The organism is Microbacterium sp., from assembly GCF_052102115.1.
Taxonomy (GTDB): domain Bacteria; phylum Actinomycetota; class Actinomycetes; order Actinomycetales; family Microbacteriaceae; genus Microbacterium.
The window spans coordinates 57,469-114,786 of record NZ_JBQDVP010000004.1 but is presented as its reverse complement, the minus strand read 5'-3'; the positions used below and the strand labels follow the sequence as shown (position 1 = coordinate 114,786).

General features: G+C 67.8%; 52 protein-coding genes, 1 tRNA gene and 1 pseudogene (1 of these 54 only partly in view). 8 read left to right on the top strand and 46 right to left on the bottom strand.

The window, feature by feature from the left end:
- Positions 1-29: 29 nt before the first annotated feature.
- Positions 30-2,663: a DNA polymerase I gene (gene polA, locus ACTICP_RS02815; RefSeq protein ID WP_441889275.1), complete on the bottom strand. Its 2,634-nt coding sequence runs from the start codon at positions 2,661-2,663 to the stop codon at positions 30-32.
- Between the two features lie 61 nt (positions 2,664-2,724).
- Here polA and ACTICP_RS02810 point away from each other — a divergent pair, with 61 nt between their 5' ends.
- A complete protein-coding gene (locus ACTICP_RS02810) occupies positions 2,725-3,126 on the top strand; it encodes a hotdog fold thioesterase (protein ID WP_441889304.1) in 402 nt (133 codons plus the stop codon).
- Here ACTICP_RS02810 and ACTICP_RS02805 read toward each other — a convergent pair whose 3' ends face one another.
- Together ACTICP_RS02805 and ACTICP_RS02800 are read right to left on the bottom strand one after the other, a co-directional pair.
- The gene (locus ACTICP_RS02805) at positions 3,127-3,579 is read right to left on the bottom strand and encodes a hypothetical protein (RefSeq protein WP_441889273.1); all 453 of its coding nucleotides are present in this window, start codon (positions 3,577-3,579) and stop codon (positions 3,127-3,129) included.
- A gap of 90 nt (positions 3,580-3,669) precedes the next feature.
- Positions 3,670-4,308 carry an ANTAR domain-containing response regulator gene (locus ACTICP_RS02800; protein ID WP_441889271.1) on the bottom strand — a complete coding sequence of 213 codons (639 nt, stop codon included), beginning with the start codon at positions 4,306-4,308 and terminating at the stop codon, positions 3,670-3,672.
- A gap of 100 nt (positions 4,309-4,408) precedes the next feature.
- On the opposite strand from ACTICP_RS02800, the gene ACTICP_RS02795 reads away from it, so the two are divergent.
- The 4 genes from ACTICP_RS02795 to ACTICP_RS02780 all read left to right on the top strand — a co-directional run bounded on the left by ACTICP_RS02795 (position 4,409) and on the right by ACTICP_RS02780 (position 7,335).
- A tRNA-Leu gene (locus ACTICP_RS02795) sits at positions 4,409-4,491 on the top strand.
- A gap of 60 nt (positions 4,492-4,551) precedes the next feature.
- Entirely contained in the window at positions 4,552-5,670 is a 1,119-nt protein-coding gene (locus ACTICP_RS02790; protein WP_441889269.1) for a sensor histidine kinase, read from the top strand.
- Entirely contained in the window at positions 5,667-6,350 is a 684-nt protein-coding gene (locus ACTICP_RS02785) for a response regulator (protein WP_441889267.1), read from the top strand. The genes ACTICP_RS02790 and ACTICP_RS02785 overlap by 4 nt, the downstream gene beginning before the upstream one ends.
- A 109-nt stretch (positions 6,351-6,459) precedes the next feature.
- Entirely contained in the window at positions 6,460-7,335 is an 876-nt protein-coding gene (locus ACTICP_RS02780; protein ID WP_441889265.1) for a CPBP family intramembrane glutamic endopeptidase, read from the top strand.
- A gap of 59 nt (positions 7,336-7,394) precedes the next feature.
- Here ACTICP_RS02780 and pyk read toward each other — a convergent pair whose 3' ends face one another.
- The 27 genes from pyk to pyrR form a co-directional block, all read right to left on the bottom strand.
- Entirely contained in the window at positions 7,395-8,843 is a 1,449-nt protein-coding gene (gene pyk, locus ACTICP_RS02775; protein WP_441889263.1) for a pyruvate kinase, read from the bottom strand.
- Between the two features lie 56 nt (positions 8,844-8,899).
- Positions 8,900-10,366, bottom strand: coding sequence for a glutamate synthase subunit beta (locus ACTICP_RS02770; RefSeq protein ID WP_441889262.1), 1,467 nt, complete (start codon positions 10,364-10,366; stop codon positions 8,900-8,902).
- A complete protein-coding gene (gene gltB, locus ACTICP_RS02765; RefSeq protein ID WP_441889261.1) occupies positions 10,359-14,930 on the bottom strand; it encodes a glutamate synthase large subunit in 4,572 nt (1,523 codons plus the stop codon). Before gltB ends, ACTICP_RS02770 begins: the two co-directional genes overlap by 8 nt.
- Positions 14,931-15,019: 89 nt before the next feature.
- Positions 15,020-16,042, bottom strand: a complete 1,023-nt coding sequence (gene lgt / locus ACTICP_RS02760; RefSeq protein ID WP_441889260.1) for a prolipoprotein diacylglyceryl transferase — start codon at positions 16,040-16,042, stop codon at positions 15,020-15,022.
- Positions 16,043-16,052: 10 nt separating this feature from the next.
- Positions 16,053-16,856: a tryptophan synthase subunit alpha gene (gene trpA / locus ACTICP_RS02755; protein ID WP_441889258.1), complete on the bottom strand. Its 804-nt coding sequence runs from the start codon at positions 16,854-16,856 to the stop codon at positions 16,053-16,055.
- A complete protein-coding gene (gene trpB / locus ACTICP_RS02750; RefSeq protein WP_441839181.1) occupies positions 16,853-18,070 on the bottom strand; it encodes a tryptophan synthase subunit beta in 1,218 nt (405 codons plus the stop codon). Before trpB ends, trpA begins: the two co-directional genes overlap by 4 nt.
- Positions 18,067-18,867, bottom strand: coding sequence for an indole-3-glycerol phosphate synthase TrpC (trpC, locus tag ACTICP_RS02745; RefSeq protein ID WP_441889256.1), 801 nt, complete (start codon positions 18,865-18,867; stop codon positions 18,067-18,069). Before trpC ends, trpB begins: the two co-directional genes overlap by 4 nt.
- Positions 18,867-19,097, bottom strand: coding sequence for an HGxxPAAW family protein (locus ACTICP_RS02740; protein ID WP_441889254.1), 231 nt, complete (start codon positions 19,095-19,097; stop codon positions 18,867-18,869). Before ACTICP_RS02740 ends, trpC begins: the two co-directional genes overlap by 1 nt.
- 46 nt (positions 19,098-19,143) lie before the next feature.
- Complete coding sequence (locus tag ACTICP_RS02735; RefSeq protein ID WP_441889252.1) at positions 19,144-19,734, bottom strand: Trp biosynthesis-associated membrane protein; 591 nt, start codon at positions 19,732-19,734, stop codon at positions 19,144-19,146.
- A gap of 11 nt (positions 19,735-19,745) precedes the next feature.
- On the bottom strand, positions 19,746-20,102 hold the full coding sequence (hisI, locus tag ACTICP_RS02730; protein WP_441889250.1) for a phosphoribosyl-AMP cyclohydrolase: 357 nt from the start codon (positions 20,100-20,102) through the stop codon (positions 19,746-19,748).
- Positions 20,099-20,893, bottom strand: a complete 795-nt coding sequence (hisF, locus tag ACTICP_RS02725; RefSeq protein ID WP_441889248.1) for an imidazole glycerol phosphate synthase subunit HisF — start codon at positions 20,891-20,893, stop codon at positions 20,099-20,101. The genes hisI and hisF overlap by 4 nt, the downstream gene beginning before the upstream one ends.
- Positions 20,894-20,906: 13 nt before the next feature.
- Entirely contained in the window at positions 20,907-21,746 is an 840-nt protein-coding gene (gene hisG, locus ACTICP_RS02720) for an ATP phosphoribosyltransferase (RefSeq protein ID WP_441839002.1), read from the bottom strand.
- A gap of 38 nt (positions 21,747-21,784) precedes the next feature.
- Positions 21,785-22,048, bottom strand: coding sequence for a phosphoribosyl-ATP diphosphatase (locus tag ACTICP_RS02715; protein WP_441889246.1), 264 nt, complete (start codon positions 22,046-22,048; stop codon positions 21,785-21,787).
- Positions 22,045-22,725, bottom strand: a complete 681-nt coding sequence (gene rpe / locus ACTICP_RS02710; RefSeq protein ID WP_441889244.1) for a ribulose-phosphate 3-epimerase — start codon at positions 22,723-22,725, stop codon at positions 22,045-22,047. The genes ACTICP_RS02715 and rpe overlap by 4 nt, the downstream gene beginning before the upstream one ends.
- A gap of 4 nt (positions 22,726-22,729) precedes the next feature.
- Positions 22,730-24,181: an RsmB/NOP family class I SAM-dependent RNA methyltransferase gene (locus ACTICP_RS02705; RefSeq protein ID WP_441889242.1), complete on the bottom strand. Its 1,452-nt coding sequence runs from the start codon at positions 24,179-24,181 to the stop codon at positions 22,730-22,732.
- Positions 24,178-25,110, bottom strand: a complete 933-nt coding sequence (gene fmt / locus ACTICP_RS02700; protein ID WP_441889240.1) for a methionyl-tRNA formyltransferase — start codon at positions 25,108-25,110, stop codon at positions 24,178-24,180. Before fmt ends, ACTICP_RS02705 begins: the two co-directional genes overlap by 4 nt.
- Positions 25,111-25,144: 34 nt before the next feature.
- Positions 25,145-27,085: a primosomal protein N' gene (locus ACTICP_RS02695; RefSeq protein ID WP_441889238.1), complete on the bottom strand. Its 1,941-nt coding sequence runs from the start codon at positions 27,083-27,085 to the stop codon at positions 25,145-25,147.
- 43 nt (positions 27,086-27,128) lie between these two features.
- Positions 27,129-28,325: a methionine adenosyltransferase gene (gene metK / locus ACTICP_RS02690; protein WP_441889236.1), complete on the bottom strand. Its 1,197-nt coding sequence runs from the start codon at positions 28,323-28,325 to the stop codon at positions 27,129-27,131.
- Between the two features lie 13 nt (positions 28,326-28,338).
- The gene (rpoZ, locus tag ACTICP_RS02685; protein ID WP_144796134.1) at positions 28,339-28,596 is read right to left on the bottom strand and encodes a DNA-directed RNA polymerase subunit omega; all 258 of its coding nucleotides are present in this window, start codon (positions 28,594-28,596) and stop codon (positions 28,339-28,341) included.
- A 65-nt stretch (positions 28,597-28,661) separates the two neighbouring features.
- Positions 28,662-29,597 (bottom strand): guanylate kinase, encoded by a 936-nt coding sequence (gene gmk / locus ACTICP_RS02680; RefSeq protein WP_441889234.1) that lies wholly within the window; start codon positions 29,595-29,597, stop codon positions 28,662-28,664.
- Positions 29,590-30,450: an orotidine-5'-phosphate decarboxylase gene (pyrF, locus tag ACTICP_RS02675; RefSeq protein ID WP_441889232.1), complete on the bottom strand. Its 861-nt coding sequence runs from the start codon at positions 30,448-30,450 to the stop codon at positions 29,590-29,592. Before pyrF ends, gmk begins: the two co-directional genes overlap by 8 nt.
- Positions 30,447-33,737 (bottom strand): carbamoyl-phosphate synthase large subunit, encoded by a 3,291-nt coding sequence (carB, locus tag ACTICP_RS02670; protein WP_441889230.1) that lies wholly within the window; start codon positions 33,735-33,737, stop codon positions 30,447-30,449. Before carB ends, pyrF begins: the two co-directional genes overlap by 4 nt.
- On the bottom strand, positions 33,737-34,870 hold the full coding sequence (carA, locus tag ACTICP_RS02665; RefSeq protein WP_441889302.1) for a glutamine-hydrolyzing carbamoyl-phosphate synthase small subunit: 1,134 nt from the start codon (positions 34,868-34,870) through the stop codon (positions 33,737-33,739). Before carA ends, carB begins: the two co-directional genes overlap by 1 nt.
- 23 nt (positions 34,871-34,893) lie before the next feature.
- Positions 34,894-35,397 carry a PH-like domain-containing protein gene (locus tag ACTICP_RS02660; protein WP_441889300.1) on the bottom strand — a complete coding sequence of 168 codons (504 nt, stop codon included), beginning with the start codon at positions 35,395-35,397 and terminating at the stop codon, positions 34,894-34,896.
- Positions 35,398-35,399: 2 nt separating this feature from the next.
- Positions 35,400-36,740, bottom strand: a complete 1,341-nt coding sequence (locus ACTICP_RS02655) for a dihydroorotase (protein ID WP_441889228.1) — start codon at positions 36,738-36,740, stop codon at positions 35,400-35,402.
- Positions 36,737-37,702, bottom strand: a complete 966-nt coding sequence (locus ACTICP_RS02650; protein WP_441889226.1) for an aspartate carbamoyltransferase catalytic subunit — start codon at positions 37,700-37,702, stop codon at positions 36,737-36,739. Before ACTICP_RS02650 ends, ACTICP_RS02655 begins: the two co-directional genes overlap by 4 nt.
- Positions 37,699-38,229, bottom strand: coding sequence for a bifunctional pyr operon transcriptional regulator/uracil phosphoribosyltransferase PyrR (pyrR, locus tag ACTICP_RS02645; RefSeq protein ID WP_441889224.1), 531 nt, complete (start codon positions 38,227-38,229; stop codon positions 37,699-37,701). Before pyrR ends, ACTICP_RS02650 begins: the two co-directional genes overlap by 4 nt.
- A gap of 76 nt (positions 38,230-38,305) precedes the next feature.
- Between pyrR and ACTICP_RS02640 the strand changes: the two genes are divergently transcribed.
- Complete coding sequence (locus ACTICP_RS02640) at positions 38,306-38,998, top strand: TMEM175 family protein (protein ID WP_441889222.1); 693 nt, start codon at positions 38,306-38,308, stop codon at positions 38,996-38,998.
- Here the strand turns inward: ACTICP_RS02640 and ACTICP_RS02635 are convergent.
- The 16 genes and pseudogenes from ACTICP_RS02635 to ACTICP_RS02560 all read right to left on the bottom strand — a co-directional run bounded on the left by ACTICP_RS02635 (position 38,967) and on the right by ACTICP_RS02560 (position 56,607).
- Positions 38,967-40,544, bottom strand: coding sequence for a Rieske 2Fe-2S domain-containing protein (locus ACTICP_RS02635; protein WP_441889220.1), 1,578 nt, complete (start codon positions 40,542-40,544; stop codon positions 38,967-38,969). The two genes, ACTICP_RS02640 and ACTICP_RS02635, sit on opposite strands and share 32 nt — an antisense overlap.
- Positions 40,545-40,620: 76 nt before the next feature.
- Positions 40,621-43,875: a DEAD/DEAH box helicase gene (locus tag ACTICP_RS02630; protein WP_441889218.1), complete on the bottom strand. Its 3,255-nt coding sequence runs from the start codon at positions 43,873-43,875 to the stop codon at positions 40,621-40,623.
- A gap of 13 nt (positions 43,876-43,888) precedes the next feature.
- Positions 43,889-44,299: a transcription antitermination factor NusB gene (gene nusB, locus ACTICP_RS02625; RefSeq protein WP_441889216.1), complete on the bottom strand. Its 411-nt coding sequence runs from the start codon at positions 44,297-44,299 to the stop codon at positions 43,889-43,891.
- 3 nt (positions 44,300-44,302) lie between these two features.
- On the bottom strand, positions 44,303-44,863 hold the full coding sequence (gene efp, locus ACTICP_RS02620) for an elongation factor P (protein ID WP_441889214.1): 561 nt from the start codon (positions 44,861-44,863) through the stop codon (positions 44,303-44,305).
- Between the two features lie 93 nt (positions 44,864-44,956).
- Positions 44,957-45,427, bottom strand: coding sequence for a type II 3-dehydroquinate dehydratase (locus tag ACTICP_RS02615; RefSeq protein WP_441889298.1), 471 nt, complete (start codon positions 45,425-45,427; stop codon positions 44,957-44,959).
- A gap of 54 nt (positions 45,428-45,481) precedes the next feature.
- A pseudogene (locus ACTICP_RS02610) lies at positions 45,482-45,937 on the bottom strand (GNAT family N-acetyltransferase); the annotation flags it as partial.
- A complete protein-coding gene (gene aroB / locus ACTICP_RS02605; protein ID WP_441889212.1) occupies positions 45,934-47,022 on the bottom strand; it encodes a 3-dehydroquinate synthase in 1,089 nt (362 codons plus the stop codon). The gene aroB and the pseudogene ACTICP_RS02610, both read right to left, overlap by 4 nt.
- Positions 47,019-47,537, bottom strand: coding sequence for a shikimate kinase (locus tag ACTICP_RS02600; RefSeq protein WP_441889210.1), 519 nt, complete (start codon positions 47,535-47,537; stop codon positions 47,019-47,021). Before ACTICP_RS02600 ends, aroB begins: the two co-directional genes overlap by 4 nt.
- Positions 47,524-48,753: a chorismate synthase gene (gene aroC, locus ACTICP_RS02595; protein ID WP_441889208.1), complete on the bottom strand. Its 1,230-nt coding sequence runs from the start codon at positions 48,751-48,753 to the stop codon at positions 47,524-47,526. Before aroC ends, ACTICP_RS02600 begins: the two co-directional genes overlap by 14 nt.
- Before the next feature lie 52 nt (positions 48,754-48,805).
- On the bottom strand, positions 48,806-49,621 hold the full coding sequence (locus ACTICP_RS02590) for a shikimate dehydrogenase family protein (protein ID WP_441889206.1): 816 nt from the start codon (positions 49,619-49,621) through the stop codon (positions 48,806-48,808).
- 1 nt (position 49,622) lies between these two features.
- The gene (mltG, locus tag ACTICP_RS02585; protein ID WP_441889204.1) at positions 49,623-50,789 is read right to left on the bottom strand and encodes an endolytic transglycosylase MltG; all 1,167 of its coding nucleotides are present in this window, start codon (positions 50,787-50,789) and stop codon (positions 49,623-49,625) included.
- Positions 50,790-51,022: 233 nt separating this feature from the next.
- Positions 51,023-51,496: a Holliday junction resolvase RuvX gene (gene ruvX / locus ACTICP_RS02580; RefSeq protein ID WP_441889202.1), complete on the bottom strand. Its 474-nt coding sequence runs from the start codon at positions 51,494-51,496 to the stop codon at positions 51,023-51,025.
- Positions 51,493-54,153 (bottom strand): alanine--tRNA ligase, encoded by a 2,661-nt coding sequence (alaS, locus tag ACTICP_RS02575; RefSeq protein WP_441889200.1) that lies wholly within the window; start codon positions 54,151-54,153, stop codon positions 51,493-51,495. Before alaS ends, ruvX begins: the two co-directional genes overlap by 4 nt.
- Positions 54,154-54,157: 4 nt before the next feature.
- The gene (locus ACTICP_RS02570) at positions 54,158-54,349 is read right to left on the bottom strand and encodes a hypothetical protein (RefSeq protein WP_441889198.1); all 192 of its coding nucleotides are present in this window, start codon (positions 54,347-54,349) and stop codon (positions 54,158-54,160) included.
- A gap of 126 nt (positions 54,350-54,475) precedes the next feature.
- Positions 54,476-55,105, bottom strand: a complete 630-nt coding sequence (gene rpsD / locus ACTICP_RS02565) for a 30S ribosomal protein S4 (protein WP_441889196.1) — start codon at positions 55,103-55,105, stop codon at positions 54,476-54,478.
- Positions 55,106-55,278: 173 nt separating this feature from the next.
- The gene (locus ACTICP_RS02560; protein ID WP_441889194.1) at positions 55,279-56,607 is read right to left on the bottom strand and encodes a replication-associated recombination protein A; all 1,329 of its coding nucleotides are present in this window, start codon (positions 56,605-56,607) and stop codon (positions 55,279-55,281) included.
- An 85-nt stretch (positions 56,608-56,692) separates the two neighbouring features.
- Between ACTICP_RS02560 and ACTICP_RS02555 the strand changes: the two genes are divergently transcribed.
- Positions 56,693-56,980, top strand: a complete 288-nt coding sequence (locus tag ACTICP_RS02555) for a hypothetical protein (protein WP_441889192.1) — start codon at positions 56,693-56,695, stop codon at positions 56,978-56,980.
- Between the two features lie 53 nt (positions 56,981-57,033).
- A protein-coding gene (locus tag ACTICP_RS02550; protein ID WP_441889190.1) for a DUF349 domain-containing protein crosses the window boundary here: on the top strand, positions 57,034-57,318 show its beginning. 1,074 nt of this gene lie beyond the right edge of the window; the window shows 285 of its 1,359 coding nt (coding positions 1-285); the start codon lies at positions 57,034-57,036; its stop codon lies off the right edge, out of view.

Here is a 57,318-nt window from a genome sequence, read left to right as displayed (position 1 = left end):
GCACCCTGTTGTTCAGTGCACTCTATTGTTCAGTGCGCGGCTTCGTTCCAGTCGCGGCCGCGACCCACCTGCACGTCCAGTGGCACGGTGAGGTCGGCGGCGGCAGCCATCTGCGTGCGGACGATCTGCTCCGCGGCATCCCACTCCCCCGGCGCGACCTCGACGACGAGTTCATCGTGGATCTGCAGCAGCACGCGCGAGCGCATGTCGGCGGCAGCGAGGTCAGCATGAATGCGGAACAGCGCGATCTTCATCACATCGGCGGCGCTGCCCTGGATGGGTGCATTCAGCGCGGCACGCTCAGCGTTCTCGCGCAGCACCCTGTTGGGGCTGGAGAGGTCGGGGAACGGACGCCGACGACCGAAGATGGTCTCGGTATAGCCGACCTCTTTCGCCTTGAGAACCGAGGCGCGCAGATAGTCGCGCACGGCCCCGAAGCGGGCGAAGTACTCGAGCATCAACTGCTTCGCCTCAGACTGCTCGATGCGCAGTTGCTTGGAAAGACCGAACGCACTGAGGCCATAGACCAGGCCGTATGACATCGCCTTGACCTTGGTGCGCATCGCGGAGGTCACATCTTCCGGTTCGACTCCGAACACGCGGGCGCCGACGAACCGGTGCAGGTCCTCTCCGGTGTTGAACGCCTCGATGAGGCCCTCGTCACCGGACAGATGAGCCATGATGCGCATCTCGATCTGCGAGTAGTCCGCCGTCAGCAGAGTCTCGAAGCCGGTGCCGACCTCGAAGGCGCTGCGGATCCGCCGGGATTCCTCGGTGCGCACCGGAATGTTCTGCAGGTTCGGGTCGGTGCTGGAGAGCCGCCCGGTCTGACTGCCGGTCTGCACGTAGGTCGTGTGGACGCGGTCGTCGTCTTTGATCGCGGTGTCGAGGGACTCGATGATCTGTCGGAGTTTCGTCGCCTCGCGATACTGCAGCAGCAGGTCGAGGAAGGGGTGCGGATTGCTGTCCTGCAGGTCGGCGAGCACCGCGGCATCCGTCGAGTACCCGGTCTTGGTCTTGCGGGTCTTGGGCAGCTGCAGATCTTCGAAGAGCACCTCCTGCAGCTGTTTCGGGGATCCGAGATTGAACTCGCGGCCGACGAGGGCGAAAGCCTCGGTGGCCAGCCCATCCGTGCGCGTCGCCAGTTCGCTGGAGAAGGTCGACAGCACATCGTGCGAGACGGCGACGCCGGCGAGCTCCATGTCTGCCAACGCGAGGAGCGTGGGGAGCTCGATGTCGGTGAGAACGGCCGCCACGGAGTCGGGCAGATCTTTCCGTAGGGCCGCAGCGACGCGCAGCACGAACCAGGCCTCTTGGGCGGGAGTCGCACCGTCAGTCTCGGGCACGAGCTGCGAGGGGTCGGCGACGGGAAGCCTTTCGCCGAGGTAGCGGTCGACGAGATGGGTGAGGGTCTTGTCGGGCAGGCTCGGCCGCAGCAGCCAGCCGGCCAGCAGCGTGTCATAAGCGAGACCGCCGATGCGGATGCCGGATCGCGCCAGCGCCTTGATCTGCGGCTTGGCATCGTTGAACACCTTCGGGGCGTCGGATGCGAACCACGGACGCACTGCCTCGGCCGTGTCCTCTGACCAGTCGGCCTCGCGCAGCTCAGTGAGGCTGGCGATGCCGATGCGGGCCACCGTGCCGCCGTTGCTGACGAGCGAGATGCCGAGTTCCTCACGCTGCGCATCGAGCCAGGCGACGAGATCTGACGCCGTCGTCTGCACCGGGGCCGGCAGATCGACGGCGGGCTCGGAACTGGCGGACTCCTCGCTCGCCCCCATCGCCTCGAACACGCGCGGCAGCAGAGTGCGGAACTCGAGCCGGGCGAAGATGTCGCGGATCGCCTGGACGTCTGCCGGGACGACGGCGAGGTCTGCCGGGACGACGGGGAGCTCGACATCGGTGAGCAGGCGGTTGAGCTTGCGGTTGCGGCGCACGTCATCCATGTGATCGCGCAAGTTGCCGCCGACGACGCCCTTGATCTCGTCGGCGCGGGACAGGAGCTCGTCGAGTGAACCGAACTGGGTCAACCATTTGACGGCGGTCTTCTCGCCCACCTTCGGCACACCAGGCAGATTGTCGCTCGTCTCACCGACGAGAGCTGCGATGTCGGGGTACTGTTCGGGCCGCACGCCATAGCGCTCCTGCACGGTCACCGGGTCGTAGCGCTTGAGCTGTGAGACGCCCTGCACCGAGGGGTACAGCAGGGTGACTTCGTCGTTCACGAGCTGGATCGTGTCGCGGTCGCCCGAGACGACGAGCACGTCGTAGCCCTGCGCGGATCCCTGGTCGGCGAGCGTGGCGAGGATGTCATCGGCCTCGATCCCCTCTTTTGTCAGAACGGGGATGGACATCGCGGCCAGGCAGTCCTGCAGCAGCGGGATCTGCCCGCGGAACTCTTGCGGAGTCTCGGAGCGGGTCGCCTTGTACTCGGGGTACTCATCGGTGCGGAACGAGTGCCGCGACGTGTCGAACGCGATGGCGAGGTGAGTCGGTTGCTCGGCCTTGATCAGGTTCACCAGCATCGACAGGAAGCCGTAGATCGCGTTGGTGTGCTGGTTGTCCTTGGTCGTGAAGTTCTCGACCGGAAGGGCGAAGAAAGCACGGTAGGCGAGCGAGTGGCCGTCGACGACCATGAGGGTAGGCTTTGCGGAGTCCGTCACTCTGACAGCCTAACGAGGACGGCAGACACCCGCCGAGGAGGATTCTGTGACCGAGACCCAGATGACCGGACTGGAGTGGGCCACGCAACGCGGCATGGGTGCCCTGGCCGAGAAGATGGGGATCGAGTTCACGGAGTTCTCCGTCGAGCGGAGCGTCGCGACGATGCCCGTGGAAGGCAACACCCAGCCGGTCGGACTGCTGCACGGCGGAGCATACGTCGTGCTCGGCGAATCACTCGGGTCGATGTCTGCGAATCTCGCGGCGGGACCAGGCAAGCTCGCCGTCGGCGTGGACATCAACGCCACGCACACTCGCTCCGCGACTTCGGGAACCGTCACCGGGGTGTGCACGCCGATCCATCTCGGCCGCACCGTCATGGTGCACGAGATCGTCGTCACCGATGATCAGGATCGTCGGTGCTCCACGATCCGGATCACGAACATGATCAAGGACGCGGACTGATCAGCCGCGCCCGTCCTTCAGGATCTTCAGCACTTCGGTCATCTGACCACTGAGCTCTTCCAGCCGCCCGCCGATACCTTCAAGCCGCCCGCCGATACCTTCAAGCCGCCCGCCGATACCTTCAAGCCGTCCGTCGACACCGCCGAGTCGTCCGTCGATGCCGTCAAGTCGTCCGTCGACCGCTTCGAGTCGTCCGTCGATACCGTCAAGTCGTCCGTCGACCGCTTCGAGTCGTCCATCGACCCCGTCGAGTCGTCCATCGACCCCGTCGAGTCGTCCATCGACCCCGTCCAGCCGTCCATCGACTCCGTCGAATCGGTCGTCGATTCGGTCGAATCGCGTGTCGTGCGCGGTGACCTTCTTATCGAGATCGGTGAGCAGACCGTAGATCGCGAGGATGTCGTCCGAGTTCTGCTCGATACGTCGATCCATCTGAGCGGGGGTCATGGCCATGCGACGACGATACCTCGTGGCGGGGTGCCCCGGAACGGCCTTCACGCGAACGGTGGAAAACCACCGGCACGCAAGTGGTGTGGAGGAGGACTAGGACTTCTTCGGAGCGAGCTGCTCGATGATCGCCTTGGCGACATCTTGCATCGTCAGACGTCGATCCATCGACGCCTTCTGAATCCAGCGGAACGCCTCGGGCTCACTGAGCCCCATCTTCTCGTTGAGCAGGCCCTTGGCACGGTCGACGAGCTTGCGGGTCTCGAATCGCTCCACCATGTCGGCGACCTCGGCCTCGAGCGTGATGATCTGCTCGTGGCGCGCCAGCGCGATCTCGATCGCCGGCAGCAAGTCGTTCGGGGTGAACGGCTTGACGACGTAGGCCAGGGCGCCCGCCTCGCTCGCGCGTTCGACGAGCTCCTTCTGACTGAATGCCGTGAGGAGCACGACCGGGGCGATGTTCGCCTTGTGCAGTCGCTCTGCGGCGCTGATGCCGTCGAGCTGTGGCATCTTCACATCCATGATGACCAGGTCGGGACGCAGCTCGGTGGCCAGAGCCACCGCCGTCTCACCGTCACCCGCTTCACCGACGACGTCGTATCCGTTGTCACGGAGGATCTCGACGATGTCGAGTCGGATCAGCGATTCGTCTTCGGCGACGACGACGCGTCGCGGAGCGGATGCCGTGGGCTGCTCAGCCGGCTCAGCCGGTTCTGCCTGTTCTTGCTCGGTCACGAGTCCATTCTAGGGGACGGCCGCCCTGTGTCCGCCGCACCCGCCGCGATCGGCGGGAGGAGAGGCTTCCCTGCGCTAAAGTCGAAGACGCGACATCCGCGCCGGCGTGGCGGAATGGTAGACGCGGAGCACTCAAAATGCTTTGTCCGAAAGGACGTGTGGGTTCGAGTCCCACCGCCGGCACGATCGCGACGAGGTCGTTCATTGCATCACCTCGTCGAAACGGACGAAGGAGCCGCCCGCATGGATGCTCGCTTGTCGTCTCTCTCGCGACACGCGAGCATCGTGGCGGCGGTCGCGCTCGTCGGACTCTCGTTCGTTCCCGGCGTGGAACGCCAAGGCGTCGATCTGGCCGAACTCCCCGATCGGTCGATGGATGTGCTCGGCTGGGTGCTCCTCGTCGCTCAGGGCGCAGCGGTGGCGCTCCTGCGGCGCTGGCCCGTCATCTGCCTCGCCCTTGTCGGCATCGCGTTCGGCGCCTACCAGCTGCTGGGTTATCCGACCACGTTCGCAGCATTGGGTCTTCTGGTCGCAGTGGCGGGAGCGGGTGCGCTCGTACGCCGACATCGCCGCGCTGTCGGGCTCGCCGCCGTGGGTGGATACGTGCTCCTGTGCATCGCCTTGGACTGGGTCGGTTCACCGACACGGGTGCTGGACTACATCGTGTTCGGACTGCTGCTGGCTTCGCTGTGGGTTGTCGGTGCGTGGCTGCGCAGTCGCGCGCAGATGCAGCGGCGGCGCGGTGCGGAAGCAGAACGGGCCGCTGTCGAGGCGGAGCGCGCACGCATCGCTCGGGAGCTGCACGATGTGATCACGCACCACGTGACGGCGATGGTGGTGCAGGCAGACGCCGCGCAGTACAGCACGGACGACAGCGCGCGGACAGGCGCGACCCTGGCCATGATCGGAGAGACCGGACGAACGGCCCTCACCGACCTGCGCGGCCTTCTCGGGGCCCTGGACGGCACGGTCGACGTCGCGGCGCGGCCGCCGGCGATCACCGACGTCGAGGAACTCGTGGAGCGCGCGCGAGCAGCCGGTCAGCCGGTCGAACTCACTCGGGAGGGCGAGCCGCGCGGCGTGGATGCCGCCCGAGCGCTTGCGGTCGTCAGGGTCGTGCAGGAGAGTCTGACGAACGCGATCAAGCACGCCAACGGCGCATCCACTCACGTGCGGGTCCGCTACGACGAGGAGGAGATCGACGTGACGATCACAACCGCGGCGACGAGCGCAGTCGAACAGAGTGATGGCGGCGGACACGGGCTCGTCGGTCTGCGCGAACGCGTTTCGCTCGTCGGCGGTGAGTTCTCCGCCGCGAACGCCTCCGACGGTTTCGTCGTACACGCTCGGATTCCCGCATGAGCGCGGAGGACGGCGACGCGCCGATCCGCGTGCTGGTGTGCGATGACCAGGATCTGGTCCGCACCGGGTTCGTCACCATCGTCGACGCGCAACCGGATCTGGAGGTCGTCGGTGAGGCAGCCGACGGCCGGACAGCGATCCGTCTGGCCGAGCAGCACCACCCCGATGTCGTGATCATGGACATTCGGATGCCGCGAATGGATGGTATCGAGGCGACGCGCTCGATGGCCGGCCCCGGGGTCAGCGATCCGGCGAAGGTCCTGATCGTCACGACGTTCAATCTCGACGTGCTCGTGCTCGACGCCCTCCGCGCCGGTGCCAGCGGCTTTCTGCTGAAGGATGCCAGACCTGCCGAGCTCCTCCACGCGATCCGTACCGTGGCAGCCGGTGAGGCGCTGCTCTCCCCGACGGTGACGCGGGCCCTGATCGGCCGGTATGCCGAGCGTGTCCGCCCGGCGGACCGGGACCACCGCGAACTGGACGCGTTGACCGCACGGGAGCGCGAGGTGCTCGCGCTGATCGCCGAGGGTCTCTCGAACGCGGAGATCGCTCTCGCGCTCGTCATCAGTCACGAGACCGTGAAGACGTACGTCTCCCGCATCCTCGGGAAACTGAACCTTCGCGATCGCGTGCAGGCCGTGGTCCTGGCACACCGACTCGGTCTCACCGGCGATATGTGACTCGCATCCCTCTGCCGAGCTACCGGAAATGCCCTCTCAGGCGGGATTCGGCAGTCTGAGGCCCGTCCGTAGCGTGTTCCTCGACACTCAACACCCTGAGGAGCAGGCGATGAACACCACCTACCAGACGACACCGACCACACCCAGAACCGGCATCCTGTCTCGAAGATGGGCACAGGCTACAGCCATGATCATCGGCTTCGCGATCGTGATGATCGCCTCCAACTCCGTCGCCGCCGCACTGGAGAATCCGATCGCAGCGCTGCTGATCGGCCCGCTGCTGGCCGTACTGGTGCTGTGGCTCTACCTGATCGCCGTCCACCGGATCGAGCGCCGAGCGGCCACCGAACTCGCACCGAGGAACGCGACGCGGATGGTCGTGGTCGGCTTCGCGGGAGGGCTCCTGCTGTCGGCTGTCACCATCGGGATCCTCGCCCTGTTCGGCGGCTACGAGATCACCGGATGGGGTTCCCTCAGCGGCGCGCTCAGCGTCATCGGCATGATGTGTGCGATCGCCGTCGCCGAGGAGGTGCTGTTCCGCGGCGTGATCTTCGGTCTCATCCAGCGTCGCTGGGGAGTATGGCCCGCTCTTGCGGTCTCAGCAATTCTCTTCGGTCTCGTGCACCTGGTGAACCCCGGTGCGACGGTGTGGGGAGCAATCGCGATCGCCGTCGAAGCCGGGCTCATGCTCGGGGCCGCGTACGCCGCCACCGGCTCACTGTGGCTCTCGATCGGCCTGCACCTCGGGTGGAACATCGCCACCGTAGCGCTCTTCGGCACCGTGACCTCCGGCAGCGAGTCCAGGGACGCCATCATCACGGCGACCACCTCGGGGCCGGAATGGCTGACCGGCGGAGCCTTCGGACCGGAAGCGAGCATCATCGCCGTGATCGTCTGCACGGCGGCGACCGCGATTCTTCTCGGCATCGCCCGACGACGGGGAAGTTTCGCCCGGCGACAGGGACGCGCCATCAGTCACGTCTGATTCACCGCGCCACGGAAACGAGGGTCGGAGCCGCGAAGCTCCGGCCCTCGTTCGTTGTATCAGACGCCGTCTTTATAGATCGGAGCTGCCCCGTTGACAGCATCCCCGACCTTGTGGACGCGGATGTCGTTCGTGGACCCGATGATTCCGGGAGGCGAGCCCGAGATCACGACGACCTTGTCCCCCTCGACGGCGAGCCCGTTCTTGAGCAAGTGGTCGTCGACCTGGTGGTACATGAGGTCGGTATGCTGCACCATTTCGACGAGCGTGGAGCTCAGGCCCCAGGTGAGGGCCATCCGGCGGCGGATGTTGGGCTCCGGCGTGAACGCCAGCATCGGGATGCGGGAGCGCAGTCGCGAAAGGCGACGGGCGCTGTCACCGGACTGGGTGAACACGCACAGGAACTTCGCCTCGACGAACTCGGCGACCTCGAGCGCCGCTAGGGTGATCGCGCCGCCCTGCGTGCGCGGGCTGCTGGTCAGCGGGGCGATCCGCTCCAGGCCGTGCTCCTCGGTCGACTCGACGATGCGTGCCATCGTCTCGACGACCACGACCGGATACGCGCCGACGCTTGTCTCGCCGGAGAGCATCACGGCATCCGCACCGTCGAGAACGGCGTTGGCGACGTCGGAGGTCTCGGCACGGGTCGGCACCGGGCTCGAGATCATCGACTCGAGCATCTGCGTGGCGACGATGACCGGCTTCGCGTTGCGGCGAGCGAGTTCGACCGCGCGCTTCTGCACGATCGGCACTGCTTCCAGGGGCAGCTCCACGCCCAGGTCTCCACGGGCGACCATGATGCCGTCGAAGGCATCGACGATCTCCTCGAGTGCGTCGACGGCCTGCGGCTTCTCGATCTTCGCGATCACGGGGACCTTCACGCCCTCTTCGGCCATGATCTCGTGCACCCGCTCGACGTCTTCGGCGTTGCGTACGAACGACAGCGCGATCAGATCGGCGCCGATGCCCAATCCCCAGCGGAGGTCGGCCTCGTCCTTCTCGCTCAGCGCCGGAACGTTGACCGCGACGCCGGGCAGGTTGATGCCCTTGTTGTTCGAGACGGCACCGGCGACCACGACGCGCGTGGTGACCACCGTGCCATCGGTCTCGACGACCTCGACGCGTACCTTGCCGTCGTCAATGAGCAGGAAGTCGCCAGGGTTGACGTCGTTCGGCAGTCCCTTGAAGGTCGTGCCGCAGATCTCGCGGTTGCCGACGATGTCCTCGGTGGTGATCTTGAAGATGTCGCCGACGGCGAGCTCGTACGGCCCCGCTTCGAATTTTCCGAGCCGGATCTTCGGGCCTTGCAGGTCGACGAGCACGGCGACGGCGCGGCCGGTGTCCTCAGACGCTCGACGAACGTTGGCGTAGTTGGCGTCGTGGACGGAGTAGTCACCGTGGCTGAGGTTCAGTCGTGCAACGTCGACCCCCGCTTCGATGAGTGCTCGGACGGTTTCATAGCTCGATGTGGCCGGGCCCAGCGTGGCGACGATTTTCGCGCGTCTCAACAGATGTCTCCAGGGTAAGAGGACGGGGGAATAGTGGCGACAGTGCCGTCGCCAGCCTACGCGGGCTGCAGACCGATTGCGACATCTGAGGGGCGCACCGGCGCGGGAAGCACCGACGCCCCCATCAGATGCCGGTCCACACTCGCGGCCGCGGCGCGGCCTTCGGCGATCGCCCAGACGATGAGCGACTGCCCGCGGCCGGCATCCCCGGCGACGAACACTCCCGGGACGGATGACCTGTAGGCGTCGTCCCGCGCGAAGGAACCGCGGTCGCCGATCTCGGGACGCACCTCGTCGGTGAAGCTCTCGGTCGCGGGCCCGGTGAATCCCATCGCGATCAGCACCAGGTCGGCCGGGATCTCGCGCTCTGTGCCGCTCTTGGGCACGCGGCGACCGTCGACGTACTCGGTCTCGGCGACGCGCAGCGAGCGCACCTCGCCGGCGTCGTTCGGGAGGAACTCCACCGTGGATGCCAGATAGTGGCGTTCGCCGCCCTCTTCGTGTGCGGACTGAACTTCGAAGATCGTCGGCATCATCGGCCAGGGTTGATGCTCCGGGCGCTCATCTCCTGGCTGCTGTCCGATCGCGAGGTTGGTCACGCTCAGCGCACCCTGACGGTGAGCCGTGCCGATGCAGTCGGCACCGGTGTCTCCGCCGCCGATGACGATGACGTGCTTGCCCTCGGCCGTGATCTGGTTCGGCACGGCGTCGCCGGCAACGGCCTTGTTCGACTCGACGAGGAACTCCATCGCGAAGTGCACGCCGTCGAGGTCGCGGCCCGGGATGGACAGCTCCCTCGGCACAGTCGATCCGGTGGCCAGTAGGACAGCGTCGTAGCGCGCCCGCAGGTCTGCCCAGGTGATGTCCGTGCCGATCTCCACACCGGCGCGGAACCGCGTGCCCTCCTCCTGCATCTGACGAAGACGGGCTTCGAGCTGGTTCTTCTCCATCTTGAAGTCCGGGATGCCGTAGCGCAACAGCCCGCCGATGCGGTCGTCGCGCTCGAATACGGCCACGGTGTGCCCGGCACGCGTGAGCTGCTGAGCCGCCGCCAGGCCGGCGGGGCCGGATCCGACGACCGCGACGGTCTTGCCCGTGAGACGCTCGGGCGGCTGCGGCTCGACCCATCCCTTCGCGAAGGCCTCGTCGATGATCGACACTTCGACCTGCTTGATGGTCACCGCCGGCTGGTTGATGCCCAGCACGCACGCGCTCTCGCACGGGGCCGGGCAGAGCCGGCCGGTGAACTCCGGGAAGTTGTTCGTCGCGTGCAGACGCTCGATCGCCGAGCGATCCTCACCGCGCCAGGTGAGGTCGTTCCACTCCGGGATGAGATTCCCGAGCGGGCACCCCTGGTGGCAGAACGGCACACCGCAGTCCATGCAGCGCCCCGCCTGACGGCGCAGCACGTTCTTGTCGCCCGGCTCGTAGACCTCTTTCCAGTCCATGATGCGCACGGGGACGGGACGGCGTGCGGGAAGCTCGCGCTCCGTCACCTTCAGAAAGCCCTTGGGGTCAGCCACCGGTCACCTCCAGGATGCGGTTCCAGACGGCGTCGCCGTCGGGGTCGATGCCGGAGGCCTCCGCCTCCAGGCGCATGGTCTGCACCGCTGCGAAATCACGCGGCAGCACTTTGACGAACTCGGGTGCGACAGTGTCGAAGTCCGCGAGCATCTGTGCCGCGCGCGGGGAATCGGTGCACTCGGCGTGCTCGACGAGCAGGCTGCGCAGCACCTCGAGGTCGGCCCTGTCGAGCGGTTCGAGGCGCAGCTCTCCGGTATCACGGGACTGCTGGTTCACCTTGTCCGTCGGCAGGGCATGGACGTAGGCGACGCCGCCGGACATGCCGGCGCCGAGGTTGCGCCCCGTCGTGCCCAGGATGACCGCGATTCCCCCGGTCATGTACTCGAGCGCGTGGTCTCCGACGCCCTCGACCACGGCCGTTGCGCCGGAGTTGCGCACCAGGAATCGTTCGCCGACGACACCCGAGATGAACATCGATCCGGAGGTGGCGCCGTACCCGATCACATTGCCGGCGATGACGTTCTCGTGCGGGGCGATGTGGGCACCGCGGGGCGGCCGGACGACGACGTCGCCACCGGAGAGCCCCTTGCCGACATAGTCGTTCGCGTCGCCCTCGAGCCGCAGCATGATGCCGGCGGGCAGGAACGCCCCGAGAGACTGCCCTGCGGTTCCGTGCAGTGTGACATCGATCGTCCCGCGAGCGAGTCCCTCGGCACCGAAACGGGCAGTCACCTCATGGCCGAGCATGGTGCCCACCGCGCGCTCCGTGTTGCGGATCGGCAACTCGATGATCACCGGCGCACGCTCCTGCAGCGCATCCTGGGCCATGTCGATCAGCTGCACGTCGAAGTGCCGCTCGAGTTCGTGGTTCTGGGCGCGCGCGTGGCGGCGCGGTTCGGATGCGGGGAACAGCGGTCCTTCCAGGATCGGCGTCAGATCGAGACCGTCGGTCTTCCAATGCTCGATGGCCGCGTTCGCCTCGATGAGGTCGGCGCGGCCGACGATCTCATCGAGCGAGCGGAAGCCGAGTTCTGCGAGCAGCTCGCGCACTTCTTCGGCGATGAACTCCATGAAGTTCACGACGAACTCCGGCTTGCCGGTGAACCGGTCGCGCAGCGCAGGATTCTGCGTGGCGACGCCGACGGGGCAGGTATCCAGGTGGCACACGCGCATCATGATGCAGCCGCTGACGACCAGGGGCGCCGTGGCGAAGCCGAACTCCTCAGCTCCCAGCAGCGCACCGATGATCACGTCGCGGCCCGTCTTGAGCTGCCCGTCGACCTGCACGACCACGCGATCGCGCATGCCGTTGAGCATCAGCGTCTGCTGCGTCTCGGCCAGTCCGAGCTCCCACGGGGTGCCGGCGTGCTTTAGCGAGTTCATCGGGCTCGCACCGGTGCCGCCGTCGTGGCCGGAGACGAGGATGACGTCGCTGAGCGCCTTGGCGACGCCCGCAGACACCGCACCGATGCCGGATTGGCTGACCAGCTTGGTGTGGATGCGGGCGTTCGGGTTCGCGCGTTTGAGGTCGAAGATGAGCTGCTTGAGATCCTCGATCGAGTAGATGTCGTGGTGCGGCGGGGGCGAGATGAGCCCGACGCCCGCTGTCGCATGACGGGTGCGGGCCACCCATGGGTACACCTTGGTGGGCGGCAGCTGACCGCCCTCCCCCGGCTTCGCACCCTGCGCGAGCTTGATCTGGATGTCATCGGACTCGGTCAGATACAGGCTCGTCACGCCGAACCGGCCGGAGGCCACCTGCTTGATCGCGCTCCGACGCTCGGGGTCGAGGAGGCGATCGATGTCTTCGCCGCCCTCCCCCGTGTTCGACTTTCCGCCGAGGCGGTTCATCGCGACGGCGAGTGTCTCGTGAGCTTCGCGTGAGATGGAGCCGTAGCTCATCGCGCCGGTGGAGAACCGCTTGACGATCGAGCTCACCGGCTCGACCTCGTCGATGGGCACTGGCTGGCGCGTGCCGGTGCGCAGGCGGAACAGCCCGCGCAGTGTCTTCAACTCGGCGGCCTGATCGTCGACGAGACGGGTGTACTCGCGGAAGATGTCGTACCGGCGGGTGCGTGTGGAATGCTGCAGCCGGAACACGGTGTCGGGATTGAACAGGTGCGGGGACCCGTCGCGACGCCATTGGTACTCGCCGCCGGTCCACAGCCGCTCATGGGCGCGCGCGGCGGCATCCTCGGGGTAGGCGTAGTCGTGACGGGCCTGGTTCTCGGCGAAGACGTCTTCGATGCCGATGCCGCCGAGCTTCGTCTCGGTGCCGGTGAAGTACGCGTCGACGAGCTGCTGGCTGAGCCCGATCGCCTCGAACACCTGGGCACCCGCGTAGGAGGACACCGTCGAGATGCCCATCTTCGACATGATCTTCAGCACGCCCTTGCCGAGCGCATAGATGAGGTTGCGAACGGCCTTCTCAGCGCTGATGCCGGTGATGAAGCCGGTGCGCACCAGATGCTCGACGGTCTCCATCGCGAGGTAGGGATTCACGGCAGACGCGCCGTAGCCGATGAGCGTTGCGACGTGATGAACCTCTCGCACGTCACCCGCCTCGACGATGAGCCCGACCTTCATCCGGTTCTCACGGCGGATCAGGTGGTGATGGATCGCCGAGACCATGAGGAGTGACGGGATCGGGACGAGATCCTTGTTCGAATCGCGGTCCGAGAGGATGAGGAACTCCGCACCCTGTTCGATCGCGGCATCCGCCTCGGCGCACATCTCTTCGAGACGCTCCTGCATCGTGTGCGAGCCGGCGTCGAAATGGTAGAGGCCGCTGATCGTGACCGTCGAGCGGCCGGGCAGGGCCTTGTCGATGTGCCGGATCTTCGCGAGCTCGTCGTTGTCGATCACCGGGAAGTCCACGGCGACGGTCCGGGTGTGGTCCGGCCCCCAGGCGAGCAGGTTGCGTTCCGGCCCGAGCGAGGAGCGCAGGCTCGTGACGACCTCTTCGCGAATCGAATCCAGCGGCGGGTTGGTGACCTGCGCGAACTGCTGGGTGAAGTAGTCGAACAGCAGCCTCGGCCGGTCGCTGAGAACCGCGATCGGCGTGTCCGACCCCATGGCGCCGAGCGGTTCGGCGCCCGTCTGCCCCATCGGGGTCAGCAGCACCCGCACCTCTTCTTCGGTGTATCCGAAAGTGCGCTGGCGGCGGGTGATGGATGCCGGCGGGTGCACGATGTGCTCGCGCTCGGGGAGGTCTGCCAGACGCACAGCGCCCTCGTCGAGCCACTGCTGCCACGGGTGCAGCGTCGAGAGCTCGTGCTTGATCTCGTCGTCCTCGACGATCCGGTGCGCCGCGGTGTCGACGAGAAACATCTTGCCCGGCTGCAGGCGGCCGCGGCGCTTGATGCGCTCGGGCTCGAACTCGAGGACCCCCGTCTCCGAGCCGATGACGACCAGGCCGTCCGTAGTTTCGGTCCAGCGCCCGGGGCGCAGGCCGTTGCGGTCGAGGGTGGCGCCGACGTGGATACCATCGGTGAAGATGAGCGCCGCCGGGCCGTCCCACGGCTCCATCTGATTCGAGTGGTAATCGTAGAACGCGCGCAGCTCCGGCGAGAGGTCGGCCTGCTTCTCATACGCCTCGGGGACCATCATCATGATCGCGTGCGGCAGGCTGCGACCGGTGAGAGTGAGCAGTTCGAGCACCTCGTCGAATGATGCCGAGTCGCTCGCTCCGGGCGTGCAGATGGGCAGCAGCGGGCGGATGTCGCCGAGCAGTTCGGACTCCAGCTGCGACTGGCGGGCACGCATCCAGTTGCGGTTGCCGCCGACGGTGTTGATCTCGCCGTTGTGGGCCAGCATCCGCAGCGGCTGCGCGAGCGGCCACGACGGGAACGTGTTCGTCGAATAGCGCGAGTGCACGACGGCGAGCTCAGACGCGAAGCGCTCGTCCTGCAGGTCGGGATAGAACGGTTCGAGCTGCAACGTGGTCACCATGCCCTTGTAACCGAGCGTGCGGCTGGACAGTGAGACGAAGTAGGCGCCGAGCTCGTGGCCGGCGCGCTTGCGGAGGCGGTAGGCGACGCGGTCGAGGGCGATGCCCGCGAGGCGGCCATCTGGCTCGGAGGGCGCTGCGACGAACAGCTGCTCGAACGCCGGCCGTGCCTCGTCGGCGAGCTTGCCGAGGTTCTCGTTCGCGGTGGGGACGACGCGCCAGCCGAGAACATCAAGACCCTCGTCGCGGGCGATCCGTTCGACGCCGGCCTTCTGACTGCGGCGCTCAGAGGCCTGCAGCGGGAGGAAGGCGAGCCCGGCGGCGTATTCGCCGACATCGGGCAGTTCGAAGTCTGTGACTTCACGCAAGAATGCGTCTGGCATCTGGGTGAGGATGCCCGCACCGTCTCCGGTGCCGGCGTCAGAGCCGATGGCACCTCGGTGCTCGAGGTTGCGCAGCGCTTGAAGCGCCAGCGCGATGATGTCGTGTCCTGCAGTACCCCGGAGGGTGGCGACCATGGCCAGGCCGCAGGCATCCTTTTCGAATGCCGGGTTGTACAGACCCTGCTTCGGGGGGTAAGCGCCGGAGGCGCCATAGGGAGGCTGGAAGTACATCTGAAACCGTCCTCAGGTAATCAGGTGACACCGGGGACGCCGTCGGCCCGCTCGTTCAGTGCAGTGGGTTCCTCACTCGACGAGGAGGCTTATCGGGAGCTGTCCTCGCTCCTGGGAGCAGTGCTTGTGGCGGTGGCTCCGACGGTGACTTCGGCGGGAGGCTCACTCACGTCGACGAAATCATCGAGATCGTCTTGCGATTCTACATCAGCACCGTCGTCCTTACGCCCGCGGCCCGGCATGTACGGGCTCGGCTCGACGCCGGGGTGACGGCGCGTCTGGACGATGATGATGACGATGCCGACGATGACGCCGATGATCGAAGCCCACACGTTGCTGCGCAGCCCGAGGATGATCTCGCTCGGGTCGATGCGGATGGACTCCCAGACGATCCGGCCGGCGCTGTACCAGATGAGGTACACGGCGAACAGCTTGCCCCACTGCAGCTTCAGGCGGTGCCCGATCCACAGGATGAACAGCACGCCGAGCACGTTCCAGATCACCTCGTACAGGAACGTCGGGTGGAACAGGGTGCCATCGGCGAGTCCGGGCGGGAAGGCCGGGTTGTCGGATGCGATCTCCAGGCCCCATGGCAGATCGGTGGGCAGTCCGTAGAGTTCGTGGTTGAACCAGTTGCCGAAGCGGCCCAGGGCCTGTGCCAGCAGCATGCCGGGGGCGAGCGCGTCGGCGAAGGTCCAGAAGCGGATGCCGGTCCATCGGCAGCCGAGGTACGCACCGACCGCACCGCCGAGGAGCGCACCGAAGATGGCGATCCCGCCCTCCCAGATGGCCCATACGGAGCCCGGCTCGAACGGGTTCCAGGTGTTCTTGCCCTCGCCGAAGTAGAAGTTCGGGTGGGTGAGCACGTGGAAGATGCGCGCACCGATGATCGCGAGCGGGACCGCGAGGATCGCGATGTCGATGACGACCCAGGGCTCTGCTCCGCGCTTGGTGAGGCGGCGATTCGTCATCAGGGTGGCGACGATGATGCCGGCGATGATGCACAGCGCGTAGAAGTGGATCCGCAGCGGCCCGACGTCGAAGTAGCTGACGGGAGGGCTCGGGATGCTGGTGAGCACGCCGCTGATGGCGGTGTGAAGCGCGAGGGACATGAGTGCGATTCTAGTTCTCGTGTGAGCGGACTGCAGACGGCGTGCCTGCAGCGAGGTTCCTGGTGACGTCGGCGAGGGCGTCGAGGCCCCCGTCGCCGAGCGCTCGAACCAGGGCCGTGCCGACGATCGCGCCGTCGGCGTAATCGGTGACGGCGGCGATCTGAGCGGCTGTGGAGATGCCGATGCCGACGCAGGCGTGGCGGGCGCCGTGCTCCCGCAACCGCGCGACGAGGGTGCGCGCGGCCTTGTCGAGTTCGGCGCGCTCCCCCGTGATCCCCATCGTCGAGACGGTGTAGACGAAGCCGGTCGAGGACTTCACGACCAGGTCGAGGCGTTCGTCGGTCGATGATGGTGCCGCGAGGAAGATCCGGTCGAGCCCGGTGCGCTCGCTCGCGGCGATCCACTCCGCGGCGGCGTCGGGCGTGATGTCGGGGGTGATGAGTCCGGCCCCACCGGCCGCGAGCAGATCGTCTGCGTAGCGGTCGATGCCGTACTGCATGACCGGGTTCCAGTACGACATCACGACGACGGGCACATCCGTGGCCGCGGTGATCTCACGGACCGCTGTGAACAGGTCGCGCATTCTGAACCCGTTCGCAAGCGCCGCCTGGGTGGCCTGCTGGATCACGGGCCCGTCCATCACCGGGTCGCTGTAGGGCGGCCCGAGCTCGATGATGTCGACGCCGTTCTCGGCGAGGGTGATGGCCGCCTTGATGCTGGTCGCAAGATCGGGGAAGCCGACGGGGAGGTACCCGATGAAGGCTCCGCGCACGGCGTCCTTCGCCTTCTGGATAGCAGCGTCGACGCGGCTCATCCGGCCTCCTCCGCGGTATCGGCATCATACAGCTCGAAGTAACGCGCAGCGGTGTCCATGTCTTTGTCGCCGCGTCCGGACAGGCACACGGCGATCACGGCATCCTCGCCCATCTCCTGGCCGAGCCTGATGGCTCCGGCGAGGGCGTGAGCCGATTCGATCGCCGGGATGATGCCTTCGGTACGGCTGAGCAGCCGCAGCGCCTGCATGGCCTCGTCGTCGGTGGCCGGAATGTACGCGGCCCGGCCGATGTCGGCGAGCCAGGAGTGCTCGGGCCCGACACCCGGATAGTCGAGTCCGGCGGAGATCGAGTGCGACTCGACGGTCTGGCCGTCCTCGTCCTGCAGGAGGTATGTCCTCGCGCCGTGCAGCACGCCGGGGCGGCCGCGCTCGATGGATGCCGCGTGCTTCTCGGTGTCGACGCCGTCGCCGGCCGCCTCGACGCCGTAGAGCTTCACCTCATCATCATCGAGGAAGGCATCGAACATGCCGATCGCGTTGGAGCCGCCGCCGACGCAGGCCACGACGGCATCCGGGAGCCGCCCGACCTCGTCGAGGAGCTGCTGGCGCGCTTCTTCGCCGATGATCTTCTGGAAGTCGCGCACCATGGCGGGGAACGGATGCGGGCCCGCGGCCGTTCCGAAGATGTAATTCGTGGTCTCGACGCTCGCAACCCAGTCGCGGTACGCCTCGTTGATCGCGTCTTTGAGCGTGCGGGATCCGGTGGTCACCGGCACGACCTCGGCGCCGAGCAGACGCATGCGTGCGACGTTGAGCGCCTGACGCTCCGTATCGACCTCACCCATGTAGATCGTGCATTCCATGCCGAACAAGGCCGCTGCCGTCGCCGTGGCGACCCCGTGCTGTCCGGCGCCGGTCTCGGCGATCAGACGGTTCTTTCCGAGGCGCTGGGTGAGCAATGCCTGCCCGAGAACGTTGTTGATCTTGTGGCTGCCGGTGTGGTTGAGATCTTCGCGCTTGAGGAACACGCGCGCTCCCCCGGCATGGGCTGCGAACCGGGGCACCTCGGTGAGGGCTGACGGCCGGCCGGCGTAGGAGCTCAGCAGACCGGCCAGCTCGACACGGAACGCCGGGTCGATGACGGCGGCCTCGTAGGCGGCGGTGAGCTCGTCGATCGCCGCGATGAGGGATTCGGGCATGAAGCGCCCGCCGTACTCTCCGAAGAACGGGCCGTGCTGGTCACGCAGACTCATCTCGATCCGCTCCCCTCGAGGTCGCCCGCGGCGAGGAAGCTCTCCAGCGTGGCGACCGGGTCGCCGGTGACCAGAGCCTCGCCGATGAGCACGACGTCGGCCCCGGCAGCACGATAGTGCGTGACATCGGCTGGCTTCAGCACGGCGGACTCCGCGATCTTGATGGTGCCGTCGGGAATCCGGTCGACGAGGCGTCCGAACAGGTCGCGGTCGAGCTCGAAAGTCGACAGGTTGCGGGCGTTGACACCGATGAGTGCCGCTCCGAGGTCGATGGCGACCTCGAGCTCCTCTGCCGAGTGCGTCTCGACGAGCGGCGTCATGCCGAGCTCGAGGATCAGTGCGTAGAGCTCCTGAAGCACCGACTGTTCGAGCCCCGCGACGATCAGCAGAGCGAGATCAGCGCCGGCAGCACGCGCCTCGAGCACTTGGTACGGCGTCACGATGAAGTCTTTGCGCAGGACAGGCAGCGATACCTGCGAGACTACGGCCTCGAGGTCGGCGAGCGATCCGCCGAAACGGCGCTCTTCGGTGAGGACACTGATCGCCGACGCCCCACCGGTCTCGTACAGTGACGCTCGGCCCGCAGGGTCGGGGATCTCAGCGAGGGCGCCGCGAGAGGGGCTCGCCCGCTTCACCTCGGCGATGATCTTGACGCGGCGTGCCGGGGCTAGCGCGGCGAGGACGTTGCGCGCGGCCGGGCGTGCCAGAGCGACTTTCTCGACCTCGGCGATCGGACGGGTCAGCGCACGACGTTCTGCGTCTTCCACTGCGCCGGCCGTGAGGTCGGCGAGGACCATCAGTGGCCCTTCGGCGCGTACTTGGGTCCGTTGACGCCGTAACCGGCCTTGGCGAGAATCCAGCCGAGGAGGATGCCGACCACGATGATGCCGACCGAAACCCACACGAACAGCGGCTGCTCAAGGCAGAACGCGACGGTGCCGGCGACGAAGCCGACCAGCATGACGATCACAGCGGTCCAGGCCGCCGGCGAGTGTCCGTGGCCGGGGTCAGCGATCGGGTTGGTCATGTTCTCCTCCGAGGCGGTCGTGGGTGTTCGGTCCAGTCTATCGGGGTCACCGGGTGGGGTCGGTGCCACGCGACAGGTCGTCCCAGGAATCGATGGCGTCCACCGGGCCGTCGTGCTCATCGGAGGCGGCAGCTTCAGTGCGGAACCGGCGCCCTCCGCTCTTCCACTGATGCGCAGTCACCAGGGCGAAGACGGCAGTGACGATCTGGATCGCCCAGCCGATCAGTGCGATCGCGGGCCAGGCCGAGGGCTCGATCGCGGCGATCATATCGGCCACGGTATCGCTGCCGGCGAGGCCGGTCGCTTCGGTCACCGTCGGTGCGACGGCGGAGAGGGGCGTCGAGAACAGGATCTCGGCGGTCCACCATGCCAGCAGCGCGCCGGCGAGCAGGGCGAGAGCGGCGAAGATGTACCGCAGCACCCTGCCGACGAGGGCGAGCGCTGCACCGACCGCGAGAACGGCCAGGCTGAGCGGTGCGAGCAATGCGAGGGCATCGGCTCCGGCGACGACGATCGGCTCGCCGGCATCGGCGCGGATCACGGTCAGCCAGGTCTGCGTCGACGAGATGATGCCGATGCCGCCCGCGAGCAGCAGTCCGATCACAGAGATGCTGCGGCCGCGTCGTGCCATGCTCATGCGCGCGTTGCTCATCCGGTGACGCCGTCGACGGCTTCGAGGTCCGTCGCATCAAAACAGGTGCGCGTACCGGTGTGGCATGCGGGGCCGGTCTGATCCACCAGCAGCAGGATGGCATCGCCGTCGCAGTCCAGGCGCGCCTCATGGATGCGCTGGATGTTGCCCGACGTGTCGCCCTTGCGCCAGTACTCCTGGCGGGAGCGCGACCAGTAGGTGGCACGACCGGTGGTCAGCGTGCGCCGGAGCGCCTCGGCGTCGAGCCACGCCAGCATCAGCACCTCGCGGGTGTCCCACTGCTGCACGATCGCGGGAGTCAGACCGTCGGCGTTCCAGGCGACCTGGGAGATCTTCGTCTCGAGATCACTCACGTCGATTCCCTCCGCTCGTTCTCTGGCCCGGTTCGGACCAGGATTCCTGCTGCGCGCATGGCGTCCTTCACCTGGCCGACGGTGAGGGCACCCGAGTGGAAGACGCTCGCTGCGAGCACGGCATCCGCCCCGGCTGCTATCGCCGGAGCGAAGTCGGTGACGGCGCCGGCACCGCCGGAGGCGATCACCGGCACGGACGAGACCTCGCGCATGAGACCGACGAGTTCGAGGTCGAATCCGTCGCGAGTGCCGTCGGCATCGATCGAGTTCACGAGGAGCTCTCCCGCACCGCGCTCGATCGTCTCGCGCGCCCATTCGAGCGCGTCCAGCGTGGTCTCGGTGCGGCCGCCGTGAGTGGTGACGACGAAACCCGAGGCCGTGGTCGGCGCACGCTTCACATCGAGTGAGAGCACGAGCACTTGAGCGCCGAAGCGGTCGGCGATCTCACCGATGAGGGCGGGGCGCGCGATCGCGGCGGAGTTCACGCCGACCTTGTCGGCGCCGACCGCCTGCAGTCGTGCGACGTCTTCGACGCTGCGGACTCCGCCTCCGACGGTGAGCGGAACGAACACGTTCTCTGCGGTGCGCTGCACGACGTCGTAGGTGGTCGAGCGGTCGTCCACGGTTGCTGTCACATCGAGGAAGGTAATCTCATCGGCGCCCTGGGCGGCGTAGTGCGCGGCGAGTTCGACGGGATCGCCCATGTCGCGCAGATTCTCGAAGTTCACCCCCTTGACGACGCGGCCCGCGGCGACGTCCAGGCACGGGATGACGCGGCTGGTGAGAGTCATCTGAGCCTCCGCATCACAGTCGCGCCGCGTGGATCGCGGTGACCAGCAGAGCGCGCGCGCCGATCGAGTAGAGGTCGTCCATCACCTGGTTGATGCCGGTGCGCGGGAGCATGACGCGTACGGCCACCCAGTCCCGGTCCTGCAGCGGTGAAATCGTCGGCGACTCGCGTCCGGGGGCGATCGCGGCGGCCTTCTCGACGAGCTCCGCCGGCAGATCGAAGTCGAGCAGCACGAAGCGGCGGGCGACGATCACGCCGCGCAGACGCCGGAGCAGACGTTCGGTGCCCTCGACGTCTCCGGGGCGGCTGATGAGCACGGCTTCGGACTCGATGATCACCGGCCCGAAGATCTCGAGCCCCGCCTGACGGAGCGTCGTGCCCGTCTCGACGACGTCGGCGATCGCGTCGGCGACGCCCAGCTGCACGGCGGATTCCACGGCTCCGTCGAGCGGCACGAGCGTGGCTTCGACCCCATTCTCACGGAGGAACGCATCGACGAGGCCCGGATAGGCGGATGCCACCCGAACGCCGGCGAGATCTTCCAGCGTGTGGAACTTCCCGGCCGGTGCTGCGAACCGGAACGTCGACTGCGCGAAGCCGAGCGCCTCGATCTCGCGCGCGGGCTGGGGCACGTCGCGCAGCAGGTCGCGGCCCGTGATGCCCACATCGAGGGCGCCGGATGCCACGTACGTCGCGATGTCGCGCGGGCGGAGGAAGAAGAACTCGACGCCGTTCGCGGCGTCGATCACGTGCAGGGTTTTGGAGTCGCGGCGGCCGGCGTATCCGGCCTCGGCGAGCATGTCGGCGGCGGTCTCGGCGAGCGAGCCCTTGTTGGGAACAGCGATGCGCAGCATGGGAGAACTTTCAGATCAGAGAAACGAGACGGAGCGCATCAGAGATGTCGGTACACGTCTTCGAGGCTCAGGCCCTTCGCGATCATCATGACCTGGAGGTGGTACAGCAGCTGCGAGATCTCCTCGGCGGCCGCGGCATCCGATTCGTGCTCGGAAGCCATCCACACCTCGGCGGCCTCTTCGACGATCTTCTTGCCGATGGCGTGCACACCGGCGTCGAGCTCGACGACGGTGCGAGAACCCTCTGGGCGGGTCTCGGCCTTGGCACGGAGCTCGGCGAACAGCTCGTCGAAATTCTTCACGATTCCAGGCTAGCGGCTCGCGCGCGGTCTCGAAGCCCGGCGATCGCAGCCTCGACGCTGTCTGCCCCGTAGACGGCCGATCCGGCCACGAAAGTGTCGGCTCCCGCCTCTGCGGCTTGGGAGATGGTGGCATCGGAGATGCCGCCATCCACCTGGAACCACGTGTTCACGTCGCGGCGTCGTGCCTCCGAGACGAGCGCGCGCAGCTTCGGCATGGTCTCGGCCATGAATCCCTGGCCGCCGAAGCCGGGTTCCACCGTCATCACGAGCACCTGGTCGAACTCGTCGAGGATCTCGTAGAGGCTCTCCCCCGCCGTTCCGGGTTTGATCGCGATGCCGGCGCGGGCGCCGATGTCACGGAGCCGGCGCGCGAGAGCCACCGGGTCGGAGGCCGCTTCGAGGTGGAAGGTGACGCTCGCCGCGCCGATCTCGGCGTAGCCCGGCGCCCAGCGGTCGGGCTCGGTGATCATCAGGTGCACATCGAGCGGGATGGGACTGGTGGCCTGGACTCTCTCGACCATCTGCGGGCCGAACGTGAGGTTGGGCACGAAGTGGTTGTCCATGACGTCGACGTGCGCGAAGTCGGCCGTGGCGATGCGGGCGAGATCGCGCTGCATATTCACGAAATCGGCCGACAGGATGCTGGGATTGATGCGCGGCGCTCCGGGAAGTGTCATCGGATCAGTCTCCTTCGCTCGGGTGAGAAGGTCTCGGGTGAGAAGGCTCCGTGCGCTGCAGGAGCGCGAGGAACATGGCGTCGGTGCCGTGCCGATGCGGCCACAGCTGTACGCGACCGGTGCCATCGGATGCCAGATCGAGGGGGCTCTCGGCGACCTCGGAGAGCACGGCACCGGCATCCAGCTCGACGATATCGTCGCGGCCCCGGAGCACCTCGGCGACGATGGCGGAGGTCTCGGCGAGGTGCGGCGAGCAGGTGACGTACGCCACGATGCCGCCGGGGGCGACCGCATCCAGGGCTCCGGCGAGCAGTTGTGTCTGCAGCGCCGCGAGCTCGGCGACATCGCTCGGCGCCTTGCGCCAGCGCGCCTCCGGTCGGCGGCGCAGCGCACCGAGTCCGGTGCAGGGGGCATCGACGAGGATCCGGTCGTAGCGGCCGGGATGGACCGCGGTGAGGTCGCGGCCGTCCTGCTCGTGCACAGTGATGTCGCCGGGAACGGCTTTCAGCGCGCTCCGGACGAGACGGGCGCGGGTGGGGATGAGCTCGTTCGCTTCGAGTACGACGTCATTCTCGTGGGCGATGGCTGCGAGCAGGGCCGTCTTGCCGCCGGGGCCCGCGCACAGGTCGAGCCACCGCTCGCCCGGTGCGATCGGTCGGGCCGCAGCCAGTGCCAGCGCCACCAGTTGTGAACCCTCGTCCTGGACGCGTACGGTGCCGCCGGCGGCGCTGATGATCGTGTGCGGATCGCCGCCCGGTGAACCGAAAGCTGTCGGCGCGTACGGGCGGCGGGGTTCTCCCGGTTCGGCGAGTCCGGGAAGGGCGACCAGAGTGACCTCTGGTGAGACGTTGTCGGCTTCCAGCAGCGCTTCGAGCTCGTCGGCGCGTCCCTCGGCTGTGAGAGCGCGCCGCATGGCGCGGATGATCCAGACCGGATGCGCCGTGCGCAGCCCCAGTCGCTCATCGTCGGAACGTGCGCCCTGCTCGATGCGCTCCTGCCACTGCCCGGGCGTGTCGCGCGAGATGCGCCGCAGCACCGCATTCGCGAAACCCGCCGGGCCCCTGCCGACTTCGGCGGAGACGAGGTTCACAGACTCGTTGACCGCGGCATGACTGGCGACGCGGGTCGCCAGCAGCTGATGGGTCGCTAAGCGCAGCGCATCGAGGACGGCGGGGTCGATGTCTGAGGTGGGGCGCGCCGCGGCCGCGGCGATGACCGCGTCATAGGTACCGCGGCGACGGAGCGCACCGTACGTGAGTTCGGTGGCGAGTGCCGCATCCTGCGGGCTCAGCGATGCCGCGGTGATCGCCGCGGGCAGTGTGAGGTTGGCGTAGGCGTCGTCATCGCTGACGGCGCGCAGTACGTCGTATGCGACGCGGCGTGCGGGCTGCACGCGGCGGGCGGGGGCCGCACCACCGTTCGGCCGACGGGCAGGTCGGCGCTGCGGAGCGCTCATACGCCCGCTCGCAGGGTGTCGTCTGCGCGGAGTCCGCGCCACCAGTCGGGCGCGTTCATCGCGGGCTTTCCCGCCGGCTGAACCCGAGCGACGGCAAGCGGACGGGTGGCGGTGCCGATCAGGATCGCCTCGCGCGTGGCGGTGATCTCGCCCGGCGCGAGTGACGGTGCGTCGCCTGTGGGGACGGTCGCCGGCGTCGCAGCGAGGATCTTCACCCGCAGCCCGCCGACGGTGGTGTGCGCGCCCGGCTCGGGCGTGACACCGCGGAAGCGGGCGTAGACGGCATCCACCGGCTCGTTCCAATCCAACGCGCCGTCCTCGATGCTGAGCTTGGGAGCCGTAGTCGCCTCCCCCTCCTGGGGGTGGGCTGCGGCCGTACCGTCAGCGATGCCCGCGACGACGTCGGCGGTGAGACGTGCCCCGTCTTCGGCAAGCACTTCGAGGGCGACATCGGCGGTGGCATCGGCGGGAACGTCGACCGTGCGCATGGCGAACACGTCACCGGCGTCCAGCGCCCGCACGAGCTGGAACACGCTGGCGCCGAGGTCGGTGTCGCCGGCGATCAGCGCGCGCTGGACGGGTGCAGCCCCCCGCCAGTGCGGCAACAAGGAGAAGTGCAGGTTGATCCAGCCGTGATCCGGGGTCGACAGCAGCGGCTCGCGGACGAGACCGCCGTAGGCGACAATCACCCCGAGTTCCGGACGCAGCGACGTGATTCGTCCGGTGGCCTCGTCGTCGAGTCGGGCCGCTTTGATGGTGGGAAGGCCGAGTTCTGCGGCGACCTGCGCCACGGGCGACGGCGTCAGCACGCGCTTGCGGCCCTGCGGTGCATCGGGCCGGGTGACGACCGCGGCGATATCGTGCGCTTCGGCGAGGGTGCGAAGTGTCGGAATGGCGGCCGCCGGGGTGCCGGCGAAGACGAGTCGCATGAAAGTGCTCCGGATGGATGACAGCTCGGAAAGTTCAAAGCTCAGGATCGAGCATATCGAGGCGGACGGACAGCGGGATCCGGTTGCCCTGGCCGCGGCCTCGGCGACGCTTGACCGCTTCGGCGACGACGGCGGCGCGCAGAGTCGTGGCGACCGTTGCACCGGCCCCGTACTCGAAGCGCACCAGCGCACGCACGCGGCCCTCGTCGCTTTCGAGGGGCACCGGGCCGAGGATCGCATCGCCCGGCAACGGCAGGGCGCGCAGCGCGTCCAGGGCCCGCGAAACGGAGGCCGGGAGGCCCTCGACCAGCGCGACCCGCGTCGCCGGGGGCAGATGCAGGGGTGCTCGACTCTCGAGCTCGGAGCGGGCGTAAGCGGGCTGCGTCCACGTGGCCAGTGCGCGGCCGACGGGCCCGTCGACGCCGACCAGGTGGATCGGGGCTCCCGGTGCGGCGAGGGCTGCGGCGTTGGACCACCACCGCAGACACGACTCGCCGATGCGCAGATCGGGTGCCTGCAGCATCCGCGGACCATCCAGGAGCAGCACAGCACGATACCCGCCCACGGCGACGGGCTCTGCACCGCGCGTAGCGATCACGAGGGCGGGTTCCGGCCCTACGCTCTCGACAGGGTGGGTGCCATCGGCGATGATCACGCGCACACCGGGGAATGCGCGTCCGAGCTCGTCGGCGGTGCGTTCGCTGCCGGATGCGGCAAGACGCAGCTTCGTCGATGAGCAGGAGGGACAGTGCCAGGCCCGCGCAGATCTGCCGCACCATCCGCACACCGGGACGGCACCGCGATGCGCGGCGCCGAGCGGTCCACCGCAGTGCGCGCAGCGCGCGGGAGCCCGGCACTCCGCACACACCAGCGTCGGGGCGAACCCCGGTCGGGCGACCTGGACGAGCACCGGGCCCTCGTCGACGGCCGCGCGGGCGGCGCCGTAAGCGCCGGAGTGCACGCGCTGGGCGGGCTGCTCCATCTCCTGGGGACTGCTGAGCACGACGCGCGGGGTGACGCGCCGCTCGGCCCGGATATCGGCGGCCCAACCGCGCTGCACGAGCCGTTCGACGTCGCTGGTGCGGGTGTGTCCGGCGAACAGCAGCGCCGATCCCTCCTGTTCCTGGCGCACCAGCACGGCATCGCGGGTGTGCACGTAGGGAGCCAGTGGTTCGCTGTAGAGCGGGTCGCCGTCATCCCAGATCGCCACCAGGCCCGCCCGCACCGGCGCATACACGGCCGAGCGGTTGCCGACGACGATGCAGGGGGCCTGTTCGAGCGTTCGCAGGAACCCCCGGTAGCGCTCCGGATTGGTCTGCCGGGAATCATGGCGCACGATCGCCTCGGCCGGCACGAACGTCTCCAGTGCGGCCAACAGCCGATCGAGGTCGCGGTGGTCGGGCACGGCGATGATCGCAGAAGAGCCCGATGCCAGCACGCGCGCCGCTGCCGCGGCGAGCAGTTCCGTCCACGGCAGCACCGCATCCCGCATGCCGGGAACGGCCTCGACGGCTCCCCGGCCGCGGTCGTCGAGCAGCTCGGTGAGCCCGGCGTACTCCGCCAGCACGGCCCCGGCCCGGTCGAGATCTTCGGCGGACGGGTCGGCGGCCACGGCATCCGCCTTCCAAGCCTTCTCGACCCGCACCTGACGCTTCGGAATCACCAGCCGCAGGATGTCGGAGGCGGAGCCGGCCGCGCGGTCTGCGACGCGCCGCGCCAGACGGTACAGGTGCTCGGGCAGAACGGGCACCGTCGAGGTGACGGCCTCGACAGTCGAGAGCGCTCGCTCGGCGTCGTCCTCCTCGGCGATCTCGACGACGTAGGCGTCGACCAGGCGACCGGCGGTGCGCAGAGGAACGCGCACCCGCGCGCCGAGGGGAACGTCGCCGAGCTCATCGAGGAGCACGTAGTCGAACAGTCGGTCCAACTGCGGGAGCGGCGAATCCAGCAGCACCCGTGCGATGCGCCGGCTCAACGCCGGGCTCCGTACCCGCACCGGTGCGCCCCGCGGCCGTGCACTACAGCCCCGCGGCGCGGCGCAGCTCGTCTGCGCGGTCGGTGCGCTCCCAGGTGAAGTCGGGCAGCTCACGACCGAAATGACCGTACGCCGCCGTCTGCCGGTAGATCGGACGCAGCAGGTCGAGCTGTTCGATGATCGCCTGCGGACGCAGATCGAAGACCTCGCGGATCGCGCTCGTGATCACCTCGTCGGAGACCTTGCCTGTGCCGAACGTTTCGACGTAGAGCCCGACTGGGCGCGCGACGCCGATGGCGTAGGCGACCTGCACCTCGAGCCGATCGGCAAGACCTGCGGCGACCGCGTTCTTCGCGACCCAGCGCATGGCGTAGGCGCCGGAGCGGTCGACCTTCGACGGGTCCTTGCCGCTGAACGCCCCGCCGCCGTGGCGGGCGGCGCCCCCGTAGGTGTCGATGATGATCTTGCGGCCGGTGAGTCCGGCATCCCCCTTGGGACCGCCCGTGACGAAGGGTCCTGCGGGGTTGATGAAGTAGCGATCGGCGGGCGGCATCTCCAGGCCCGTGTTCTCGAGCACCGGGTCGATGACGAGGCTGCGCACCTGCTCCTTGAGCTCAGCCTGCGTCACGTCGGGGTGATGCTGCGTCGACAGCACGACCGCGTCGATCGTCTTCGGGGTGAAGCCCTCGTAGCCCAGCGTCACCTGCGTCTTGCCGTCCGGACGCAGGAAGCCGAGTTCGCCCGAACGGCGCACCTCGGTCAGGCGCTCGGCGATCCGATGCGCCGTATGCCCGGCCATCGGCATGAGCTCGGGGGTCTCGACGGTCGCGAAACCGAACATGATGCCCTGGTCACCGGCGCCGAGTCCGTCGAGAACGTCGCTCGAACTGCCGTCGCGATGCTCCCTGGCGAGGTCGACACCGTGGGCGATGTCACCGGACTGCTCCCCCACCGAGACGCTCACGCCGCAGGAATCGCCGTCGAACCCGGTCTCGCTCGAGGTGTACCCGATGCCGTTCACGACCTCGCGGACGATGGTCGGGATATCGACGTACGCCTCGGTGCGGATTTCGCCGGCGACGTGCACGAGACCGGTGGTGACGAGAGTCTCCACCGCGACGCGCGAGGCGGGGTCCTTGGCGAGCAGACCGTCGAGGATGCTGTCCGAGATCTGATCGCAGATCTTGTCGGGGTGGCCCTCGGTGACGGATTCAGACGTGAACAGACGCAGCGCGCTCATCGAGGACGCTGCTTCACTCGACGTGGCGAAGGCGCAGCTTGTCCTCGTTGATCTCGTGCAGCGCGATGGTCAGCGGCTTGTCCTCAACAGAAGAGTCGACCAGCGGCCCGACGTTGTCGAACAGGTTTCCCTCGTGGAGGTCGGCGTAGTAGTCGTTGATCTGGCGTGCGCGCTTGGACGCGTAGATGACCAGTTCGTACTTCGACTCGACGCGGTCGAGCAGGTTGTCGATGGGCGGATCGATGATGCCCTTGGTGTGGTGTCCGGCCATGGTGGGACCTCCAGATCAGGCGACGGGTTCGTCGCGAAGTCGAATCGGCGGGCACGCGAGAACGTTCAGCGCGCAGTCGCCTCAGACAATTCTACGACCTCCCGCGCTGCTGCGGCGACGTCCTGGTTCACGATGCGGTAATCGAACTCGTTCTGAGCGGCCAGTTCGACCTTCGCCGTGCGCAATCTGCGCGCGCGTTCTTCCTCATCTTCGGTGCCGCGGCCGACGAGGCGATGGACCAGTTCGTCCCACGAAGGCGGCAGCAGGAAGATGAGGGTCGCCGAGGGCTCAGCGGCTCGCACCTGCCGTGCACCCTGCAGGTCGATCTCGAGGAGCACGGTCTTTCCGGCCGCCAGTGCCGCGTCGATGGGCGCGCGTGGCGTGCCGTAGCGCGAGCGGTTGTGGACGACGGCGTGCTCGAGGAGCTCACCGTCGTCGATGAGCCGGTCGAACTCGACGTCGTCGACGAAGTAGTAGTGCACTCCGTCGATCTCGCCGGGGCGCGGCGCGCGGGTGGTGGCCGAGACCGACAGGTGGATCTCGGGGTGGTGCTCGCGGATGTGACCGGCGACCGTGCCCTTGCCGACAGCCGTGGGACCGGCGAGCACGAGAAGTCTGCTGCGGCCTGTGCGCGGCGGAGACGCCGGGAAGCGCTCGTCCAACCAGTGGATCAAGCTCGCGCGCTGGCGCACACCGAGCCCGCCGAGGCGTTTGACCGGCGAGATGTCCAGATCGTGCAGAATGCGGTCGCGCTTGCCGACGCCGATCGCCGGGAGCGCGAGCAGGAAGTCGGTGATGCGCATGGATCCCGACACCGAGTCCGCATCGTCGAAGGCGCGGGCGGCGACCGTCTGCGGGCTGATCACCCGTGTGGTCAAGTCGCGCTTGAGCGCTGCACGTGCGCGGCGGCGCTCTACGGCACGGCGGGCTGCTGCCGCCCGATCCACCTCCGGGACGGTGCGCTCTTGAGCAGGAGGTGCGGAATCAGGCCGCTCAGACATCGATCACCTTCCGATAGTCAGCGATGCGTGTCTCGATCGCCGCGCCGAGGCCTTCCGGACCAGCGGAGAGGATGCTGCGGCTCTCTGCGGCGACGACCATACCCGCAGAGGGGCCGAAGCGTGCCCGCAGGTCGGCGGCGCCGGCGCCCTGGGCGCCGAAGCCGGGGGCCAGGATGGGCGCTGAGGGGCGGAAGGGCGTGAGGCCGGCATCGGTCCAGTCGACCGTCGCCCCGATCACGAACCCGAGACTCCCCCACTCTCCGGACGGGGTGCTCTGCGCGTTGCGGGTGCTCACCTGGGCAACGATCTCAGCGGAAACGGTCTGAGACGCGCCGGTTTGAGCCTGCTGCACATCGGATGCCTCGGGGTTGCTCGTCGCGGCGAGCACGAAGAGGCCCTTGCCGCTGCTTTCCGCGCGCGCGAAGGTGCTGTCGAGAGTGCCGACTCCGAGGAAGGGGTTCACCGTCAGGGCGTCCGCTTCTAGCGGCGAACCGGGGGTGAGCCAGGCGGACGCGTAGGCGTCCATCGTTGTCCCGATGTCGCCCCGCTTCGCATCAGCGATCACGAGGAGTCCTGCGTCGCGCGCTGCCTGCAGAACATCTTCTAGGGCGGTGAATCCGGCTGATCCGAAGCGCTCGAAGAACGACACTTGCGGCTTCACGACGCCGACGCGGGATGCCGCCGCATCCACGGTCCGCAGGCCGAATTCGCGCACGCCCGCCGCCGAATCCGGCAGTCCCCATGACGTCAGCAGCGCCGCGTGCGGGTCGATGCCGACGCAGAGCGGCCCCCGAGCTGCCAGTGCCGCGCGGATGCGCTCGCCGAATCGCGGCGTCGTCTGTCGCTGGGTCACAGGGCGGCCTGACGGTCGAGGGCGTACTCCTGCAGGCTCCTGACCGCGAAACCCTCGTCGAGGGCATCCATCCCGCCGACCGCGGCGCCCAGCACAGCGATCGTCGTGAACAGGGCCTTGTCCGCCGCGACCGCGGCCGCCCGGATCTCATAGCCATCTGCGCGCGCCGCTCCCCCGGAGGGCGTGTTCACGACAATGTCGATCTTCCCGTCGTTGATGAGATCCACGACGTTCTCGCCGCCGCCCTCGTGCTGCGTCTCGCTGTACTTCTGGACGACCTTCACCGCGATGCCGTTGCGCGAGAGGATCTCGGCGGTGCCCTCGGTCGCGACGAGCGTGAAGCCGAGCTGCTGCAGCCGGTGGGCCGGAAGGATCACGGCGCGCTTGTCGGCGTCGGCGACCGAGATGAACACGGTGCCCGAAGTCGGCATGCCGCCGTAGGCTGCAGCCTGGCTCTTCGCGAACGCGGTCGGGAAGTCCTTGTCGATGCCCATGACCTCGCCGGTCGAGCGCATCTCCGGACCGAGGACCGAGTCGACGATCTTGCCGTCCTTGGTGCGGAACCGCTTGAACGGCAGCACGGCCTCCTTGACGGACACCGGCGCATCCATCGGAACACGCGAACCGTCGGCGGCGGGCAGCAGCCCCTCATCCTTCAACTCGGCGATCGTGGCGCCGACCATGATGCGGCTGGCGGCCTTGGCCATCGGAATGCCGAGCGCCTTCGACACGAACGGCACCGTGCGGCTGGCGCGCGGGTTCGCCTCGATGACGTAGAGCACGCCGGCGCTGATCGCGAACTGGACGTTCAGCAGGCCCCGGACGCCGACGCCCTCGGCGATCGCGAGCGTCGCTTCGCGGACGCGGTCGATATCGCTGCGTCCCAGCGACATCGGCGGCAGTGTGCAGCTTGAATCGCCGGAGTGGATGCCGGCCTCTTCGAGGTGCTCCATGACGCCGCCGATGTACAGCTCGTGTCCGTCGTAGAGGGCGTCGACGTCGAGCTCGATCGCGTCATCGAGGAAGCGGTCCACGAGCAGCGGCGTACCGGGTCCGACGATGACCTCGCCGGCCGTGCGCACGAAGTAGTCGCGCAGGCTCGGGGTGTCGTAGACGATCTCCATGCCGCGGCCGCCGAGCACGAAGCTCGGGCGCACCAGCACCGGGTACCCGATGTCCTCGGCGATCGCGACGGCGCCGTCCGCATCGATCGCCGTGCCGTGCCGCGGGGCGATGAGTCCGGCCGAGTTCAGCAGCTGCGAGAACAGTTCGCGCTCCTCGGCGATGTCGATCGCGGCGGGGCTGGTGCCGAGGACAGCGTAGCCCGCCGCCTCGATGCCCTTCGCGAGCCCGAGCGGCGTCTGGCCACCCAGTTGGCAGACGACGCCGAGGATGGTGCCGCTGGCGGCTTCGGCGTCGAGCACCTCGAGCACGTCTTCGAGCGTCAGCGGCTCGAAGTACAGGCGGTCGGAGGTGTCGTAGTCGGTCGACACGGTCTCGGGGTTGCAGTTGACCATGACGGTCTCGTAGCCGGCATCCGAGAGCGCGAACGACGCGTGCACGCAGGAGTAGTCGAACTCGACGCCCTGCCCGATGCGGTTCGGTCCCGAGCCGATGATGACCACCTTCGTGCGCTCGGACGGTGCGACCTCGGTCTCGAAGTCGTAGCTCGAGTAGTGGTACGGGGTCAGCGCCGGGAACTCGCCGGCGCAGGTGTCGACCGTCTTGTAGACCGGGCGGATGCCGAGGCCATGACGGACGCCGCGGATCTCTGCCTCGTCCGCCCCCCGCAGCTGAGCGATCTGGCTGTCGGAGAAGCCGTGCTCCTTCGCGTACCGCAGCACGTCGGCGCTGAGCTCGCCCGCGGTGCGCACGGTCTCGGCGACCTCGTTGATGAGGACGATCTGGTCGAGGAACCAGGGGTCCATCGCCGTGGCGTCGAAAGCCTGCTCGATCGTCGCGCCCTTGCGCAGCGCCTGCTGCAGCACGACGATCCGTCCGTCGGTCGGGGTCTTCGATATCTCGAGCAGCTCCTCCACCGAGCGGGGCTCCTCGCCCCAGTGGAAGCTGGAACCGCGCTTCTCCAGCGACCGCAGTGCCTTCTGCAGCGCAGTGGCGTAGTTGCGGCCGATCGCCATCGCCTCGCCGACCGACTTCATGGTCGTCGTGAGCGTGGCATCCGCCGCCGGGAACTTTTCGAAGGCGAAGCGCGGCACCTTCACGACGACGTAGTCGAGCGTGGGCTCGAAGCTCGCCGGCGTCACGCCGGTGATGTCGTTCGGGATCTCGTCCAGGCGGTAGCCGAGGGCGAGCTTGGCGGCGAGCTTGGCGATCGGGAAGCCGGTCGCCTTGGAGGCCAGAGCGGATGAGCGCGACACGCGCGGGTTCATCTCGATGACGATGATGCGCCCGTTCTCGGGGTTCACCGCGAACTGGATGTTGCAGCCGCCGGTGTCGACGCCGACGGCACGGATGATGTCGATGCCGATGTCGCGCAGCTTCTGGTACTCGCGGTCGGTCAGCGTCAGAGCCGGAGCGACGGTGATCGAGTCGCCGGTATGCACCCCGACCGGGTCGACGTTCTCGATCGAGCAGACCACGACCGTGTTGTCGGCCGTGTCGCGCATGAGCTCGAGCTCGTACTCCTTCCAGCCCAGGATCGACTCCTCGAGCAGCACTTCGTTCGTCGGCGAGTCGTGCAGGCCCGCGCCGCCGATGCGGCGGAGGTCCTCCTCGTCGTACGCGAAGCCGGAGCCGAGCCCGCCCATGGTGAAGCTCGGGCGGACGACCAGCGGGTAGCCGAGCTTCTCGGCACCGTCGATGAGCTCATCCATGGTGTGGCAGATGACGGATGCCGCGACGTCGGCACCGGCCTCGAGGACGAGCTCCTTGAAGATCTGGCGGTCCTCGCCCTTGTTGATCGCCTCGAAGTTCGCCCCGATCAGCTCGATGTCGTACTTCTCGAGGATGCCGTGGTTGTGGAGTTCGATGGCGGCGTTCAGAGCCGTCTGTCCGCCCAGCGTGGGAAGGATCGCATCAGGACGCTCCTTGGCGATGATCGTCTCGATGACCTGCCAGGTGATCGGCTCGATGTAGGTCGCGTCGGCGAAGTCGGGGTCGGTCATGATCGTGGCCGGGTTGGAGTTGACGAGGATGACGCGCACGCCCTCTTCGCGCAGCACGCGGCACGCCTGGGTGCCGGAGTAGTCGAACTCGCAGGCCTGACCGATGACGATCGGGCCGGAGCCGATGACGAGGACGGAGTTGATGTCGTCGCGCTTGGGCATTACTTGCTGTCCTTGTTGTCGCGGACCAGGTCTGCGAACCGGTCGAAGAGGTAGTTGGCGTCGTGCGGGCCGGCGGCAGCCTCGGGGTGGTACTGCACGGAGAACGCCGGGATGTCGAGGGCGCGGAGCCCCTCGACGACATTGTCGTTGAGTCCGATGTGGCTGACCTCGACGCGGCCGTAGCCGTTCGGGCTGTCGAACGTGCCCTCCAGGGGCGCCTCGACGGCGAAGCCGTGGTTGTGGGCGGTGATCTCCACCTTCCCGGTGGACTTGTCGAGAACGGGCTGGTTGATGCCGCGGTGACCGAAGGGCAGCTTGTAGGTGCCCAGGCCCAGGGCGCGGCCGAGCAGCTGGTTGCCGAAGCAGATGCCGAAGAACGGCAGCCCGTCGTCGAGCACCGCCCGCAGCAGCTCGACGTGGTCGCCGGATGCCGCCGGGTCGCCCGGCCCGTTGGAGTAGAACACCGCCACAGGGTCGATCGCCCGGATCTGGTCGATCGTGGATGTCTGCGGCAACACATGCACCTCGAAACCGCGGGCGGCGAGGTTGTCGATAGTCGCCTGCTTCACGCCGAGGTCGAGGACGGCGAGGTTGCCGATGCGGTCCCCCAGGGCCGTCGTGACGGTGGCGACGTCGACGGACACCTGAGCGGACAGATTCTGGCCGCTCATCGCAGGGGCCCGCTGCACGCGGCGCAGCTGTTCCTCGGGCTCGAGGTCGGCGTCGGGGCCGGAGAAGATGCCGCCGCGCATAGAACCGTCCGAGCGGATGCGGCGTGTGACGGCGCGGGTGTCGAGGCCGGAGATTCCGACGATGCCGTCGCGGACGAGCACGTCATCGAGCGAGGCGTTCGCGCGCCAGTTCGACACGACACGCGAGGGGTCGCGCACGATATAGCCGGCGACCCAGATGCGGCGGGATTCGGTGTCCTCGTCGTTCATCCCGGTGTTGCCGATGTGCGGGGCGGTCTGCAGGACGATCTGCCCGGCGTACGACGGATCGGTGAGGGTCTCCTGGTAGCCGGACATGCCGGTCGCGAAGACGACCTCGCCGAGCGAAGTGCCCACCGCGCCGTAGGCGCGTCCGGGGTAGCGGGTGCCGTCTTCCAGCACGAGCACGGCTGCTGCCGGCATCCGGTTCGAAGGTGTTTCGCTGGTCACGAAGGTGCTCCTGTGTCATGTGCGGGGATGAGCCGCTGAAGTTCAGAGATGAGGGTGTCCGGTGCGCCTGCTGCGGGGCGCAGGTAGGAGTCGACGATGGTGTCGGCATCCACATGCCACGCGATGCGGACGAGTCCGCCCGACTCGACGACCCGGTCGATCGTGACGGTGGCGCGATCGACTTCGGCGATCCGGTCGTTCGCGAGGAACACCGTGGGTGCACCGTCGAGGCAGAGGGCGGCGCCGCGATCGGTGATGGCGAGCTCGCCGCGCGCCCGGTACGCCAGCGGCCTGATCGCGAGCCGCTCAAGGGGCTCTCCGTGACGCGTCGTCGAGACGTAGAGCACCTCGTGCCTGCTGAGGACCTCGGCGTGCTCGGGAACGCCCAGCGGTGCGGTATGCACCGAGTCGCGTCGCAGTCGGCGACGCCAGGCGAACAGCATCGTGAGCAGCACGAGGACGGCAACGGCGATCGTGATGGCGATGGCGATATCGCGCATGCTCACTTCGACACCCTCCGGTCGCTCAGTGCACCGCACGCACCGTTCAGCTCCGCGGCGACGGTTCCGGCGGCCAGGGTGACGACGCCGCCGTGGATCGTCCACTCCACGCGCCCCGGCAGCTCACGCCCCAGGTACGGCGAGTTCTCGCTGCGACCGCGCAGGTCGTCGGCGGTGAACGTGCCGTTCACGCTCGGGTCGTACAAAGTGATCTGCGCGGGGCGGCCGACTTCGAGCGGGGTGCCGTGCCCATCGAGCATGCCGATGCGTGCGGGAGCGGTGCTCATCACGCGGGCGACGTCACGCCACTCCAGCAGCCCGGTCTGGACCATCGACTGGTGGACGACGCGCAGGGCACTCTCCAGGCCCACCATGCCGTTCGCCGCGGCCTGCCACTCGCATGCCTTGCTCTCGCTGGGGTGCGGTGCGTGGTCCGTGGCGACGATGTCGATCGTGCCGTCGGCCAGGCCCTCGCGGACGGCGAGCACGTCCTCTTCGCGGCGCAGCGGCGGGTTGACCTTGTAGCGCGCGTCGTAGCCGCGCACGAGTTCGTCCGTCAGCAGCAGGTGGTGCGGCGTGACCTCGGCGGTCACCTGGATGCCGCGCTTCTTGGCCCAGCGGATGATGTCGACCGAGCCGGCGGTGGAGAGATGGCACACGTGCAGGCGCGAGCCGACGTGCTCGGCGAGGAGCACATCGCGGGCGATGATCGACTCCTCGGCCACCGCAGGCCACCCGGCGAGACCGAGCTCTGCCGACACGACGCCCTCGTTCATCTGGGCTCCCTCGGTGAGGCGGGGATCCTGCGCGTGCTGGGCGATGACGCCGCCGAACGCCTTCACATACTCGAGGGCGCGGCGCATGATCAGGGGGTCGAAGACGCAGAATCCGTCGTCGCTGAAGACGCGGACCTTCGCGCGGGAGTTCGCCATCGCACCGAGTTCGGCGAGGCGCTCGCCCTGCTGCCCGACGGTGACGGCGCCGATCGGCTGCACGGTGGCGTAGCCCGCGGCCTCGCCGAGTGCGAGTTCCTGCTCGACGACGCCGGCGGAATCCGCCACCGGAGAGGTGTTCGGCATGGCGAAGACGGCCGTGAAGCCGCCGGCTGCCGCCGCGCGCGTTCCGGTGAGAATCGTCTCGGAGGCCTCGTAGCCGGGTTCGCGAAGGTGCGTGTGCAGATCGACGAGGCCGGGAAGGGCGACGAGGCCGTCGGCATCGATGACCCGTGCGCCGGTGCGGCTCAGGCCCGTGCCGATCTCGACGATGGAGCCGTCTTCGACGATGATGTCTGCCCTGTCCGTGCCGACGAGCTCGGCACCGGTGATGAGGAGGGTCTCGGTCACAGGTCTCTCCCTCGTTCGTCGTCTCGTTCGCCCGCCAGCAGCAAGTAGAGCACTGCCATTCGCACGGATACTCCGTTCGTGACCTGCTCGAGCACCGTGGAGCGGGGTGAATCGGCGGCTTCGGAGGAGATCTCGAGTCCGCGATTCATGGGCCCCGGGTGCATCACAATGCTATCGCTCGGCAGGGACGCCGCGCGCACGGCATCGAGCCCCCAGGTGCGGGAATACTCCCGCTCACTCGGGAAATACGCGGCGTTCATGCGCTCGAGCTGAATGCGCAGCATCATGACGGCATCCGGTGCGTCGGCGAGGGCCTCATCGAGGTCGTAGAGCACGCGCACCGGCCAGTGCGCGATGTTCTGCGGCACCAGGGTCGGCGGCGACACGAGAGTGACGTCGGCGCCGAGCGTCGCGAGCAGCCACACGTTCGATCGGGCGACGCGGGAATGCAGCACGTCGCCGACGATGACCACGCGGATGCCGGCGAGATCGCGGCCGCGGCTGGCGGCACCGAACCGGCGCTTGCGGATCGTGAACGCGTCCAGCAGCGCCTGGGTCGGATGCTCGTGGGTACCGTCGCCGGCGTTCACGACTCCGGCGGAGATCCAGCCGCTCGTGGCGAGTGTGCGCGGGGCACCGGACGCGGCGTGGCGGATGACGACGGCGTCGGCTCCCATCGCTTCAAGCGTCTGCGCGGTGTCCTTCAGGCTCTCGCCTTTCGACACGCTCGAACCCTTGGCAGCGAAGTTGATGACGTCGGCGGAGAGCCGCTTGGCGGCCGCTTCGAAGGAGATGCGGGTGCGGGTGGAATCCTCGAAGAAGAGGTTCACCACGGTCTTGCCGCGCAGGGTCGGGAGCTTCTTGACCTCGCGGGACTGGGTGTCGGACATGTCCTCGGCGACGTCGAGGATGCGCAGAGCCGTCGCGCGGTCGAGGGTCTGGGTGTCGAGAAGGTGTCTCATTCTCCGATCGTCACCTCATCCACGCCGTCGTTCTCGCTCAAGCGCACGTTGACGCGTTCGGTGCGGGCCGACGGGATGTTCTTGCCGACGAAGTCTGGCCGAATCGGCAGCTCGCGGTGACCGCGGTCGACGAGGATCGCCAGCCGCACGATCGCGGGGCGCCCGATCGACTGGATCGCGTCGAGTGCTGCGCGGATGCTGCGACCGGAGAAGAGCACATCGTCGACGAGGACGACCGTCTTGCCGTCCACACCCCCGGGCGGAATCTCGGTGCGCTGCGGAGATCGGGTGGGGTGCTTGGCCAGATCATCGCGGAACAGCGTGACATCGAGGGAGCCGATCGGCACCGGCATCTGAGCGATCGACTCGATGAGAGCGCCGAGGCGCTGGGCGAGAGCGACGCCGCGCGTGGGGATTCCCAGCAGCACCAGATCGGCCGCGCCCTTGTTGGATTCGAGGATCTCATGAGCGATGCGGGTCAGCGCCCGCGAGATATCGGCGTCGTGCAGCACGGTGCGTGCGCTCATCAGCCGCTCCCTTCTCCGCCTCTCTGGACGGTGTTAAAGGTTGCTTGCACTGCCAGTGTACTGCCACGCTGTCGGCATGAGCGACGACAAGGTCTCGCAGAGCAGGGCCGCGTCGTCGCGTCGTCGAACCATCGATGTCGACACGACGGAATCGATGCCGTTCAGCCGCGGGGTGTCCCTGTTCGACGCGGTCTACGGCTTCGCCATGACCCTCCTGATCGCGAATATCGATCCGCCGCCCGCCGCCGCCTGGGAGAGTATCGACGCCCTCCTCGCGTCGGGCGCCGGGACGCAGCTGCTGGGATTCGCGCTGAGTTTCGTCGTCATCGCGGTCGTGTGGCGGGCGAACGTGCGGCTGATGCGCCGGCTCTCCGGCATGGACGGACCGGTCACTGCGCTGAACCTTCTCGCCACCGCGCTGGTGATCCTCATCGCCTTCACCACGCAGGGCATCAGCGATCCGGTGACCACCGAGATGCCGGTGCCGACCGCGCTCTATGCCATCAACATTGCGGCGGTATCGCTGACCCAGACGATCATGTATCAGGTCGCCCGTGCCCGGGGACTCGAGGTGCCGCCCCGGCCTGACCGGCAGAATCGTCTGGAGGCGCTCGGAGCTCTGGTCACGCCGGTGGTGTTCCTCGCCTCTGTGCCGGTGGCACTGTACGTCGATGCGGACACCGCGAAGCTCAGCTGGCTGATACTCATCGTGCTGAACCCGCTTGTGGGGTTTCTGATCACGCGCCGAGCTTCAGCGCCTCATCGGTGACGGGGCAGCGCTCTGAGCGGATCTCGTGGCCGGTCGTAGTCAGACACCTGCCGGTCTTCAGATCCCACTTCCAGTCGTGCATGCTGCACGTCAGGATCCCCTCCTCGTCGACCTTGCCGGTCTTGGTGAGGTCGGCGCGCAGGTGCGGGCAGCGGCGCTGGACGATCCAGTCGCCGATCTCAGCATCCTCGGTCTGATCGGTCTGCTCGGAGTACCAGTTCTCGACGTATTCGATGCGGTCCACCGAGAGGCACTTGAGGAACGTGGTGAGGAACTCGTTGAACTTGCCGCTGCGTCCGACCGAGAACTGCATCGACAGGAAGATCGAGTTCGACCAGTCGATCTCGCGGTCGCGGATGTTCGTCGAGACGAGGTCGGCTGGGATCGTGTACCAGTAGATGCACTCCTCCCCCGCGTACTCCCGGACCTTCGCCTTGGGGAAATCGACCACCATGTCCAGGTCGCCGATGCGGAAGCGGACGTTGCCGCCCACGCCGAGACGGATGGTGCGCGACTTCTTCAGCAGCGGCTCCCACCAGGCCTTGAGCTCGGCGAGGATCTCAGCGGCCGGCAGGGGCTCTGCCCGCTCGGCTTCTTCGTCGCGGATCTCCTGCTGGCGGCTCGCGCGCTGCTCTTCGAGATAGTCCCACTTCTCGTCGAAGATGTGGGCGATCTCGGCTTCGGTGTACAGCGACTGCTCGATCGAGACGAGTTCGCGGTTCTCGAGGGTGACGACGGTGCCCGGCACGAACAGTTGGCCGTCGTACTGCGGTGCGAGCTCGTTCATGTGCGCGAGGAACTGCTTCTGGTCGGTGAAAATCGATTCGCCGTTGCGCCCCAGGCCGTTGAAATCGAACAGCTCGTCGCGCAGGAACATCGGCGGGCCGGCCATCGGGAACACGTGCGGCGCGTCGACCTTCTCGATGTAGTACATCGCCCGCTTGTTCTGCGCATCGCGCTTGAGCTTCGCGAAGTTCTGCTTGGCATCCAGCGGCAGGTCGTAGACCATGGGCCACCAGATCGCGCCGGACACCTGCGTGAAGTAGGCGTCCGGCTTGCCGAAGTGCAGCAGCTTGTCGAGGTCGAGCGGGTGCGCGTCGTTCTGATTCAGGACGGATGCCGTGCCGTCGTCGACGCTGAGCGAGGAGTCGCCGATCGGACCGTCACTGGGGGCACGGAGCGGCGTGATCATGATCTTCAGCTCGCCGCGCTCGATGACCTGACCGGCGGGTGCGTAGGTGATGTTCGAATACCCGAGCGCACGGAGGTCCTGCTCGAGGTCGTCGATCGGGTACTCGGGCAGCAGCACCTCGATGTCCTTGCGGATGTAACGCTGCAGCAGCTTCGGGTCGAAGTGATCGCGATGCCGATGCGACACGTACAGGAAGTCGGCTTCGCGGCCGAGACGCTCCCAGTCGAGACCGCGGTTGTCGGGGAACGGGAACCAGGAGCCGAAGAACGAAGGCCCGAGAACGGGGTCGCAGATGATGTTTCCGCCCGTCGTCTCGATGAACATCCCGGCGTGGCCGAGTCCGGTGATCCGCATTGCATTCCTCCAGAGGTGAACCACTCGATTCTACCGGCGGGCTCCTCAGCGCCGGCCGAGCGCGGCCGGGAAGCCCTCAGTCTTCGAACAGTCCGCGGATGTCGTCTGCGGTGAGGGACTGCGCGAACATCTCCTCGTCGTCCATGACCGCCGTGAACAGACGGGCCTTGCGCTCCTGCAGCGCGAGGACCTTCTCCTCGATCGTGCCCTCGGAGATCATTCGGTACACCATCACCGGGTTCTGCTGACCAATCCGGTGCGTACGGTCGACCGCCTGTGCCTCTGCCGCCGGATTCCACCAGGGGTCCAGCAGGAACACGTAGTCGGCCTCGGTGAGGGTGAGACCGAAACCGCCCGCTTTCAGACTGATGAGGAACACGGGCTGCTCGCCGGACCGGAACCCGTCGATGACCGCGCGGCGCGACCGGGTCGAGCCGTCCAGGTAGGCGTAGGCGATGCCGGCCTGATCGAGACGCTCCGCTGCCTCCCGCAGGTACGACGTGAACTGGCTGAAGACGAGCGCGCGGTGCCCTTCGGCGCGCAGCTCCTGCATGTGTTCGAGCAGGGCGTCCAGCTTGCGTGAGCCGATCTTCGCGTCGGCCGGATCGACGAGACCCGGAGACAGGCTGAGCAGCCGCAGCATCGTCAGCGACCGGAACACGATGAAGCGGTTGCGATCGAGGTCGGCCAGCAGCCCGAGCACCTTCTGCCGTTCGCGCTGCAGGACCGTGTCGTACAGCGCCCGGTGGGCGGGGCTGAGCTCGATGTGCAGGTGCTGCTCCTGCTTGTCGGGGAGCTCGGACGCGACGAGCTGCTTGGTCCGTCTGAGCATCAGCGGACGTATCCGTCGACGCAGTCGTTCGAGGCGACGCCGACGGTATTCGCCGCCCTCTTCGTTCTCGGGCACCTTGCCCTTCTCTATCGGCTGCACGTACTCCTCGCGAAATTTCCGCGCCGAGGCGAAGAGTCCGGGGGCTGCGAGCTTCAGCAGCGCCCACAGGTCGGTCAGGCTGTTCTCCATCGGGGTGCCGCTCACGGCATAGACCACATCGGCGTTCAGCGCCGCGACGGCGCGGTGCTGTTTCGTCTGCGGGTTCTTCACGAACTGCGCCTCGTCGAGGATGAGGCCGGCCCATCGAGTCTGGGCGAATTCCCGCTCGTCGAGGCGCACGAGGGTGTACGAGGTGATGACGAGGTCGGCATGCTCCGCAGCATCCGCCATGGCGTCGCGCTTCGCGCTGCTGCTGTCGATGACGCGAACGCGCAGGCCGGGCGCGAAACGGGCAGCTTCGCTCTGCCACGATCCGAGCACCGAGGTCGGCGCCACGACGAGGAACGGGCGGTCGTCCCCCGCCTCCTTCGCATGCAGCACGAGCGAGAGCAGCTGGATGGTCTTTCCCAGCCCCATGTCATCGGCGAGGATGCCGCCCAGCCGGTGAGCCCATAGGAACGCGAGCCAGTCGAACCCGGCCTTCTGATACGGTCGCAGTTCGCCGGTGAGCCCCGCGGGTACGGGCGCCGACGGAACACCCGTGGCCTGCCGCAGCCCATCTGCCGTGGCGCGCCAGCTCACGGCAGGCAGGGCTTCGTCGGCGAGATCTTCGAACTCCTCCCAGAGGTCGGTCTGATACCGGCTGATGCGCGGCCCCGTCTCCCATTCCTCGAGTTCGGATGCCTCGTCGATGAGTTCGCGCAGCCGGTCGAGCGCGGGGTGGTTCAGCGACAGGTAGCTGCCGTCGACGAGCAGCAGTTTGCGTCGCCCCTTGGTCATCGCCGTGAACAGCGGCGTGAACGGGATGGTCCGCCCGTCGATCTTCACGAGGACGCCGAGGTCGAACCAGTCTGCGTCGGTGCTCTCGACAGTCGAGACGGTGATCTCCGGGGCGCCGGTGAGCTCGCGGTAGTCCTTGCGCTTGCCGCTCTCCACGAGCAGGACTCCCGCCGTCTGGAAAACGGGGACGACATGGGCGACGAACTCGGCGGCATCGACATCGCGCAGGGTGCCAGAGGCGGCGAAGACGGAGTCGGAGAGCCCCCGCCAGACCTGTTCGAGCTCGCTCTGACGCTCACGCTCAGCGGCGGTGTCGCGCACGGCATCCGACGTCGGCCCGAAGGGGAACCGCTCGTAGCCCGGGTACGTCCACTCGAACGCGTAGTCGATCGTGTCACCGGCACGATAGGTCACGAGCAGGGTGGCCTGCGGCTGCGGTACGGCGGGCAGCTTCACGGAGCCGACGGTACGGATCGGGGTCTGTCTGGCCAGTGCCGGGTAGGCCTCGCGCAGGAATGCTTGCTCATCAGCCGGTGAAATGATGATCGGCTCCTGTGCTCTGAGCAGAGTGTGCACGGGGTCGCTGAGGGGAACCTCTGCCAGCGTCAGAGCGATGCGGCTGCCGATCGATTCGGCGGCGTAGAGGCCGGAATGTCCGATGGCGCGCACAGACGCGCTCGGCACGACGCGCTCATCGATGACGACTTCGGCGCTGATGGCCAGGCCGCCGGCAACGGCCCGCTCGACCTCCGCAGACACCGATGCCGTCTCGCCGAGCGCGACAGTGGTGCTCTTCTGCGTCGAGACGAGGGGGATGCCGAGGGCGATTCCCTGACGCAGATGCCCCCACAGCAGCGCCGATTCGATGAGATCCATCGCGAGCCAGTCCCCCGCCGTGCCCGACAGCAGCGAATCGCGCGAGAGGCTGAGCAGGTCGGCGAACCAGCGCACGCGCTCCCGGCCGAACAGCCCGGCCGAACGTCGCACGGAGTCCCAGGAGACATCGCCCTGGATCCACGAACCGGTGGACGCGCTGCGCATAAGAGGGCGGATGCCGAGGAGCAGTTCGCCCGTCCCCCGAGCGAGATCGCGCGGGGTGACCGCACGCACCGGGCGCGGCGACCACTGATGAGCGCCGGTGCTCGAGCGCTGGCGCAGTTCGACGCCGAGCGCGATCGCCGCACCGGTCTCCGTCGTCGCCGCCGGAACCAGGCTCCGCCATGCGGGTGGCGCCTGCCTCGCGGGCTTGTCGGCCGCCGTGAGCAGGGCGTCGTCGTTGCTGACCAGCAGCGTCGCGACGACGTGCTTGCACCCGTGCGCGACCGGACAGCTGCAGGCGGTCGCCGCCACGGTGTCCGTGATCCCCGTCGTCGTGAAGCGGATCGTGCACCGGTAGGAGTGGCCGGCAGAACCAGCCACCACCGAGGTGAGAACCCGCTCGGTCTCGTCCCAGGACGTGCGGGTGACCATGCCGGAGCGCTGGTACGACACACCTCGGCGGTAGCCGCCGTCGTCGGTCAGTCGGCGGATGAGTGCGGGATCGAGGTGCGGCGCTGGCATACCGTGCCGTGGATCAGCTGGCGCGCGCCACCCGCGCCAGCACGCCGTGCACGAACGCGCCGGAGTCGTCCGTCGAGAACTCCTTGGCGAGCTCGACGGCCTCGTCGATGGCGACCGCGGTGGGCACCTCGTCGTTGTAGAGGATCTCCCACGCGGCGATGCGCGGCAGTGCGCGGTCGACGGCCGGCATCCGCTCGAGCTTCCAGTCGCGGCTGTGCGTGACGATGCTCTCGTCGATGTCGTCGCGGTGATCGACGATCCCGTCGACGATCTCGCGGGCGTACAGCCAGGATGCTTCGCGTGCCGGCTCGTTGGCCGCGCGTTTGGCCTCTGCGGCGAGGGTCACGGCGATGTCGTCTCCGCGGACATCCGAGGAGAACAGGATGTCGAGTGCGCGCTTGCGCGCCTTCGTCCGGGCGCTCACGCCTTACTTCTCGCGGCCGAGGTAATCACCGGTGCGGGTGTCGACCTTGATCTTCGTGCCGGTCTCGACGAACAGCGGAACCTGCATCTCGTACCCGGTCTCCACCGTGGCAGGCTTCGTGCCGGCCGAGGAGCGGTCGCCCTGCAGACCGGGCTCACTGTAGGTCACCTCGAGGATGACCGACGTCGGCAGCTCGATGTAGAGCGGGTTGCCGTTGTTGAGGGCAATGGTGACCTGCTGGTTCTCGAGCATGAAGTTCTTGGCGTCGCCGACGACCACGTCGCTGAGGGTGATCTGGTCGTAGTCGGTGGAGTCCATGAACACGAACCCGTCACCGTCGGCGTAGAGGTACGTGAAGTCGCGGCGGTCGACGTTCTCGATGTCGACCTTGGCGCCGGCGTTGAAGGTCTTGTCGTTGGTGCGCCCCGTGACGACGTTCTTCAGCTTGGTGCGTACGAACGCGCCGCCCTTGCCGGGCTTGACGTGCTGGAAGTCCACAACGGTCCAGAGCTGTCCGTCGAGATTCAGGACGACGCCGTTCTTGATGTCTGCAGTGGATGCCATGCGTGCGGGTTCCGTTTCGTGTTGTTCGGGTGCGACCGATGGGGGCCGACGTCCGATTCTACGGGATCGCCGGACGGATGTAGGGTTCTGCGGTCAGGACGGGCGGTCGAGGAGGGACGTGAGCGCGTGCACGGCCGACGCGTAACCAGCCACCCCCTCGCCGATGACACGGACGGCGGCGACGTCGTGCAGATACGAGAACCGTCGGAATTCTTCCCGCGCGTTCACATCCGAGATGTGGATCTCGGCGAAGGGGAGGGCGACGCCCGTAAGCGCGTCGCGCAGGGCGACGGACGTGTGCGTCAACCCGCCGGGGTTGATGACGATGCCCGCGCAGTCCTCGCGCGCGGCGTGGATCGCGTCGATCAGTACGCCCTCATGATTGCTCTGGATGCTGCGCACCTCGAAGCCTGCTTCCGCAGCGGCATCGACGGCGATCTTCTCGACGTCGGCCAAGGTCGCCGTGCCGTACACGGCCGGATCGCGGATGCCGAGCAGGTTCAGGTTCGGTCCGTTCACGAGCAGGAGACGCGGCGTCGCCGCCACGTTGAGCGGCCGTGCCATCTCCGCCTCCGGCCCGATCGACCCGGTGAAACGCAGACCCGTCTCGGAGAAGCCGATCCGACGGTACGCTGCTTTGGCTCGGTCGTTGTCGACGTGCACATCGAGCACGAGCCGCGTATCCCCCATCGACGCTGCCCAGTCCGCGGCGGCGGCGAACAGCGCATCCACGACTCCTCGGCCACGACTCTCGGCGCGCACGAACACGCCGACGACGTCGCCGCGCGGTGCGGTCACCGCCCTGCCGTGATGGTCTGTGGCACCCGCCTCCCAGCGCAGCACTGTCACCGTGCCGATCCACTCACCATCGGATTCCGCGATGAACTGCGCCACGGCATCGCCCTCCGACGCTCCCGCAGCACGCTGCTGCCAGAACGCGTCTTCGTGAGCTGCTTCCTCCGCGTGCGTGTGCAGGAACGCGACGGGGGCAGCGGGGTCGCGAACGGCGTCGAGACGCAGATCACGCACCCGTTCCCATTCGTCGGCCCGAACGCGGCGCACCACGACACTCATGCCCCGACCTCCTGGTACGCGGCGAACAGCAGCGACTCGTCGGGGGCCTGCAGCACCGTCGGCTTGGCGATGTCGTCGAGGAGGATGAACCGCAGCATTCCGCCGCGGGCCTTCTTGTCGCGCTGCATGGTCGCGAGCAGCGTCGCCCACGCGCCTGCCCGGTAGGTGGTGGGCAGTCCGAGCGACTCGAGGATCGAGCGGTGCCGATCGACGGCGGCATCCGACAGCCGACCCGCCAGCCGCGACAGCTCGGCGGCGTACATCATGCCGATCGATATCGCCGCGCCGTGGCGCCAGCGGTAGCGTTCGGCGTGTTCGATGGCGTGCCCGAGCGTGTGCCCGTAGTTGAGGATCTCGCGCTGGCCCGCCTCGCGGAAGTCCTCGGAGACGACCGTGGCTTTCATGCCGATCGCGAGCTCGATCGTGCGGCGGAACTCGTCTGTCGACGCATCCACCGCACGTGCCGGATCGGCTTCGATGATGTCGAGGATCTCCGGTGCCCAGATGAATCCCGCCTTGACGACCTCTGCGTAGCCGGCGGTCGCTTCGTGCGCGCTGAGACTGCTCAGCTCGTCGAGATCGCCGATCACCGCGCGAGGCGCCCAGAACGCGCCGACGAGGTTCTTGCCCTCAGCGGTGTTGACGCCGGTCTTGCCGCCGACCGACGCATCGACGAGGCCGAGCACGGTCGTCGGCACCTGCACGACCTGGATGCCGCGCAGCCACGTCGCTGCGACGAAACCGGCAACGTCTGTGACCGCTCCCCCGCCATAGCCGATCACCGCGTCGGTGCGCGTGAAGTCGGACTGACCCATGATCTGCCAGCAGAACGCGGCGACCTCGATGCGTTTGCCCTGTTCGGCGTCGGGAATCTCCGCGAGCAGCACCTCGCGCTGACCGTTCGCCGTGTCGGCGAGGAGCCGGTCGCGGAACTCGGCGGCACGCGCGGCCAGCGTCGGCGGATGCACGACGAGAACCTTGCGGACGGCCGGATCCAGTGCCGCCGACGCTGCATCGAGAATGCCGCGACCCACCGTGATGTCGTAGGCGCTCTGCCCGCTGACGCTGATCGTGGTGCTGCTCATGCGTGTTGCCTCCTCCATGCTGCGATTTCTTCGGCGATGCGCTGCATCGGCCGACGAGACGTGTCGAACGTCGCATCCGCGACCTCTTCGTACCAGCCCCGGCGCTGCTCGAAGATCTGTCTCCACCGTGTGAGCGGATCGTCCTCGCCCGCGAGCAGGGGACGCCCACCGCCGGAGATGCGCGCCGCCACCGACTCCGGGCTCACCGTGAGGAACACGACCGGACGCCGTCGGATCAGGTCGCGCGTCTGTTCGGACGCGACGGCTCCGCCGCCGAGCGAGATGACCCCGCCCGTCTCGAGCGCGGCGGCCACGGCAGCGCTCTCCAGCGTGCGGAAATGCTCCTCGCCATGCGCGGCGAAGATCTCCGGTATCGGACCGTGCTCGGCGATGATGCGCCGGTCGGTGTCTGTGAACCCGACGCCGAGCTTCTTGGCGACCCGCCGCCCGATGCTGGTCTTACCCGCACCCATCGGGCCGACGAGCACCAGTGTCAGCGGCTCAGGAGTGCTCATCGTGAGCGATCAGCGCCGCCTCGGAGGCCGGCGCCGTGCGGAGCTCTGCCGGGATCGACGAGAGGTACCCATCGAGGTTCCGGCGCGTCTCACGGATGCTGTCGCCGCCGAACTTCTCGAGCACAGCGCGGGCGAGCTCGATGGCGACCATGGCCTCGGCGACGACGCCCGCGGCGGGAACGGCGCACACATCGGAGCGCTGGTGGTGCGCGTTGGCGGTCTCTCCGGTGGCCGTGTCGATCGTGCGCAGCGCACGCGGCACGGTGGCGATCGGCTTCATGCCGGCGCGGACGCGCAGTACAGTTCCCGTCGACATGCCGCCCTCGGTGCCCCCGGCGCGATCCGACCCGCGGGTGATGCCGTCGTCGGCGACGAACAGTTCATCGTGCGCTGCTGAGCCGCGACGGCGGGTCGTCTCGAACCCGTCGCCGACCTCGACGCCCTTGATCGCCTGGATGCTCATCAGCGCCTGAGCGAGGCGGCCGTCAAGGCGACGGTCCCAGTGCACGTGCGAGCCCAGTCCGGGCGGCAGCCCGTAGGCAAGCACCTCGACGACGCCGCCGAGCGTGTCGCCGGCCTTGCGGGCGTCGTCGACCTCATCGACCATGCGTGCCGAGGTCTCCGTGTCGAAGCAGCGCAGCGGATCGGCATCCAGAGCATCCACGTCATCCGGCGTCGGCAGCGTGGCATCCTCCGGCGCGCGGACCGGCCCGATCGACAGCGTGTGACTGACCAGGCGGATGCCGAGTTCACCGAGGAACGAGCGTGCGACCGCACCGAGGGCGACGCGCGCGGCGGTCTCGCGGGCACTGGCTCGTTCGAGAATGGGACGGGCCTCGTCGAAGTCGTACTTCTGCATGCCGACGAGATCGGCATGCCCCGGACGCGGGCGGGTCAGCGGAGCCGATCGACCGCGAGACTTGTCGGTGATCTCCACCGGTTCGGGACTCATCACCTCGACCCACTTCGGCCATTCGGTGTTGCCGATGCGCAGGGCGATCGGGCTGCCGAGGCTCTTGCCGTGGCGCACACCGCCCGAGATCGTCAGCTCGTCCTGCTCGAACTTCATGCGCGAGCCCCGGCCGTAGCCGAGCTTGCGCCGCGCCAGGTCGGCCTGGATCGCGTCGGAGGAGATCGGGACGCCGGAGGGCAGTCCCTCCATGACGGCGATGAGTTCGGGGCCGTGCGATTCGCCGGCGGTGAGCACGCGGAGCATTGCTCCAGTCTCCCATGCCTGAGAGACGTCGCTCGCCCGTATAACGCCCGGCTCAGCCGACGGCGCGCATGGCCGCCAGTACCCGGTCCTCTGCGGGAAGGACCGTGTGCGGGTCGCCGTGAAGGAATACCCGCACCTGCCGGATCGCCTGGTGCAGCAGCATCCCTCGGCCGGAGATCACGGGAGCGTCGCCCCAGACGGAACCAAGTGCGGATGGCCACGGCGCATACGCCGCGTCGAACAGTGCCCCGCCGCTGGCAGCAAGCGACCGGGCAATCGGCGCTTCCAGCTCCGTGCCGCTGGGAAGCGTGGCGATCGTGAGATCGACCGGAGATGGGGCCGCATCGAACGTGTCGGCGGTCACCGTGACGCCGAGGCGCTCCCCCAGTCCGGCGAGGGCGACGGCACGCTCGGGGCGACGGGCGCGAACGTCGATCACGGCAGCACCGAGTTCGGCGACGGCCACGAGAGCAGACGCCGCGGTCGCCCCTGCCCCGAGGATGCGCACGGCGTGCGGAGCGGTGATGGCGTGCTCCGCGAGGGCGTCGATGATCCCGCCGACGTCGGTGTTGAAGCCGGCGGGACGATCGCCGAGCAGCAGGGTGTTGACGGCTCCGGTGAGTTCAGCGTGACGGTCGCGGACGGCGGCGACGGCGAACGCCTGCTCTTTCAGCGGCATCGTCAGGGACAGACCGCGCCACGAAGCGTCGAGTACGTCGAAAGCGTCGCGGAATCCGGCAGCATCGACCCGGCGGCGGTCGTACTCCCACCTCACACCCAGCGTCCGGTACGCGGCGGTATGCAGTACCGGGGACATGCTGTGCGCGATCGGGTCCCCCCAGACCGCGAGACGATGCCGCTTCACCACGTCAGCACCCCTGATCGGGATTCTCGCGGCACCACTCCTGCCAGGTCGCGATCGCCGACTGATGCTCTTCGTACGTCGTCGAGAACACCGTCTCGCCGGTCGACGGGTTGATGGTCACGAAGTAGATCCATGGCCCCTCTTCGGGGTGCATGGCCGCGTCGATGGCCGCGTCGTTCGGGTTGGCGATGGGGCCTACGGGAAGCCCGTCGACGACGTAGGTGTTCCAGGGGTTGTCATCGAACTGCGCCTCTTCCGACGTGCTGACCGAACCGGCGTGCAGCTCGCCATAGCCGTACTGGGCCGTGGAATCCATCTGCAGCTTCATGCCATCGTCGAGCCGGTTCTGAATGACGCGCGAGACCTTGCTGAAGTCGTCGGTGCGTCCTTCTCGCTGAATGATCGAGGCCAGCGTGAGGATGCGCTGCTCGTCCTCGGCGGGCACACCGGCGGCGCTGAGGGATTCGCGTGTGCGGTCGACCATCCGTTGGATCACCTGGGTCGCCGTGGCGTCGGGGTCGAAGGTGTACACAGCCGGGAACAGCCAGCCCTCGAGATCATCGGCGGCGACGTCGTAGGCACTCGGATCCTTCACGGCCGCCTCGAGATCCTTGATGGGGATGCCCACGCTCTCGCTGATGAGCGGCAACGACGATTCGATCGTGCCTCCCTCGGGGATGCTCACCGTGTTGTCCGCCTTGTTCTCGGGATTCTCCAGCGCCTCCAGCGCAGCGGCGGCGGTCATCTTCTGCTCCAGCCGGTAGACGCCGGGGTAGAACGTCACGGCGATGTTCTCACTGACGAGATAGTCGTAGAACACGCTGTCGGTCCGGGTGACGCCTGCCTCGTGCAGCGTGGTCGACACCGGGGCACCGGTGTCGCCCTCCCGGATCGTCACCAGCGCTTCGCCGGTGGCCTGGCCCGGCTCCCAGTCTTCGGGCTCGCCCCACCCCATCACCTCGCCGATCTGGTCACCGTAGGTGTTCACCGCCCAGAACCCGGCGCCGACGATGCCTCCGATCACTGCCAGGACGATGATGAGTGCGACGATGCACCCCGTGCGGCGCTTCTTCTTCGTCCTGCCGTGCGCGGGTTCAACCTGTTCCGCCTCGAAGAGATCGTCGAGCGTGGGCGCAGCGGGCTTGGCGGCAGCGGCCGGCGCTTCGGCCACGGGCTCAACTGTTGGCGTGTCCGTCGGAGGCTCAGTCTGTGTCGGCGCCTCTGGAGCAGAATCCGGAGCCTTCTCGCCGGACTGCGCAGCCTCGCGCCGAGCGCGACGGGATCCGGGAACGGGCGCTTCGGAATCGACCGACGGTACCTGATGAGTCGGTTCGGGAAGTCGCGAGAAGAGCTCGTCGGACAGGCTGTGCGAACTCGGCTCTGGGTTCTCACGTTCGGACATGCTCAGGCGGGCTCCTCGGTCGGGGGCATCACGGAGCCGGCGGGGGTGCCGGTGGTTTTCTCTGTGTCGATCGCGTGCTGCAGCAGAACCACTGCGGCGACCTGATCGACAATGCTACGAGAGTTCCGCTGGGTTCTACCAGAGGAACGCAGTGCGGCGTGTGCCGATACGGTGCTCAACCGCTCATCCACGAGACGTACCGGAATCGTCGTGAGACGCTGCAGCGCGGCGGCGAATTCTCGGGCATCGTCGGTCGACGGCGTGTCGTTGCCCTGCAGGTTCACCGGCAGGCCGACGACGAACTCCAGCGGTTCGTACTCGCCGGCGATCTCCGCCAAGCGTGCGAGTGACGCATCCGACCGCGGCACGGTCTCGACGGGAACGGCGAGCATGCCGTCGGGGTCGCAGCGCGCCACGCCGACGCGTGCTCTGCCGACGTCGACACCGAGGCGTACGCCGCGACGAAAACCCGTCACGCGGTGCGCAGGTCTGTCGTGATGGCCTCGAAGGCGGCCGGCAGTGCGGCAGCTTCCGTGCCGCCGCCCTGGGCGACGTCGTCGCGTCCGCCTCCGCCCCCGCCGAGCACCCCGGCGGCGCGCTTCGCGAGCGCCCCGGCCTTCGCACCGGCAGCGCGGGCCGCATCGTTGGTCGCGACGACGACGATCGGCCGTCCGCCGACGATGCCGCCGAGAGCCACCACCGCGGAGTCCGCACCCAGGCGTTCGCGAACGCTCAGGGCGAGACCGCGCAGGTCGTCTCCGGAGGCGATCTCTCCCACGGACACCGCCGAGACCCGGAAGGCGCCGACGCGTTCGGCGGATTCGGCGATCGCCGGCACGCGGCCCTCGCGCTCCTTGGCCTCGAATTGCGCGATCCGCTTCTCCGCCGTCTTGAGGTTCGCGGCGATCTCTGCGATTCGGTCCGGCAGCTGCTCACGCGGCGTCTTCAATGCCGCGGTGAGCTGCGAGACGATGGCGCGCTCGGCCGCCAGCTCGCGGAAGGCATCCTGACCGACAAGGGCCTCGATACGGCGGTTTGAGGCGCCGACCGAGGCTTCCCCGACGACGCTGACCAGCCCGATCTCGGCGCTGGTGCTGACATGCGTTCCGCCGCACAGCTCACGGGACCAGGGGCCGCCGATGTCGACCATGCGCACGACGTCGCCGTACTTCTCACCGAACAAAGCCATGGCGCCGGCTTCTTTCGCCTCATCGAGGGAGAGGACGCGTGTGGTGACCTCGAGGGCGTCCTGCACGGCCCGGTTGGTGATGTCCTCGATCTCGGTGCGCGTGTCGGTCGACAGCGCCTGCGACCAGGAGAAATCGAAGCGCATGTAGCCGGCACGGTTCAGCGAGCCCGTCTGGGCGGCCCCAGCACCGAGTGTGTCGCGCAGCGCCGCATGCACGAGGTGCGTCGCGGAGTGCGCCTGACGCGCGGAACGGCGATTCGCGGCATCCACCACCGTCGTCGCACGATCGTCGATCGCGACGGATCCGGTGGTGACCTGTACCGAATGACTGACGAGTCCGGGGACGGGCCTCTGCACGTCCAGGACCTCGAGCTCGTAGCCCGGACCGACGATCACGCCCTTGTCGGCGACCTGCCCGCCGGACTCGGCATACAGCGTCGTCTCGGCCAGGATGATCTCGGCGATCTGTCCCTCCGTGGCCGTCGTCGCCGGCTGTCCGTCGATGAGAATGCCCAGCACGCGCGACTCGGTCTCGAGGTCGGTGTATCCCGTGAAAGCGGTCTCGCCGAGAGCGCGGAAATCGCGGTACACCGATACGTCGGCCAGCTGGCGCCTGCGGCTCTTCGCATCCGCTTTCGCGCGGGTGCGCTGCTCGGTCATCAGTTCGTCGAAAGCGCTGCGGTCGACGTTGAGTCCCTGCTCCTCGGCGATCTCGAGAGTGAGATCGATCGGGAAGCCGTAAGTGTCGTGCAGCAGGAACGCCTCAGGACCGGCGAGGGTCTGCTTGCCGGACTTCTTGGTGTCGGCGAGTGCGAGGTCGAGGATCGTCGAGCCCTGGGCGAGCGTGCGCAGAAACGTCTCCTCTTCGGCGACGGCCAGACCCGAGAGACGAGACCAATCGGTCTCGAGCACCGGATAAGCGGTCTTCATGGCATCGCGGGAGGCGGCGAACAACTCCGGGAACACCGGTGCGTCCACACCGAGCAGTCGCAGCGCACGGACGGTGCGCCGCATGAGACGGCGGAGCACGTAGCCGCGGCCCTCGTTCGAGGGCTTCACTCCGTCGGAGAGCAGCATGAGGGAGGAGCGCACGTGGTCGGCGATCACGCGGAAGCGGACGTCATCCTCGTGCGCGGCGCCGTAGCGCCTCCCGGAAAGCTCGACGGCGCGATCGAGCACCGGACGCACCTGGTCCGTCTCGTACATGTTGTGCACGCCCTGCTTGAGGAAGGCGACGCGCTCCAGGCCCATGCCCGTGTCGATGTTCTTGCGCGGAAGCGGGCCGGCGATATCGAAGTCGACCTGGGAGCGCACGTCGCTGAGCAGCTCCTGCATGAACACGAGGTTCCACAGCTCCATGTAGCGGTTGTCATCCGCTGCGGGGCCGCCGTCGCGTCCGAACTCCGGACCCCGATCGAAGAAGATCTCCGAATCGGGACCACCGGGGCCGGGCTGACCGGTGTGCCAGTAGTTGTCCTCGCGACCGAGCCGCTGGATGCGCTCTTCGGGCAGCCCGATGACGCGTCGCCAGATATCCGCGGCCTCGTCATCGGTCTCGTAGACGGTGACCCAGAAGTCGCGCTCCGAGAATCCGAAGCCGCCGTCGGCCTCGCTGGTGGTGAGGAGCTCCCACGCGAACGTGATCGCCCCTTCTTTGAAGTAGTCGCCGAACGACCAGTTTCCGAGCATCTGGAAGAAGGTGCCGTGTCGCACCGTCTTGCCCACTTCTTCGATGTCGTTCGTACGGATGCACTTCTGCACATCGGCGGCGCGGGAGTACGGAGCCGGGACCACGCCGGTCAGGTACGGGATGAAGGGGACCATGCCGGCGATCGTGAACATCACCGTCGGGTCGTCGCTCACGAGCGACGCGGAGGGAACAATCGTGTGGTCGTTCTTCTCGAAATAGTTGAGGTAGCGCTGCGCGATTTCCGCCGTTTTCATGGGCTTACTGCGTGTCCTTGTCTGAGAAGAGTCGTGCTTCCTGGTCACGGTAGGCGTCGCCGAGGATCGCCGTGAACTCGGTGATGCGCGCGTCGACGTCAGCCAGCATGTCGTGGCCGCGGGGGTCCTTGTTCATGAAGTGAGCAGCGACGAACCCGCCGATCACGCCGATCAGGAACCACAGCAGAGTCTTCATGTCGTCATCCTCGCGATCTGGCCGCAGCACGCGGCCATTCCATCGTAGGCGGAAACGGCCCATCGTACGACGGGAGGCGCCGGGGTCTCCCCCGACGCCTCCCGAAGCGAACTCAGTTGATGAAGATCAGCGAGCTGCGTAGTACTCGACGACCAGCTGCACTTCACAGGTCACGGGGACCTCGGCGCGCTTAGGACGACGGACCAGACGTGCCTGCAGCTTGTCGAGCTCGACCTCGAGGTAGCCCGGAACCGGGGGCAACACCTCGGCGTGGCCGCCGGCTGCGGCCACCTGGAAGGGCTCGGTGCCCTCGCTGCGAGCCTTGACATGGATGAGCTGACCCGGCTTCACGCGGAAGGACGGGCGGTCGACGAGCTGGCCGTCGACCATGATGTGACGGTGCACGACCATCTGACGGGCCTGTGCGGTGGTGCGGGCGAAGCCCGAACGCAGCACGAGGGCGTCCAGACGCATCTCGAGCAGCTCGACCAGGTTCTCACCGGTCAGGCCGTCGACACGACGTGCCTCGTTGAAGGCGATGCGCAGCTGCTTCTCGCGGATGCCGTACTGCTCGCGCAGACGCTGCTTCTCACGCAGACGGACGGCGTAGTCGCTGTCGGCCTTGCGCTTGGTGCGGCCGTGCTCACCCGGAGCGTAGGGACGCTTCTCGAGGTAGCGGGCGGCCTTGGGGGTGAGTGCCACGCCGAGGGCGCGGGACAGACGGACCTTGCGGCGGTCCTGGGACTTCGTAACCACGAAGCGTTCCTTCCGATGACGTGGACGTGTCTTTCACATCTCACGGACGTATCTCCCGCGTTCTGCCTGGATCGCGCACGCCGGGGCGCGAAGAAGGTGGAGTGTGAACGAAGGGATGCCCGAAAACACGGTTTCGAGCCGGTCAAGTCTAACAGACCGCGTAGCGCGCCAGATCAGCGACCGTCGAGGATGCGTCGGATGCGCTCCAGGCGCGCTGACACGTCTCGTTCGGCACCCAGATTCTTCGGCTGGTAGTAGCGCCGGCCGTCGAGCTCATCGGGAAGGTACTGCTGGGGGACGATGCCGTGCTCGTTGTCGTGCGGGAACATGTAGCCCTTGCCGTGGCCGAGGCGCTTCGCCCCCGGGTAGTGCGCGTCTCGAAGATGCGGGGGCACTCGGCCGAATGCGCCGGCGCGGACATCCGCGATCGCCGCATCGATCCCCGCATACGCCGCGTTCGATTTCGCGGTGGTTGCAAGATATACGGTCGCCTCGGCGAGCGGGATCCGCCCCTCCGGCATCCCGATGAAGGCCACGGCGTCGGCTGCTGCCGTCGCGATCACGAGGCCCTGCGGATCGGCGAGGCCGATGTCTTCGGACGCCGAGATGACGAGGCGTCGGGCGATGAAACGCGGGTCCTCCCCCGCCTCGATCATGCGGGCGAGGTAGTGCAGCGCGGCATCGGGATCGGAGCCGCGGATCGACTTGATGAACGCGCTGATCACGTCGTAGTGCTCGTCGCCCTGCCGGTCGTACCGCAGGAGGGCTCGGTCGACAGCCTGTGCGACGTCGTCCGCGCTGATCGCCGGTGTCGAGTCGCCCTCCGCATTCGAGGCGGCGACCGCGGCGGCCGCCTCGAGCCCGGTCAGCGCGCGGCGGCCGTCGCCGGATGCGAGCCGCACGAGCGCTGCCCGCGCAGCGTCGTCGATGTCGACGGCGCCGTTCAAGCCGCGGGCGTCGGTGATGGCGCGATCGATGAGCAGTGCGATGTCATCGTCGGTCAGGGGTTGCAGTGTCAGCAGCAGCGACCGGGACAGCAGCGGCGAGATGACCGAGAACGACGGGTTCTCGGTCGTCGCGGCGATGAGGATGACCCAGCCGTTCTCGACGCCGGGCAGAAGCGCATCCTGCTGCGCCTTGGTGAATCGGTGGATCTCGTCGAGGAACAGGATCGTGGTCTGCCCGTACAGATCGCGCTGGGTGATCGACTCCTGCATCACCTCGCGGACGTCCTTCACCCCGGCGGTGACGGCGGAGAGCTCGACAAATCGACGCGCAGAGGAGCGGGCGATCGCCTGCGCCAGCGTCGTCTTTCCCGTTCCTGGCGGACCCCACAGGATGATCGAGACGGCACCGGGAGAGGCGGCATCCGGATCAGCGAGCGCGACGATCGGCGACCCCGCGCGCAGCAGGTGCTGCTGACCCGCGACTTCGTCGAGCGACACCGGTCGCATACGCACGGCCAGGGGCGTCTGGCCCGAGAGCAGTGGCGCGGATGTCATTCCTCCAGGCTAATGCGCACTGCTGACATGCTCACCGGTAGGCTCACCTGAGGCGCCGCGGAGGCGCGCCCGAGGAAGGATGATGATGGCAGGTCGTGGACCCAAGAACGCGCAGCGCTCGAAAGCCGCGACCGAGCGTGCACGCCTGTACGCCGCACGGACGTCCTGGCACGAGGGTCAGATCAGCCGACGCGTCCGCGACAACGCTGTGGCCGGGATCATCGGCGGCCTCATCATCGTCGGCGCCGTGGTCAGCCAGTCGGTGCACGCCGCCGTGACCGCCCCGGAGCCCGAGCCGACCCAGACGTCCACGCCGACGCCGATGGAGAACCCGTTCTCGGAACTGTTCTCGCCCGAGGGAACAGCCCAGTAGGCTGAACGAAGTCCTTTCCACCCTCACGCGGCTGACCGCGCAAGGAGCACATCGTGTCTGCAGACGAGACCCCGAAGCCGAAGCCGACCCCACCCGTCCCCGCGCCGCCGCGGGTGCCGATGCCTCCGCGCACGCCGGCTCCGGCCGCAGCTCCTCCGGCCCCGGTGTCCCCGGTCGCCGCAGCCGACTCGGCAGAGTGGGGGCGCGTCACCGACGACGGCACGGTGGAAGTCCGCGAGGGTGATGACTGGCGTGTCGTCGGTCAGTATCCCGATGGCACCTCTGAGGAGGCACTGGCCTATTTCGTCCGCAAGTTCGACGACCTGGCGTTCAAGGTC

Bases quoted from the DNA above. Each gene is read 5' to 3' on its own strand.
- ACTICP_RS02635 (WP_441889220.1), bottom strand. From the start codon at position 40,544: ATGCGGATCACCGGACTCGGCCACGCCGGGATGTTCATCGAGACGACG.
- ACTICP_RS02555 (WP_441889192.1), top strand. From the start codon at position 56,693: ATGGCAGGTCGTGGACCCAAGAACGCGCAGCGCTCGAAAGCCGCGACC.
- ACTICP_RS02560 (WP_441889194.1), bottom strand. From the start codon at position 56,607: ATGACATCCGCGCCACTGCTCTCGGGCCAGACGCCCCTGGCCGTGCGT.
- rpe (WP_441889244.1), bottom strand. From the start codon at position 22,725: ATGACACTTCCCGGAGCGCCGCGCATCAATCCCAGCATCCTGTCGGCC.
- alaS (WP_441889200.1), bottom strand. From the start codon at position 54,153: ATGAAAACGGCGGAAATCGCGCAGCGCTACCTCAACTATTTCGAGAAG.
- fmt (WP_441889240.1), bottom strand. From the start codon at position 25,110: ATGCGACTCGTCTTCGCCGGCACCCCGGCGGCCGCCATTCCGACACTT.
- ACTICP_RS02780 (WP_441889265.1), top strand. From the start codon at position 6,460: ATGAACACCACCTACCAGACGACACCGACCACACCCAGAACCGGCATC.
- gltB (WP_441889261.1), bottom strand. From the start codon at position 14,930: ATGTACTTCCAGCCTCCCTATGGCGCCTCCGGCGCTTACCCCCCGAAG.
- ACTICP_RS02740 (WP_441889254.1), bottom strand. From the start codon at position 19,097: ATGACCAACCCGATCGCTGACCCCGGCCACGGACACTCGCCGGCGGCC.
- ACTICP_RS02640 (WP_441889222.1), top strand. From the start codon at position 38,306: ATGAGCGACGACAAGGTCTCGCAGAGCAGGGCCGCGTCGTCGCGTCGT.
- pyrR (WP_441889224.1), bottom strand. From the start codon at position 38,229: ATGAGCGCACGCACCGTGCTGCACGACGCCGATATCTCGCGGGCGCTG.
- ACTICP_RS02570 (WP_441889198.1), bottom strand. From the start codon at position 54,349: ATGAAGACTCTGCTGTGGTTCCTGATCGGCGTGATCGGCGGGTTCGTC.
- hisF (WP_441889248.1), bottom strand. From the start codon at position 20,893: ATGACTCTCACCAGCCGCGTCATCCCGTGCCTGGACGTCGCCGCGGGC.
- ACTICP_RS02630 (WP_441889218.1), bottom strand. From the start codon at position 43,875: ATGCCAGCGCCGCACCTCGATCCCGCACTCATCCGCCGACTGACCGAC.
- aroC (WP_441889208.1), bottom strand. From the start codon at position 48,753: ATGCTCCGCGTGCTCACCGCCGGCGAATCGCACGGCCCCGAACTCATC.
- lgt (WP_441889260.1), bottom strand. From the start codon at position 16,042: ATGTCCCTCGCGCTTCACACCGCCATCAGCGGCGTGCTCACCAGCATC.
- ACTICP_RS02790 (WP_441889269.1), top strand. From the start codon at position 4,552: ATGGATGCTCGCTTGTCGTCTCTCTCGCGACACGCGAGCATCGTGGCG.
- ACTICP_RS02600 (WP_441889210.1), bottom strand. From the start codon at position 47,537: ATGAGCACTCCTGAGCCGCTGACACTGGTGCTCGTCGGCCCGATGGGT.
- trpC (WP_441889256.1), bottom strand. From the start codon at position 18,867: ATGGTCCTCGCCGACCTCACGGCCGGCGCAGTGGAAGACGCAGAACGT.
- ACTICP_RS02735 (WP_441889252.1), bottom strand. From the start codon at position 19,734: ATGAGCATGGCACGACGCGGCCGCAGCATCTCTGTGATCGGACTGCTG.
- carA (WP_441889302.1), bottom strand. From the start codon at position 34,870: ATGCCGGCAGCAGCCGTGCTCGTGCTGGAAGACGGCACCCGCTACCCC.
- ACTICP_RS02805 (WP_441889273.1), bottom strand. From the start codon at position 3,579: ATGGCCATGACCCCCGCTCAGATGGATCGACGTATCGAGCAGAACTCG.
- rpoZ (WP_144796134.1), bottom strand. From the start codon at position 28,596: ATGGCCGGACACCACACCAAGGGCATCATCGATCCGCCCATCGACAAC.
- carB (WP_441889230.1), bottom strand. From the start codon at position 33,737: ATGCCCAAGCGCGACGACATCAACTCCGTCCTCGTCATCGGCTCCGGC.
- ACTICP_RS02705 (WP_441889242.1), bottom strand. From the start codon at position 24,181: ATGAGCGCTCCGCAGCGCCGACCTGCCCGTCGGCCGAACGGTGGTGCG.
- ACTICP_RS02615 (WP_441889298.1), bottom strand. From the start codon at position 45,427: ATGGCACGGCCGCTCAACGTGGCGGCGACGCCGCGTCTCCTGCTCGTG.
- gmk (WP_441889234.1), bottom strand. From the start codon at position 29,597: ATGTCTGAGCGGCCTGATTCCGCACCTCCTGCTCAAGAGCGCACCGTC.
- ACTICP_RS02660 (WP_441889300.1), bottom strand. From the start codon at position 35,397: ATGCGCGATATCGCCATCGCCATCACGATCGCCGTTGCCGTCCTCGTG.
- ACTICP_RS02810 (WP_441889304.1), top strand. From the start codon at position 2,725: ATGACCGGACTGGAGTGGGCCACGCAACGCGGCATGGGTGCCCTGGCC.
- trpB (WP_441839181.1), bottom strand. From the start codon at position 18,070: ATGAGTCTGCGTGACCAGCACGGCCCGTTCTTCGGAGAGTACGGCGGG.
- aroB (WP_441889212.1), bottom strand. From the start codon at position 47,022: ATGAGCAGCACCACGATCAGCGTCAGCGGGCAGAGCGCCTACGACATC.
- hisG (WP_441839002.1), bottom strand. From the start codon at position 21,746: ATGCTGCGCATCGCTGTTCCCAACAAGGGCTCGCTCGCCGAGACCGCC.
- metK (WP_441889236.1), bottom strand. From the start codon at position 28,325: ATGAGCGCGCTGCGTCTGTTCACGTCTGAATCCGTCACCGAGGGCCAC.
- ACTICP_RS02650 (WP_441889226.1), bottom strand. From the start codon at position 37,702: ATGAGACACCTTCTCGACACCCAGACCCTCGACCGCGCGACGGCTCTG.
- trpA (WP_441889258.1), bottom strand. From the start codon at position 16,856: ATGAGCCGCGTCGACGCTGCTATCCAGAAGGCGAAGGACGCCGTGCGC.
- ACTICP_RS02785 (WP_441889267.1), top strand. From the start codon at position 5,667: ATGAGCGCGGAGGACGGCGACGCGCCGATCCGCGTGCTGGTGTGCGAT.
- efp (WP_441889214.1), bottom strand. From the start codon at position 44,863: ATGGCATCCACTGCAGACATCAAGAACGGCGTCGTCCTGAATCTCGAC.